Annotated in this window: 55 protein-coding genes (1 of these 55 running past the window's edge); 22 read left to right on the top strand and 33 right to left on the bottom strand. The window is 75.1% G+C overall.

The features are described 5' to 3' along the window. Positions 1-162, top strand: the final stretch of a protein-coding gene (locus tag AB0C21_RS40775) for a serine hydrolase domain-containing protein (RefSeq protein ID WP_500211632.1). Its footprint begins 978 nt before the window's first position; 162 of the gene's 1,140 nt are visible here — the last part of the coding sequence; its start codon lies off the left edge, out of view; its stop codon occupies positions 160-162. 83 nt (positions 163-245) lie between these two features. Next, complete coding sequence (locus AB0C21_RS40770; RefSeq protein ID WP_500211631.1) at positions 246-1,091, top strand: siderophore-interacting protein; 846 nt, start codon at positions 246-248, stop codon at positions 1,089-1,091. Positions 1,092-1,104: 13 nt separating this feature from the next. On the opposite strand, the gene AB0C21_RS40765 is transcribed toward AB0C21_RS40770, so the two are convergent. Both AB0C21_RS40765 and AB0C21_RS40760 read right to left on the bottom strand, forming a co-directional pair. Further along, positions 1,105-2,481 (bottom strand): ABC1 kinase family protein, encoded by a 1,377-nt coding sequence (locus AB0C21_RS40765; protein ID WP_500211630.1) that lies wholly within the window; start codon positions 2,479-2,481, stop codon positions 1,105-1,107. Between the two features lie 83 nt (positions 2,482-2,564). Further along, entirely contained in the window at positions 2,565-3,215 is a 651-nt protein-coding gene (locus AB0C21_RS40760; protein WP_500211629.1) for a TetR/AcrR family transcriptional regulator, read from the bottom strand. Between the two features lie 91 nt (positions 3,216-3,306). Between AB0C21_RS40760 and AB0C21_RS40755 the strand changes: the two genes are divergently transcribed. After that, the gene (locus AB0C21_RS40755) at positions 3,307-4,140 is read left to right on the top strand and encodes a cyanophycinase (RefSeq protein ID WP_149258611.1); all 834 of its coding nucleotides are present in this window, start codon (positions 3,307-3,309) and stop codon (positions 4,138-4,140) included. Between the two features lie 2 nt (positions 4,141-4,142). Beyond that, positions 4,143-6,782: a cyanophycin synthetase gene (cphA, locus tag AB0C21_RS40750; protein WP_500211627.1), complete on the top strand. Its 2,640-nt coding sequence runs from the start codon at positions 4,143-4,145 to the stop codon at positions 6,780-6,782. Here the strand turns inward: cphA and AB0C21_RS40745 are convergent. The 11 genes from AB0C21_RS40745 to AB0C21_RS40695 all read right to left on the bottom strand — a co-directional run bounded on the left by AB0C21_RS40745 (position 6,779) and on the right by AB0C21_RS40695 (position 16,287). Next, complete coding sequence (locus AB0C21_RS40745) at positions 6,779-7,591, bottom strand: phosphatase PAP2 family protein (protein WP_500211626.1); 813 nt, start codon at positions 7,589-7,591, stop codon at positions 6,779-6,781. The two genes, cphA and AB0C21_RS40745, sit on opposite strands and share 4 nt — an antisense overlap. A gap of 211 nt (positions 7,592-7,802) precedes the next feature. After that, positions 7,803-8,960, bottom strand: a complete 1,158-nt coding sequence (locus tag AB0C21_RS40740; RefSeq protein ID WP_500211625.1) for a 4-hydroxybenzoate 3-monooxygenase — start codon at positions 8,958-8,960, stop codon at positions 7,803-7,805. 51 nt (positions 8,961-9,011) lie between these two features. After that, a complete protein-coding gene (locus AB0C21_RS40735) occupies positions 9,012-9,839 on the bottom strand; it encodes an IclR family transcriptional regulator (protein ID WP_500211624.1) in 828 nt (275 codons plus the stop codon). Positions 9,840-9,867: 28 nt separating this feature from the next. Further along, positions 9,868-10,257, bottom strand: coding sequence for a 4-carboxymuconolactone decarboxylase (gene pcaC / locus AB0C21_RS40730; RefSeq protein WP_500211623.1), 390 nt, complete (start codon positions 10,255-10,257; stop codon positions 9,868-9,870). Further along, on the bottom strand, positions 10,254-11,027 hold the full coding sequence (gene pcaD, locus AB0C21_RS40725; protein WP_500211621.1) for a 3-oxoadipate enol-lactonase: 774 nt from the start codon (positions 11,025-11,027) through the stop codon (positions 10,254-10,256). The genes pcaC and pcaD overlap by 4 nt, the downstream gene beginning before the upstream one ends. Next, on the bottom strand, positions 11,024-12,247 hold the full coding sequence (gene pcaB, locus AB0C21_RS40720; RefSeq protein WP_500211619.1) for a 3-carboxy-cis,cis-muconate cycloisomerase: 1,224 nt from the start codon (positions 12,245-12,247) through the stop codon (positions 11,024-11,026). Before pcaB ends, pcaD begins: the two co-directional genes overlap by 4 nt. Next, the gene (pcaG, locus tag AB0C21_RS40715; protein ID WP_500211617.1) at positions 12,237-12,800 is read right to left on the bottom strand and encodes a protocatechuate 3,4-dioxygenase subunit alpha; all 564 of its coding nucleotides are present in this window, start codon (positions 12,798-12,800) and stop codon (positions 12,237-12,239) included. The genes pcaB and pcaG overlap by 11 nt, the downstream gene beginning before the upstream one ends. Next, a complete protein-coding gene (gene pcaH / locus AB0C21_RS40710; RefSeq protein ID WP_500211616.1) occupies positions 12,800-13,525 on the bottom strand; it encodes a protocatechuate 3,4-dioxygenase subunit beta in 726 nt (241 codons plus the stop codon). Before pcaH ends, pcaG begins: the two co-directional genes overlap by 1 nt. A 79-nt stretch (positions 13,526-13,604) precedes the next feature. Further along, entirely contained in the window at positions 13,605-14,591 is a 987-nt protein-coding gene (locus tag AB0C21_RS40705) for a sigma-70 family RNA polymerase sigma factor (protein ID WP_500211614.1), read from the bottom strand. Between the two features lie 99 nt (positions 14,592-14,690). Beyond that, positions 14,691-15,776: an alcohol dehydrogenase catalytic domain-containing protein gene (locus AB0C21_RS40700; protein WP_500211613.1), complete on the bottom strand. Its 1,086-nt coding sequence runs from the start codon at positions 15,774-15,776 to the stop codon at positions 14,691-14,693. Positions 15,777-15,789: 13 nt separating this feature from the next. Next, on the bottom strand, positions 15,790-16,287 hold the full coding sequence (locus AB0C21_RS40695) for an XdhC family protein (RefSeq protein ID WP_500211611.1): 498 nt from the start codon (positions 16,285-16,287) through the stop codon (positions 15,790-15,792). Positions 16,288-16,466: 179 nt separating this feature from the next. Here AB0C21_RS40695 and AB0C21_RS40690 point away from each other — a divergent pair, with 179 nt between their 5' ends. Genes AB0C21_RS40690 through AB0C21_RS40680 form a run of 3 tightly spaced genes read left to right on the top strand, consistent with a single transcriptional unit; the run spans position 16,467 to position 18,575 of the window. Then, the gene (locus tag AB0C21_RS40690) at positions 16,467-17,021 is read left to right on the top strand and encodes a universal stress protein (protein ID WP_160160876.1); all 555 of its coding nucleotides are present in this window, start codon (positions 16,467-16,469) and stop codon (positions 17,019-17,021) included. 58 nt (positions 17,022-17,079) lie between these two features. Further along, the gene (locus AB0C21_RS40685) at positions 17,080-17,721 is read left to right on the top strand and encodes an adenylate kinase family protein (protein ID WP_149258620.1); all 642 of its coding nucleotides are present in this window, start codon (positions 17,080-17,082) and stop codon (positions 17,719-17,721) included. Beyond that, positions 17,718-18,575, top strand: coding sequence for a 1-aminocyclopropane-1-carboxylate deaminase/D-cysteine desulfhydrase (locus tag AB0C21_RS40680; protein ID WP_500211610.1), 858 nt, complete (start codon positions 17,718-17,720; stop codon positions 18,573-18,575). The genes AB0C21_RS40685 and AB0C21_RS40680 overlap by 4 nt, the downstream gene beginning before the upstream one ends. Before the next feature lie 42 nt (positions 18,576-18,617). Here the strand turns inward: AB0C21_RS40680 and AB0C21_RS40675 are convergent, their stop codons facing one another. The 4 genes from AB0C21_RS40675 to AB0C21_RS40660 all read right to left on the bottom strand — a co-directional run bounded on the left by AB0C21_RS40675 (position 18,618) and on the right by AB0C21_RS40660 (position 21,877). Continuing rightward, positions 18,618-19,691 (bottom strand): acyl-CoA dehydrogenase family protein, encoded by a 1,074-nt coding sequence (locus AB0C21_RS40675; RefSeq protein WP_500211608.1) that lies wholly within the window; start codon positions 19,689-19,691, stop codon positions 18,618-18,620. Next, positions 19,688-20,881: an acyl-CoA dehydrogenase family protein gene (locus AB0C21_RS40670; protein ID WP_500211607.1), complete on the bottom strand. Its 1,194-nt coding sequence runs from the start codon at positions 20,879-20,881 to the stop codon at positions 19,688-19,690. The genes AB0C21_RS40675 and AB0C21_RS40670 overlap by 4 nt, the downstream gene beginning before the upstream one ends. Positions 20,882-21,065: 184 nt before the next feature. After that, positions 21,066-21,482, bottom strand: a complete 417-nt coding sequence (locus AB0C21_RS40665) for a nuclear transport factor 2 family protein (protein WP_500211606.1) — start codon at positions 21,480-21,482, stop codon at positions 21,066-21,068. Next, the gene (locus AB0C21_RS40660; RefSeq protein WP_500211605.1) at positions 21,479-21,877 is read right to left on the bottom strand and encodes a nuclear transport factor 2 family protein; all 399 of its coding nucleotides are present in this window, start codon (positions 21,875-21,877) and stop codon (positions 21,479-21,481) included. Before AB0C21_RS40660 ends, AB0C21_RS40665 begins: the two co-directional genes overlap by 4 nt. Before the next feature lie 81 nt (positions 21,878-21,958). Here AB0C21_RS40660 and AB0C21_RS40655 point away from each other — a divergent pair, with 81 nt between their 5' ends. Continuing rightward, entirely contained in the window at positions 21,959-22,552 is a 594-nt protein-coding gene (locus AB0C21_RS40655) for a TetR/AcrR family transcriptional regulator (protein ID WP_500211603.1), read from the top strand. Positions 22,553-22,570: 18 nt separating this feature from the next. On the opposite strand, the gene AB0C21_RS40650 is transcribed toward AB0C21_RS40655, so the two are convergent. Continuing rightward, on the bottom strand, positions 22,571-24,604 hold the full coding sequence (locus AB0C21_RS40650; RefSeq protein ID WP_500211601.1) for a HelD family protein: 2,034 nt from the start codon (positions 24,602-24,604) through the stop codon (positions 22,571-22,573). A gap of 153 nt (positions 24,605-24,757) precedes the next feature. On the opposite strand from AB0C21_RS40650, the gene AB0C21_RS40645 reads away from it, so the two are divergent. After that, entirely contained in the window at positions 24,758-25,576 is an 819-nt protein-coding gene (locus AB0C21_RS40645) for an SDR family NAD(P)-dependent oxidoreductase (protein WP_500211599.1), read from the top strand. Positions 25,577-25,669: 93 nt separating this feature from the next. Continuing rightward, positions 25,670-26,515 (top strand): ATP-binding cassette domain-containing protein, encoded by an 846-nt coding sequence (locus tag AB0C21_RS40640; protein WP_500211597.1) that lies wholly within the window; start codon positions 25,670-25,672, stop codon positions 26,513-26,515. On the opposite strand, the gene AB0C21_RS40635 is transcribed toward AB0C21_RS40640, so the two are convergent. Next, positions 26,448-29,663 (bottom strand): acetyl-CoA carboxylase family protein, encoded by a 3,216-nt coding sequence (locus AB0C21_RS40635; RefSeq protein WP_500211595.1) that lies wholly within the window; start codon positions 29,661-29,663, stop codon positions 26,448-26,450. The genes AB0C21_RS40640 and AB0C21_RS40635 overlap by 68 nt on opposite strands. 196 nt (positions 29,664-29,859) lie before the next feature. Between AB0C21_RS40635 and AB0C21_RS40630 the strand changes: the two genes are divergently transcribed. Then, positions 29,860-31,092 (top strand): ROK family protein, encoded by a 1,233-nt coding sequence (locus AB0C21_RS40630; RefSeq protein WP_500211594.1) that lies wholly within the window; start codon positions 29,860-29,862, stop codon positions 31,090-31,092. A 25-nt stretch (positions 31,093-31,117) separates the two neighbouring features. Further along, entirely contained in the window at positions 31,118-31,711 is a 594-nt protein-coding gene (locus tag AB0C21_RS40625) for a TetR/AcrR family transcriptional regulator (protein WP_500211592.1), read from the top strand. Between the two features lie 3 nt (positions 31,712-31,714). Here AB0C21_RS40625 and AB0C21_RS40620 read toward each other — a convergent pair whose 3' ends face one another. Beyond that, positions 31,715-33,148 (bottom strand): aldehyde dehydrogenase family protein, encoded by a 1,434-nt coding sequence (locus AB0C21_RS40620; RefSeq protein ID WP_500211590.1) that lies wholly within the window; start codon positions 33,146-33,148, stop codon positions 31,715-31,717. Between the two features lie 173 nt (positions 33,149-33,321). On the opposite strand from AB0C21_RS40620, the gene AB0C21_RS40615 reads away from it, so the two are divergent. Continuing rightward, positions 33,322-34,503 carry an acyl-CoA dehydrogenase family protein gene (locus tag AB0C21_RS40615; RefSeq protein WP_500211588.1) on the top strand — a complete coding sequence of 394 codons (1,182 nt, stop codon included), beginning with the start codon at positions 33,322-33,324 and terminating at the stop codon, positions 34,501-34,503. Between the two features lie 27 nt (positions 34,504-34,530). Here the strand turns inward: AB0C21_RS40615 and AB0C21_RS40610 are convergent, their stop codons facing one another. The 3 genes from AB0C21_RS40610 to AB0C21_RS40600 all read right to left on the bottom strand — a co-directional run bounded on the left by AB0C21_RS40610 (position 34,531) and on the right by AB0C21_RS40600 (position 37,172). Then, positions 34,531-35,322, bottom strand: a complete 792-nt coding sequence (locus AB0C21_RS40610; RefSeq protein WP_500211586.1) for an enoyl-CoA hydratase/isomerase family protein — start codon at positions 35,320-35,322, stop codon at positions 34,531-34,533. Further along, positions 35,319-36,284 carry an alpha/beta hydrolase gene (locus AB0C21_RS40605; RefSeq protein WP_500211585.1) on the bottom strand — a complete coding sequence of 322 codons (966 nt, stop codon included), beginning with the start codon at positions 36,282-36,284 and terminating at the stop codon, positions 35,319-35,321. Before AB0C21_RS40605 ends, AB0C21_RS40610 begins: the two co-directional genes overlap by 4 nt. 72 nt (positions 36,285-36,356) lie before the next feature. Continuing rightward, entirely contained in the window at positions 36,357-37,172 is an 816-nt protein-coding gene (locus tag AB0C21_RS40600) for a gamma-glutamyl-gamma-aminobutyrate hydrolase family protein (protein WP_500211583.1), read from the bottom strand. 563 nt (positions 37,173-37,735) lie between these two features. On the opposite strand from AB0C21_RS40600, the gene AB0C21_RS40595 reads away from it, so the two are divergent. Then, positions 37,736-38,839 carry a globin domain-containing protein gene (locus AB0C21_RS40595; protein WP_500211582.1) on the top strand — a complete coding sequence of 368 codons (1,104 nt, stop codon included), beginning with the start codon at positions 37,736-37,738 and terminating at the stop codon, positions 38,837-38,839. 6 nt (positions 38,840-38,845) lie between these two features. On the opposite strand, the gene AB0C21_RS40590 is transcribed toward AB0C21_RS40595, so the two are convergent. Next, positions 38,846-39,646 (bottom strand): helix-turn-helix domain-containing protein, encoded by an 801-nt coding sequence (locus AB0C21_RS40590; RefSeq protein ID WP_149258874.1) that lies wholly within the window; start codon positions 39,644-39,646, stop codon positions 38,846-38,848. Positions 39,647-39,763: 117 nt separating this feature from the next. Between AB0C21_RS40590 and AB0C21_RS40585 the strand changes: the two genes are divergently transcribed. Then, positions 39,764-40,168, top strand: coding sequence for a PaaI family thioesterase (locus tag AB0C21_RS40585; protein WP_500211580.1), 405 nt, complete (start codon positions 39,764-39,766; stop codon positions 40,166-40,168). A 34-nt stretch (positions 40,169-40,202) separates the two neighbouring features. Here the strand turns inward: AB0C21_RS40585 and AB0C21_RS40580 are convergent, their stop codons facing one another. The 3 genes from AB0C21_RS40580 to AB0C21_RS40570 all read right to left on the bottom strand — a co-directional run bounded on the left by AB0C21_RS40580 (position 40,203) and on the right by AB0C21_RS40570 (position 42,644). After that, complete coding sequence (locus tag AB0C21_RS40580) at positions 40,203-40,925, bottom strand: dienelactone hydrolase family protein (protein ID WP_500211578.1); 723 nt, start codon at positions 40,923-40,925, stop codon at positions 40,203-40,205. A 70-nt stretch (positions 40,926-40,995) separates the two neighbouring features. Further along, positions 40,996-41,793, bottom strand: a complete 798-nt coding sequence (gene thyX, locus AB0C21_RS40575) for an FAD-dependent thymidylate synthase (protein ID WP_353819531.1) — start codon at positions 41,791-41,793, stop codon at positions 40,996-40,998. 92 nt (positions 41,794-41,885) lie between these two features. Beyond that, positions 41,886-42,644: an SDR family NAD(P)-dependent oxidoreductase gene (locus tag AB0C21_RS40570; RefSeq protein ID WP_500211576.1), complete on the bottom strand. Its 759-nt coding sequence runs from the start codon at positions 42,642-42,644 to the stop codon at positions 41,886-41,888. 60 nt (positions 42,645-42,704) lie between these two features. Between AB0C21_RS40570 and AB0C21_RS40565 the strand changes: the two genes are divergently transcribed. From AB0C21_RS40565 to AB0C21_RS40550, 4 genes are all read left to right on the top strand, one after another. Beyond that, the gene (locus tag AB0C21_RS40565) at positions 42,705-43,166 is read left to right on the top strand and encodes a MarR family winged helix-turn-helix transcriptional regulator (RefSeq protein WP_353819529.1); all 462 of its coding nucleotides are present in this window, start codon (positions 42,705-42,707) and stop codon (positions 43,164-43,166) included. A gap of 94 nt (positions 43,167-43,260) precedes the next feature. Beyond that, positions 43,261-45,309, top strand: coding sequence for a molybdopterin-containing oxidoreductase family protein (locus AB0C21_RS40560; RefSeq protein ID WP_500211574.1), 2,049 nt, complete (start codon positions 43,261-43,263; stop codon positions 45,307-45,309). 64 nt (positions 45,310-45,373) lie between these two features. Beyond that, positions 45,374-45,892 (top strand): DinB family protein, encoded by a 519-nt coding sequence (locus tag AB0C21_RS40555; RefSeq protein WP_500211572.1) that lies wholly within the window; start codon positions 45,374-45,376, stop codon positions 45,890-45,892. A gap of 61 nt (positions 45,893-45,953) precedes the next feature. Next, positions 45,954-46,775, top strand: coding sequence for a GrpB family protein (locus tag AB0C21_RS40550; RefSeq protein WP_500211571.1), 822 nt, complete (start codon positions 45,954-45,956; stop codon positions 46,773-46,775). A 41-nt stretch (positions 46,776-46,816) separates the two neighbouring features. On the opposite strand, the gene AB0C21_RS40545 is transcribed toward AB0C21_RS40550, so the two are convergent. Then, a complete protein-coding gene (locus AB0C21_RS40545) occupies positions 46,817-47,218 on the bottom strand; it encodes an NUDIX hydrolase (protein WP_200841788.1) in 402 nt (133 codons plus the stop codon). 73 nt (positions 47,219-47,291) lie between these two features. On the opposite strand from AB0C21_RS40545, the gene AB0C21_RS40540 reads away from it, so the two are divergent. Continuing rightward, positions 47,292-48,545: a DUF1266 domain-containing protein gene (locus AB0C21_RS40540; RefSeq protein ID WP_500211569.1), complete on the top strand. Its 1,254-nt coding sequence runs from the start codon at positions 47,292-47,294 to the stop codon at positions 48,543-48,545. Between the two features lie 9 nt (positions 48,546-48,554). Here the strand turns inward: AB0C21_RS40540 and add are convergent, their stop codons facing one another. After that, positions 48,555-49,580, bottom strand: a complete 1,026-nt coding sequence (gene add / locus AB0C21_RS40535) for an adenosine deaminase (protein ID WP_500211567.1) — start codon at positions 49,578-49,580, stop codon at positions 48,555-48,557. A 98-nt stretch (positions 49,581-49,678) separates the two neighbouring features. On the opposite strand from add, the gene AB0C21_RS40530 reads away from it, so the two are divergent. Continuing rightward, a complete protein-coding gene (locus AB0C21_RS40530) occupies positions 49,679-50,653 on the top strand; it encodes a helix-turn-helix transcriptional regulator (protein WP_500211564.1) in 975 nt (324 codons plus the stop codon). Between the two features lie 30 nt (positions 50,654-50,683). Here AB0C21_RS40530 and AB0C21_RS40525 read toward each other — a convergent pair whose 3' ends face one another. The 4 genes from AB0C21_RS40525 to AB0C21_RS40510 form a co-directional block, all read right to left on the bottom strand. Beyond that, a complete protein-coding gene (locus tag AB0C21_RS40525) occupies positions 50,684-51,088 on the bottom strand; it encodes a ChaB family protein (protein ID WP_500211563.1) in 405 nt (134 codons plus the stop codon). 73 nt (positions 51,089-51,161) lie between these two features. Continuing rightward, positions 51,162-52,079, bottom strand: coding sequence for an SDR family oxidoreductase (locus AB0C21_RS40520; RefSeq protein WP_500211561.1), 918 nt, complete (start codon positions 52,077-52,079; stop codon positions 51,162-51,164). Between the two features lie 69 nt (positions 52,080-52,148). Further along, positions 52,149-52,295 carry a GPGG-motif small membrane protein gene (locus AB0C21_RS40515; RefSeq protein ID WP_165959128.1) on the bottom strand — a complete coding sequence of 49 codons (147 nt, stop codon included), beginning with the start codon at positions 52,293-52,295 and terminating at the stop codon, positions 52,149-52,151. 259 nt (positions 52,296-52,554) lie between these two features. Beyond that, positions 52,555-54,720, bottom strand: coding sequence for an anthranilate synthase component I (locus AB0C21_RS40510; RefSeq protein WP_500211560.1), 2,166 nt, complete (start codon positions 54,718-54,720; stop codon positions 52,555-52,557). A 363-nt stretch (positions 54,721-55,083) separates the two neighbouring features. Here AB0C21_RS40510 and AB0C21_RS40505 point away from each other — a divergent pair. Continuing rightward, the coding region (locus AB0C21_RS40505; protein WP_500211559.1) for a DUF3311 domain-containing protein at positions 55,084-55,328 on the top strand (245 nt) is incomplete at its 3' end.

Below are 55,328 nucleotides of genomic sequence, written 5' to 3'. Positions count from 1 at the left end.
CTCGGCGGCCAGCTCATCTGGGTCTCGCCCCGGTACGGCGTCGTCATCGTGAAGTCGACGCTGGGGACCGTCCTCGCCGGGGAGGAGACCGACGCCGCCTTCGAGGCGGTCGCCGCCGAGGTCGCGCGGACCCGCACGGCCCGCCCGGCCCTGGCGGGCTGACCGCCGTCCGGCCGGGGGAACATTCCGGACGCGCCAGAGGTTGGCGTTCCCTAAGGGTGATCCGGATCATCGAAGGGGACCGTATGGCGACGGAACCGGCACGCAGGGGACGCAGGCTCCACCGGGGGACGGTGCTGCGCACCGAGCGCCTCACACCGCACATGATCCGCGTGGTCCTCGGCGGCGACGGGCTCTCGGAGTTCGGCGCGGGCGAGTTCACCGACCACTACGTGAAGCTGCTGTTCCCCCGGCCGGGCGTCGCCTACCCCGAGCCCTTCGACATGGAGCGGGTCCGCGCCGAGATGCCGCGCGAGCAGTGGCCGAGCACCCGCACCTACACCGTCCGCGCGTGGGACGCCGGGGCGCGCGAGCTGACGATCGACTTCGTCCACCACGGCGACAAGGGCCTCGCCGGTCCGTGGGCGGCGAGCGCCCGGCCGGGCGAGGAGATCTGCTTCACCGGGCCGGGCGGCGCCTACGCGCCCCGCGCGGACGCCGGCTGGCACCTGCTCGCCGGCGACGAGAGCGCCCTGCCCGCGATCGCCGCCTCGCTGGAGCGCGTCCCGGAGGGCGCCCCCGTCCGCGCGTTCGTCGAGGTCGCCGGGCCCGAGGAGGAGCAGGACCTGCGCACGCCCGGCGACGCGGAGGTCGTCTGGCTGCACCGGGGCGGCGGCCGGGTCGGCGACCTGCTGGTCGAGGCCGTCCAGAAGCTCGACTTCCCGGACGGCGAGGTGCACGCCTTCGTCCACGGCGAGGCCAACCTCGTCAAGGCCCTCCGCCGCCACCTGCGCGTCGAGCGGGGCATCCCCCTCGACCGGCTGTCGATCTCCGGCTACTGGCGGCGCGGCCGCGACGAGGACGGCTGGCAGTCCGGCAAGCGCGACTGGAACCGGCAGGTGGAGCAGGAGGAGGCCGAGGCGCTCGGCTGACCGCCGCCCGGGCTCAGGCGGTGACCTGGGCCTGGTCGTCCAGATCGGGATCGGTGTCGGTGTCGGTGTCGGCGTCGGTGGCGAACCCGGGCAGCCAGCGTTCGGCCTCGGCGCGGAAGGCGCCCTCGGCCTCCAGCTGGCAGAGGACGCCGCCGCAGCCGGACAGGGCGCGGCTGACGGCGAGGTACTGCGGCGGGAGGCGGAGCGCGCGGGCGAGCGCGCCGGGCCGCAGGTCGGAGGCGAGGCCGAGCCCGCGGGCGGTCTGCTCGCGCAGCCACTCGCGCGAGTAGCGGAAGCGCTCCACGGCGAACGGGGCCGCGTGCGGGGCGACGAGGGCGGCGACCTCCTCGGGGTCGACCTCGGCGTCCCCGACGAGGAAGCCCTCCTCGAACAGCGCGTCCACGATGTCGTCGGGGTCCCCGAGGGTGCCGATGCGCGTGAGGCGCCCGATCGACCACTGGAGCTCGGCCGGGACGCGGGCGGCGCCGCCGAAGTCCATGACGCCGAGGCGGCCGTCGTCCAGCAGCCGGAAGTTGCCCGGGTGCGGGTCGATGTGGATCATCTCGCAGCGGACCGGGCCGGACAGCAGGAACCGGAACAGCAGCAGCCCGGCGCGGTCGCGGCTCTCCTGGTCGCCCTCGGCGATCACCTTGGCGAGCGGAGTGCCGCCCAGCCACTCGGTGACCAGCACGTGGCCCGACTGGGCGACGACGGCGGGGACGACGAAGTCGGGGGCGTCGGCGTAGGCCTCGTGGAAGGCGGTCTGGGCGCGGGCCTCGTCGACGTAGTCGAGCTCCTTCTCCAGGCGGCGCTTGAGGTCGGCGACGATCGGCTTGACCTCCACACCGGGGAACAGCGGCGTGACCAGGCGGCTGAGCCGGGAGATCTGGTTGAAGTCGCTCATCAGGGCCTGGGCGGCGCCGGGGTACTGGACCTTGACCGCGACGGTGCGGCCGTCGTGCCAGACGGCCTTGTGGACCTGGCCGATGGACGCCGCGGCGGCCGGGCGGTCGTCGAACTCGGCGAACATCTCCCGCCAGTCCGGCCCGAGGCCCTCGGCGAGGACGCGGTGCGTCGTGGCGGCGGGCATGGGCGGCGCCGCCTCCTGCAGGCGGGTCAGGCTGGCGCGGAACGGGCCGGCGACCTCCTCGGGCAGCCCGGCCTCGAAGATCGACAGCAGCTGCCCGACCTTCATGGCGCCGCCCTTCAGCTCGCCGAGCACGGCGAACAGCTGCTCGGCGGTGCGGCGCTGGACCTCCAGCGCCACGGCCTCGGCGGGGCGGCCGATGGTCCGCTTGCCGAACCCGAGGGCGGTGCGCCCGGCGAACCCGAGCGGGAGGGTCGCCAGCTTCGCGGTCCGCGTCACCGCGCGGCGGGGGATGTCGCTCACGGCCCCTCTTTCGACGATGCGTCCAATGACTTCAGCCTCTCATGGGGAGCAAGGCCGCGAAACGGCCACACCCCGACTACTCTTCAGCGTCCCGCCGCGCCCGGTGATTCCCCGCCGCCCGGGCAGGGGCGCAGCAGCAGCTCCACGACCTCCAGGGCCTGCTCGATCTCCGGCCGGTTCCCGCCCAGGTAGTGCGCGTACATGAAGGAGTCGGCGACCCTGACGATCGCCTGGGCGAGCGTGCGGGTCGGCAGCCGGGTGCGCAGCGCGCCGCGGTCGATCTCCGCCTGCAGCTCCGCGGTCAGCAGCTCGGTGGCGCGGTCCTCGATGGTGCCGGGCATGGTGGCCAGCCTGACGAACAGGCGGGGCTCGCGCTCGGTGAACGCCTTCAGCGGCCCGGCGTCCACCACCGCGCGCATGAACCGGTCGAGCAGGGTGAGGATCCGCTCGGCGCCGGCGCCGCCGACGCCGCGCGCGGCGACCCGGTAGGTGCGCTCGGTCATCTCCCCGAGCAGGGCGCCGAGGAGCTGCTCCCGGCTGCCGACCCACCGGTAGAGGGTGGCGCGCCCGACGCCCAGCTCGGCGGCGAGCGCCGACATGTCGATCGGCTCGCCCCGCAGGTAGTGGGCGGACGCGGCGGCCAGCGCGGCGGCGCGGCCGCCCTGGTGCGAGGGCGAGCGGGTCGCGCCGGACGCCTGGCGGAAGGCGTCGCCGGCGGGAACGGGGCCGCTCATCAGCCCAGCATGGCACAGCCGCCGCACTGCCCATCCCATGACTTGTCGCGTTCGCGCGACTACAGGCGGTTATCGGGGGTAGCTAGCAGGTGTGAACCACAAACACGGGGGCGCCGGACGCAAGGGCCGGCTGCTGATCATCGGTGGAGCGGAGAACCGGGTCTGCGGCTCTGGCCCGCTGGAGACGTTCGTCGAGCTGGCGGGCGACGAGGATGCGCGGATCGTCGTCATCACCACGGCGACGGAGGTGCCCGAGGAGGTCGCCGACGAGTACACCGCCGTGTTCGGGCGGCTCGGCGTCTCCTCGGTGCGCGAACTGCGGCTGCTCGGCCGCGCGGCGGCCGACGACGCGGCCACGCTGCGGGCGCTGGAGACCGCGACCGGGGTGCTGTTCAGCGGCGGCGACCAGTCTCGGATCCGCACCCTGGTCGGCTCGAAGACCAACGAGCTGCTCAAGCGCCGGCTCGGCCAGGAGGGCCTGGTGATCGCCGGCACGAGCGCCGGCGCCACCGCCATGGGCCCCTGGATGATCCTCGGCGGCCGCGGCCACGAGGTCGCCGCGTCCAGCGTGAAGGTCGGCCCGGGGCTCGGCCTGCTCGACAACGTGCTGATCGACATGCACTTCAACGAGCGGGGGCGGCTGCCGCGGCTGATGAGCGGGATAGCGCTGGACACCCGGCTGCTCGGCGTGGGGATCGACGAGGACACGGCGATCGTGGTGGGCGACGGGCGGTTCGAGGTCGTCGGGACGGGCGTGGTCACGGTCGTGGACGCGGGGCAGGCGACGGTCGCCTACGCCGCCTCCGACGACGAGCCGATGGCCATGCTCGACGTGTCGCTGCACCTGCTGCCGGCCGGATGCGCGTTCCAGATGAACGACCGGCTCCCGGCGATCGGCGACATGCGCGGCCCGGAGGAGGGGTAGCGGTGCGGCTCGACCATGTGCGCCGCCTCGGCGGCCCGAACGTCTACCTGTCCCGGCCGGTCGCGATCGCGCGGCTGGACCTGCAGGGCCTGACCGGCCACGAGACCACCGACCACCCCGGCTTCGCCGGGCGGCTCGTCGACGCGCTGCCCGGCCTGGCCGGCCACCACTGCTCGGCGGGCCGCCCTGGCGGGCTGCTGGAGGCGATGGCGCGCGGCACCTACTTCGGCCACGTCACCGAGCACGTCACGCTGGAGCTGTCCGGGCTGATCGGCCGCGAGGTGTTCTTCGGCCGCACCGTGCGCGCGGGCGGCCCCGCCGAGTACGACGTGATCCTGGAGTGCCCGCGCGACGAGCCGTCCGCGAGCCCGGTGGTGGAGCGCCTGATCACGCTGGCGGTGCGGATCGTCAACGGGGCGCTCGCCGGGCGCGTCCCCGACGCCTCCGCCGACCTGGCCGCCGTCGCCGCCGTCCACGAGCAGGAGCGGCTCGGGGTGAGCACGGCGGCGCTGGCGCGCGCGGCGCGCGAGCGGGGCGTGCCGGTGCGCCGGGTCGGGGGGCTCAACCTGCTGAAGCTGGGGTACGGGCGGTACCGCCGGACGGTGTGGGCGGCGATGACCGACGCCACCTCGGCGATCGGGATGGAGGTCGCGGGCGACAAGCGGCTCGCGCACCGCCTGCTCGCCGACGCCGGCCTGCCCGTGCCGGAGGGCCGGGTCGCGGCGTCCCCGGGCGAGGCGCTGGAGGCGCTGCGCGCCGTCGGCGGCCCGGTGGTCGTCAAGCCGCTGGCGGGGCACCAGGGCGAGGGCGTCCACATCGAGCTGACCACGCCGCCGGAGGTGGTGGCCGCGTTCGCCTCGGCGGCCGGGGACGGCGGCGAGGTCCTCGTCGAGAGCTACATCCCGGGCAAGGACTACCGGGTGCTGGTCGTCGGCGGCCGGGTCGCGGCGGCGGCCGAGCTGACCGCCGCGTGCGTGACCGGCGACGGGTCGGCCCCGGTGGCGGCGCTGGTGGAGCGGGTCAACGCCGACCCGGCGCGCGGCGAGGGCCACGACCGGCCGCTCACCCGGCTCGTCCTCGGCCCCACCGAGCTGGCGCTGCTGGCGCGGCAGGGGCACGGCCCGGAGTCGGTGCCCGCCGCCGGGGAGCGGGTCTGGCTGCGCCGCAACGCGAACCTGTCCACCGGCGGCACCAGCCGGGACGTCACCGCGGACGTCCACCCGGAGGTCGCCGCGATGTGCGTGCGGGCCGCCGGGGCCGTCGGCATGGACGTGTGCGGCATCGACCTGCGGCTGCCCGACATCGCCTCCCCGCCGCCCGCCGAGCACGGCGCCGCCGGGATCCTGGAGGTCAACGCCGCGCCGGGCCTGCGGATGCACCTGGCGCCGCACGAGGGCGCGGGACGGGACGTCGCGGCCGACATCATCGGCCTGCTGTACCCGGAGGGGACGCCGTCGCGGGTGCCGATCGTGTCGGTGACCGGCACCAACGGCAAGACCACGACCGTCCGGATGATCGCCCACATGCTGGAGCTGGACGGGCGGCGGACCGGCATGACCAGCACCGAGGGCGTCCACGTGGGCGGGCGCCTCGTCCACCGGTCCGACGCGTCCGGGCCGCGCTCGGCGGAGATGGTGCTCGGCGACCGGTCGGTGGAGGCGGCCGTGCTGGAGACCGCGCGGGGCGGCATCGTGCGGCGCGGCCTCGGCTACGACCGCGCCGACGTCGCGGTCGTCACCAACATCACCCGCGACCATCTCGGCGTGGACGACACCGAGTGCCTGGAGGACCTGGTCGACATCAAGTCGCTGGTCGCCGAGGAGATCCGGCGCGGCGGCCACGTGGTCCTCAACGCCGAGGACGAGGCGTCGGCGGGGCTCGCCGAGCGGCCGGGGGTCCGCGAGCGCGACCCGGTGCTGCGCCTGTTCGCGCTGTCCCCCGACGCCCCCGTCCTCGCGGAGCACCTGCGCGGCGGCGGGGTCGGCTACTGCGTGCGGGACGGGTGGCTGACCGAGGCGCGCGGCGACCGCCGGACCCCGATCCTGCCGGCCGCGGAGGTGGCGGGCTCGTTCGGCGGGCACGCCCGGCACGTGATCGCCAACGCGCTCGCCGCGTCGGCCGCCGCCCGCGCCCTCGGCGTCCCGGTGGAGGTCCTGGCGCGGGCGCTGCGCTCGTTCGACCCGCACACCCGCAACCCGGGCCGGGGCTGCGTGTACCAGGTCGGCGCCAACCCGGTCCTGGTCGACTACGCGCACAACCCGGCGGCGGTCGCGGCGGTGGGCGCGTTCGTCGAGCGGCGCTGGGGCGGGCCGGGGGTCGCGGCGGTGACGCTGCCGGGCGACCGCTCCGACGAGCTGGTGGGCGAGACCGCCCGGGCGCTGGCGGGCTCCTTCGACCGCGTCGTCGTCTACGAGGACGAGGACCTGCGGGGGCGCCGCTCGGGCGAGATGACCCGGCTGATCGTCAAGGGGCTGCGGGAGGCCCGCCCGGACGTGCGCCACCACCCGGCGGGCGACCTGAAGGGAGCGCTGACCTCGGCGCTGGACATGGCGGAGCCGGGCGAGCCCGTCCTGCTGCTGTACGAGAAGCTCCAGCCCGTGGTCGAACTGCTCGAGACGCTGGGCGCCGAGCCCGCCGGCTAGCCCGCGGGCCCGTCCATCGGACCGTCCGCCGGCGGCGGGCGCAGCAGCAGGGCGGTGACCGTCAGCAGCGCCAGCACCACGATGCCGTCCAGCCAGTAGTGGTTGGCGGTGCCGACGACGATGGCGACCGTCGCGACCGGGTGCAGGAGCCAGAGCCATCGCCACCGCGTCCGGGACGTGACGATGAGGCCGAGCGCGATGACGGCCGCCCAGCCGATGTGCAGGGACGGCATCGCCGCGTACTGGTTGGCGATCGTGTCGCTCTGCGGCGCCCCGTACACCGACGGCCCGTACCGGGCGGCGGTGTCGATGAGCCCGGTCGCGGGCAGCATGCGCGGCGGCGCCAGCGGCACGAGCAGGTGCAGGACGAGCGCCGCGGCGGTGAGCGCCACGAGGACCCGGCGCACCCACCGGTAGTGGGCGGGCCGCCGCAGGTAGACCCAGAGCAGGAACAGCACGGCCGCCGGGAAGTGCACGCCGGCGTAGTAGGCGTTGGCCGCGTGCACGAGGGTCTGGCTGTGCAGCAGGCCGTGCTGGACGGCGACCTCGTCGGGCAGGCCGAGGACGCGTTCGAGGCGCAGGACGCGGTGGGCGTTGTCGAACGCCTCGCTCACCCGCCCGTCCGCCAGCAGCCGCCCGAGCTTGTAGGCGGCGAACAGCACGATGATCAGCAGCAGCTCGCGGACGGGCCGCGGCCGGCCGCCGGGCCGTCCCCCGGCCGAGCCGGCGGGTCCGGGCCTGCGCAGTCGCGATAAGGCGCCGGCCGGCCGGGGCGGCTGGTCGAGGAGGCTCACTGCGCTGTCCTTCACGGGTCTTCCGCGCCGGCGGGGGCCGGGCGGGGGGGCGGGCTCGCGGACGCCGTCCGGCCGGGCGGCGTCGTCGAGCGGATGCCGAAGCCTCTCACCTTCCGCGTCCGCATGGGGAAGTCCCACCGTAGACCGAACTTGCCTGGTTGGCAAAAATTCAGAGGCTGCCAATTTAGGTGACGTGCCTCTCACCGGGCGCCCCGCCCCCGCGCGGCTAGTCGAGGGGAAGGCCGGTGTAGTTCTCCGCCAGCGAGGTCATGGCCGCCTCCGAGGAGACAACGTAGTCCAGGTGGGAGCGCTGGAGCCGGCGCTCGAAGGCGGTCGCGGCCGGGTCGGCGTGCAGCAGCGTGGTCATCCAGTACGAGAAGTGCTCGGCCCGCCACACCCGCCGCAGGCACGCGTCGGAGTAGCCGTCCAGCAGCGTGTGCGATCCCGAGGCGTACCGGTCGGCGAACGCCCGCGCCAGGACGGTCACGTCCGACACCGCGAGGTTGAGGCCCTTCGCCCCCGTCGGCGGGACGATGTGGCCCGCGTCCCCGGCGAGGAACAGCCGGTCGTGCCGCAGCGGCTCGGCCACGAAGCTGCGCATCGGCGTGATCGACTTGTCGGTGACCGGGCCCTCGCGCAGCCTCCAGCCGTCGTCCGTCGCGAACCGCGCCGCCAGCTCGTCCCAGATCCGGGCGTCGGGCCACGCGGCGATGTCCTCGTCCGGCGGCACCTGGAGGTAGAGGCGGCTGACGTGCGGCGAGCGCAGGCTGTGCAGCGCGAACCCGCGGTCGTGGTTGGCGTAGATCAGCTCGTCGGTGGAGGGCGGGACGTCGGCGAGGATCCCGAGCCAGGCGAAGGGGTAGTCGCGCTCGAACGTCCGCAGCCCCGGGACCGCCGGCCGGCTGACGCCGTGGAACCCGTCGCAGCCGGCGATGTAGTCGCAGTCGAGCGTGCTGGTCCGCCCGCCGCTGCGGAAGACCACGCTCGGCGCCGAGGCGTCCAGGGCGACGACCTCCGCCTCGAAACGCACGTCGCCGCCGTCGGCCAGCCGGCGGGCGACCAGGTCCTTGACGATCTCGGTCTGCGCGTAGACGGTCACGGTCCGGCCGGTGAGCCCGGTCAGCGGGATCCGGTGCCCCGCGCCGCCGAACCGCAGCTCCAGCCCGTGGTGGACGAGGCCCTCGCGGTCGAGCCGCTCCCCCACGCCGCTCTCGCGCAGCACGTCGGTCGTGCCCTGCTCCAGCATCCCGGCCCGCTGCCGATGCTCCACGTAGTCGCGGTCGCGCCTCTCCAGGACGACCGAGTCGATCCCCTGGAGGTGGAGCAGGTGCGACAGCAGCAGTCCCGCGGGGCCTCCGCCGATGATCGCGACCTGGGTACGCATCGATCCTCCTCGTGTGGGTCCGCCCGCATGTTCGCGGACGTCACCGCAGGTTCAAGCGCCGGAATTCCGCTCAACGGAAAAGCTTTCGGAGTGTCCGCTCCAGTGCGCCGCCACGTCCCGGGACAGGGCGCGGACCGCGGTCGTCAGCGGCGGCAGCAGCCGCCGCAGGTCGGCGCTGCGGGTGCTCGACACCAGCGACATCGCCGCGACCACCTCGCCCGCGCCGTCCCGCACGGGGGCGCCGACCGACGACGCGCCGAGCGTCATCTCGTCGCGGGTCACCGCGTAGCCGGAGCGGCGGACCTGCTCGACGCAGCGCCGCAGCTCGGCCGGGTCGGTGATGGAGCGCGCCGCGTACCGGGGCAGCTCGCCGGCCAGGACCTCCTCCCGCACCGCCGGCGGCGCGAACGCCAGCAGCACCTTCCCGACGCCGGTGGTGTGCAGCGGCAGCGTCGCGCCGACCTGGGTCACGACCGGCACCGACCGCGTCCCGCGCAGCCGCTCCACGATCAGCACCCGCGCGTCGCGGAGCACGCCGAGCTGGACGTTGTCGTGGGTGGCCTCGTACAGGTCCTCCATGTGCGGGAGGGCCAGCTCCCGCAGGCCGGTGACCGCCGGGGCCTGGCTGCCGATGCGCCACAGCCGGGTGCCGATGCGGTACGTGCCGTCGGGGACCCGCTCCAGGAACCCCCCGCCGGCCAGCTCCCCGACGAGCCGGTGGCCGGTCGCCAGCGGCAGGCCGGCGCGGCGGCAGATCTCGCTCAGGGTGAGCCGGACGCCGCCCTGCGCGAAGGCGTTGAGGATGGCCATCACCTTGCCCGCCACGCTGACCGGCCGCGCCCGTTCGGCTCCGCCCTCTTTCCCGGTGTCCTCTGCCACGTGGCCCCTCCGCCCAGGCTCACGCCCGTCACCGGTCTTCGCTGAGCACCCGCTGGGCTACGGCGAACGCCGAGTTCGCGGCGGGCACTCCACAATAGATCGCCGTCTGCAGGAGCACCTCCCCGATCTCGTCGGGGGTCAGGCCGTTGCGGAGCGCGGCGCGCACGTGCATGGCCAGCTCGTCCAGGTGGCCGCCCGCGACCATGGCGGTCAGCGTGATGCAGCTGCGGGTCCTGCGGTCGAGGCCGGGGCGGCTCCACACCTCGCCCCACGCGTAGCGGGTGATCAGGTCCTGGAAGTCGGCGGTGAAGTCGTCCTTGCGGGCCTCGGCGCGGTCGACGTGGGCGTCGCCGAGCACCTCGCGCCGCGCCCTCATGCCCCGCTCGTGCCGCTCCTCGTCGGACAGGCGCTCGCTCATCGGCGGGATCCCTTCCATGTGCGGTCCAGGTGCGCGGTGATCGCCTCGGTGACCTCGGCCGGGCGCTCGACGGTCGCCAGGTGCCCGGCGCCCTCGACCACGGTCAGGACGGCGCCGGGGATGCCGGCGGCGAGCCGGTCGGCGTGGCCGCGCGGCGGCGTCGGGCCGTCCTGCGCGCCGGCGAGCACCAGGGTCGGCGCGCGGATCTCTCCGAGGCGCGCGGTCGCGTCGAACGCGGCCAGGGCGTCGCAGCAGCCCGCGTAGCCCTCGGCATCGGTCGCGCGCAGCATCGCCGCGTAGGGCTCCGCGCCGGTGAAGGACGGCGTGAACCAGCGTCCCGGCGCCGTGTCGGCGACCGGGCCGACGCCCTCGCGGCGCACGAGCGCGGCGCGCTCGTGCCAGGCGGCCGGGTCGCCGAAGCGCGGGGAGGTGCAGCACAGGACCAGGCTCGCTACGCGGTCCGGTTCGCGCAGCGCGAGGGCCGTCCCGACCGCGCCGCCGAGCGAGACCCCGGCGTACGCGGCCCGGTCGACGCCGAGGCCGTCCAGCAGCGCGACGACCCCGTCGGCGAGGTCCTCGACGGTGAACGGGCCGCCGGGCGGGGGCGCGCCGCCATGGCCGGGGAGGTCGTAGCGCAGCACGCGCCAGGCGCGGGTCAGCGCGGGCATCTGCGGCAGCCACAGGTCGATGGTGGTGCCGAGGGCCGGGCCGAGGACGACGACGGGCGCGCCGTCCGGCCCGTCGAGGCGGTGCCGGGGTGCGGCGGTCATGTGCGGCTCCTGCGGTACGCGTCGAGGGCCCGGCCGACGAGGGCGGCCGCGGCGCCGGTCCCGGGGTCGTCGCCGAGGACGTCCAGGAGGTCGTCGAGGTCGGCGCGCATCCGCTCGGTGGACACCTCCAGGCCCTCCAGCAGCTCGGCGGCCGTCTCGGCGGCGCCGCCCGTCAGCCGCAGGCACTCGCGCAGCGGCTGCCACTCGGCGTGCCACTCCCCCGCGGGCCGCTCGTGCGGCGCGGCCTGCGCGGCGAGGACCACCTGGACCTGCGCCGGGACCTGCAGGGCGGCGGACCTGACCAGCGCCGACAGCGCCGGGTTGCGCTTGTGCGGCATCGACGACGAGCCGCCCCTTCCCGCGCCCGCCGCCTCGGCGGCCTCGCCGACCTCGCTCTGCGCCAGCAGCCAGACGTCGGTGGCGATCTTGCCGAGGGCGCCGGCGGCCACCGCCAGCGCCGCCGCGAGCCCGGCGACCGGCGTCCGGCGGGTGTGCCACGGCAGGACGGGGCAGGCCAGCCCCGTCTCCCGCGCGTAGGCGGCGACGAGGTCGAGCGCCCGGTCGCCGAAGGCGTCCAGGGTCCCCGCCGGGCCGCCGAGCTGGACGGGCAGCGGCACCGCGGCGAGGCCCTCCCGGGCCTCCAGGCAGCCCATCAGCCAGCCCGCCGCCTTGGCGCCGAACGTCGTCGGCAGCGCCTGCCGGCCGAGCGTGCGGGCGGGCATGGGGGTGTCGCGGTACCGCGCCGCGAGCCCGGCCAGCGCGTCCAGTGCCCGGTCGAGGTGGGCGAGGACGACGCGCCTGGCGCGGGCCGCGACGAGCATGGCGCCGGTGTCGGCGATGTCCTGGCTGGTGGCGCCCTTGTGCACGTGCTCGCCCGCGGGGCCGGCGAGCGCGCGCAGGTCGGCGACCAGCGGCACGACGGGGTTGCCGGAGCCGCGCGCCCGGCGGGCGATGCCGGGCAGGTCGAACCGGTCCGGGTCCGCGGCGGCGGCGGTGATCGCCTCCGCGGCGGGGCCGGGGACGAGGCCGAGCCGGGCCTGCGCGCGGGCGAGCGCCGCCTCCGCGTCGAGCATGGCCGTCAGGTAGGCGAGGTCGCTGGTGGCGGCCTCGGCCTCCGTCCCCGCCCGGACGGGCGACAGCAGCCCCGCGTCCGGCGCCGGGCGGCGCCCCTCCGGGGAGCCGTGCGCGCCGGGCGGCGGCACGTGCTCGTCAGAAGGCAAGGAAGACCGTCTCCCGCTCGCCCTGGAGGCGGACGTCGAACCGGTACTCCCGCTCGCCCTCGCGTTCGGCGACCAGCGTGGCGCGCCGCTCCTCCGGGACGGCGCCGAGCAGCGGGTCGCCGGCACGGGCGGCCTCGTCCTCGGGGAAGTACAGCCGGGTGAAGACCGGTTTGAGCAGGCCGCGGGCGAAGACCAGCACGGCGATGTAGGGCGCGCCGCCGCCCACCGCGCCGGGCTTGACGGTGCTGAACCAGTAGCCCCCGGCGGCGTCGGTGCCGCACCGGCCGAAGCCGGAGAAGCCGTGGCCCTCGCGCACGATGCCGCCGGGGCGCCGGGCGATCTCGCCGTTCTCGTCGGCCTGCCAGATCTCCAGCAGCGCGTCCGGCACCGGCTGCCCCGCGCCGTCCAGGACGCGCCCGCGCACCCGGATCGCGTCGGGACGCCACGGCGGGACCACCTGCGGGCCCGCCTCGTACGGCAGCGCGTACCCGAAGAAGGGGCCGACCGTCTGCGACGGCGTCATGGCCGAGGGCGGGAGGGAGGGCGTGCTCATCAGGCCTCCGTCGGGGTGTCGCCGAGGACGATGTCCCACTGGTAGCCGAGGGCCCACTCCGGTGTGGTGGTGTCCAGGTCGAACCGCGAGACCAGCTTCCGCCGGTCCCGCTCGTCGGGGATCGACTGGAAGATCGGGTCGTGGGCGAACAGCGGGTCGCCGGGGAAGTACATCTGGGTGACGAGCCGCTGGGTGAACGCCGTGCCGAACACCGAGAAGTGGATGTGGGCGGGCCGCCACGCGTTGTGGTGGTTGCCCCACGGGTAGGCGCCCGGCTTGATCGTGACGAACCGGTAGCGGCCGTCGTCGTCGGTGAGGCAGCGCCCGGCGCCGGTGAAGTTGGGGTCGAGCGGCGCCGGGTGGAGATCGCCGAGGTGGTTGTACCGCCCGGCCGCGTTGGCCTGCCACACCTCCACGAGGGCGCCGCGCACCGGGCGGCCCGCGCCGTCGAGGACGCGGCCGGCCACGACGATCCGCTCGCCGAGCGGCTCGCCCGCGTGCTGGACGGTGAGGTCGTGGTCCCGCCGCCCGAGTTCCTGGTGGCCGAAGACCGGGGAGGCCAGCTCGACGCTGTCCGGGCCGAGCTTCGGCATGACCAGGTCCTGCGAGGGGGCGCGGAGCACGGTGCTCTTGTACCCCGGGTACAGGTACGGCGGGTGCGTCATGCCCTCATCCCTTCTGCTCGGCCTTCCCCATTCCCACTCCGCGGGGGGACGTCGCAGCATCCCCGCGGTCTCCACCCTCGCAGCAGGCTCGGCGCGCACCATATCGCGGCTTCCGCCCAGTGGAAGGCGAGGGCAGGGCTCAGAGGGCCTCGGGCAGACCGAACAGCGGGAACAGGCTCGTGTCGAAGAACACCGAGACGTGCGCGACGCCGTCACCGGTAATGGACAGCACCTGCAGCTGGTAGGCGCTGTGCACGCCGTCGGCGTCGCGCTTGTAGAGGCCGAAGGCGGGCTGCCCGTTCGCGGCGGCGGGGACCATCCGGATGTCGCCGGGGCCGGGGCTGCACTGCGCCCTGATGAGCCGGACGGCGTTCTCGGCGCCGACGAACCACTCGGGGAAGGGCGGCATCTCCCAGACGACGTCCTTCTTGAACAGCTCGATCAGGCCGCCGATGTCGGCGTCCTCGAACGCCTTCGCATAGCGCTCCAGGAGGTCGCGCTGCCCGGGGTCGGTCGGCTCGACCAGCTCGTCGCGCAGGGGCGCGTTCTCCTCCAGCTGCGCCCGCGCCCGCTGGAGCGCGCTGTTGACCGCGGCGGTGGAGGTCTCGAGCAGCTCGGCGACCTCGGCGGCCCGCCACTTCAGGACGTCGCGCAGGATCAGCACGACCCGCTGCTTGGCGGGCAGGTGCTGCAGCGCCGCGACGAACGCCAGCCGGGTGCTCTCGCGCGCGGTGACGATCGTCGCCGGGTCGGCGGCGTCCCCGCCGAGCAGGGCGTCGGGGGCGGGCTCCAGCCACGGCACCTCGTCCGAGGCCACCACGGGCCGCTCGGGCTCCTCGCTCGGCGCCCCGAGCCCGGACGGCATGGGCCGGTGGCCGCGCTGGTCGATCGCGGTCAGGCACACGTTGGTGGCGATCCGGTACAGCCAGGTGCGCAGCGACGACCGGCCCTCGAAGCCGTCGTAGGAGCGCCACGCCCGCAGGTAGGTCTCCTGCACGAGGTCCTCGGCGTCGTGGATCGAGCCGAGCATCCGGTAGCAGTGCGCCAGCAGCTCCCGCCGGTAGGGGTCGGCGAGGGCCAGGAAGTCGCGGTCCGTCTCGATGGTGTTCGGCATGGTGGTCGTCACCTCTGCTGGGCGGCATCGCCGTGGCGGCGAGGGCGGCGGGCGCCACCGCCTCCGACCGTAGGCGGGCCCACCGACAGAACACGTGCGTCTCCTCGGATCCTACGCGCGAAGCCCGTGACCATGGCCGGAACCGTGGTCGGAAGACCGCCGCCGCCAGGGTTCGATCACCGTGATGCCCGCGCCGGACATCCCGGCGAGGGCGGCCGGAGCGTCGTCCAGCGCCAGGACGCGGCCCACCAGCAGGTCGGGGCGCAGCGTCCCGGCACGGACCAGCTCCATCATCGGGCCGTAGGCGTGGGCGGCCATCCCGTGGCTGCCGACGATCTCCAGCTCCCAGCCGATCACCCGCTCCATCGGCAGGTCGGCGCGGCCCGCGCCGGGCGGCAGCAGCCCGACCTGGACGTGCCGGCCGCGCCGGCGCAGCGACCCGACCGAGGCGCGCGCCGTGGCGGGGCTGCCGAGCACGTCCAGCGACACGTGGGCGCCGCCGTGGGCGGCCTCGCGCACGGCCTCGCCCACGTCGTCATGGGCGGAGGCGTCGACGACGGCGGCCGCGCCGCACCGGCGCGCCAGCTCCAGCGCCTGCGGCGACACGTCGACGGCCACGACCCGCGCCCCGGCCGCCGCGGCGACCATGACGGCCGACAGCCCGACGCCGCCGCAGCCGTGCACCGCGAGCCACTCGCCCGCGCGCACCCGGCCCTGCGCGAGGACGGCGCGGAACGCCGTGGCGAACCGGCAGCCGAGCGCGGCCGCGGTGGTGCAGGCCATCTCGTCGGGGAGCCGGACCAGGTTCACCTCGGCGGCGTCGATCGCGACGTACTGCGCGAACGACCCCCAGTGGGTGAAGCCGGGCTGGGTCTGGGCCTCGCAGACCTGCTGGTCGCCCGCCGCGCAGGACGCGCAGCGTCCGCAGGCGCACACGAACGGGACGGTCACGCGGTCGCCGGGCCGGAAGCCGGCGACGCCCGCGCCGGCCTCCTCGACCGTGCCCGCCAGCTCGTGCCCGGGGACGTGGGGGAAGGAGCGGATGTCGGGGTCGTGGCCCTGCCAGCCGTGCCAGTCGCTCCGGCAGACGCCCGTGGCCTCGACCCGGATCACCGCGCCACCGGGCGGCACCCGCGGGTCGGGCAGCTCGCGGATCTCCAGGGGGCCGCAGAAGGCGTCGTAGGCGACCGCCTGCACTAGGGCGCCCGCACTAGAACTCGAAGCCGCCGGGGCGGCCGTTCCGGTCGGCGATCAGTCCGGCCAGGGTCGCGACGGCGATCTCGGCGGGGGTCCTGGAGCCGATGTTCAGGCCGATCGGGCGGTGCACGCGGGCGATGTCGGCCGCCGGGACGCCGAGTTCGGTGAGGGCCGGGATGTGCGGGGCGGGATGCCGCGGGTTGCCCATGACGCCGACCCACCGGACGGGCTGGGTCAGCACGTCGCGCAGGACGGGCCCGAGCTCGGGCCGGTGGTGGTCGGTGACGACGACGTCGGCGGTGGCGTCCAGGGGCGGCAGGTCGGCGGTGCCGTCGCGGTCCTTGTCGGGGTCGACGAGGAACGTGCGGTAGCCGAGGTCGGCGGCGTAGCGCAGGAGGTGGTCGGCGACGGGCCCGGCGAACACCGCGACCAGGGTCCGCTCCCCCGTGTCGGGCTGGGCGTCGCCGTGCGCGACGGCGCAGGAGGAGTCGTGCTCGTGCGGTGCGGCCATACCCGAAGTCTGCCCCGCGCGGCGCCGGATGGTCCAGGGGCCACGCCCTCGCCCGCCGGCTCGCCGCGGTCCGCCGGAGATCCGCCGCGAACCGCCGCCGCGCAAACGTGGAACTCGCGCGTAGGAACGGGTATGCCTTCTGTCTAGACTGCTGTCACCCGGCGGCCACAGGAGGGACCGTGATCGCGAGACCGGAGGGCGGGCCCCGCGTCGTGGTGGGGGTGGACGACTCCGCGGGCGCGCGCTGCGCCCTCTCCTGGGCGATCGGCGAGGCGCGGCTGCGCCGGCTGCCGCTGCTGGTCGCGCACGCCGCGCCGCTGCCCCCGCACGTGTCGGCCGCGGGCCAGCTCGGCTGCGGCATCACCGAGGCGCTGCGCGCCTCCGGCGCCGAGCTCGTCGCCCGGCTCCTGGCGGAGGTGTGCGGCGGCCCGCCCGAGGGCGTGGACATGACCGCCCTGGCCCTCGTCGGGGAGCCCGGCGCGACCCTCGTGCGGCTGGCGGGCGACGACGACATCCTGGTCGTCGGGCGCGGGGACCGGGGCCCGTTCTCCCGGCTGCTGCGGCCGTCCGTCCGACTGCACTGCGCCCGCAGGGCCCGCGCGACCCTGGTGTGCGTCCGCCCGCCCGCGTTCGACACGCTGCTGGAGAGCCTGGCGGTGCGGGACGAGTCGCCCGAGAGCGTCCCCGACTCCCGCTTCCGGCGCCTCGGCCGCCGCCTGCGCCTCCCCCTCTGACCGCCCCCGCCGACCGCGCCTCCACCGCTGACCGGGACGGCGCGCATAGGCTCTCCCCATGCGCAAGTACGTGATCATCGGTGCTGCCGGCAGCGGCAAGGGGACGCAGTCGGGGCTGCTCGCGCGCGATCTGGACATCGTCCACATCAGCGTCGGCGACATCTTCCGCTGGCACGTCAAGAACCACACCAAGCTCGGCGCGCAGGTGCGGCGCATCATGGCGGCCGGCGAGCTGGTCGGCGACGACCTCGCGGAGAGCGTCGTGCGGGAGCGGCTGGCCCAGCACGACTGGAACTACGGGTTCGTCATCGACGGGTTCCCGCGCAGCCGGCGGCAGACGGAGTTCTTCCTGGAGAGCTACGACATCGACGGCGTGATCCACCTGGACCTGCCGGACGACGAGGTACGGCGCAGGGTGCTGGCCCGGCGGCTGTGCGCCGAGTGCGGGATGGACTACAACCTGATCGCGGACCGTCCGACGCAGGAGGGGCGCTGCGACGTGTGCGGGGGCAAGCTCGTGCCCCGGGAGGACGACACGGAGGAGGCGCTCACCGAGCGGCTGCGCGACTTCCACGAGAGGACCGACCCGATCCTGGAGCTGTTCGGCCGCAAGGAGTACGTGGTCACCGTCGACGCGCGGCCGGGCATCGAGGAGGTCCAGCGGACGCTCCGCGAGAGGCTCGGCCTGCCGATGCCATGACCCCTCCTCCCGAGCCGGCCCCCCCCGTGGTGGAGCTGGCGGACGAGCGGGCGGCGCGCCGGGGCCTGCGGCTCTTCCTGAAGCGCGACGATCTCGTCCACCCGGAGCTGCCGGGCAACAAGTGGCGCAAGCTCCGGCACAACATCGGGCCCGCGCGCGAGCACGGGACCCTCCTGACCTTCGGCGGCGCCTACTCCAACCACATCCGCGCCGTGGCGGCGGCGGGCGGGATCCACGGGTTCGCGACCATCGGCGTGATCCGCGGGGAGGAGCACCTGCCGCTGAACGCCTCGCTCGCGCACGCCGAGCGCATGGGCATGCGCCTCACCTACATGGACCGCACCACCTACCGGCGCAAGCACGAGCCCGATGTCGTCGAGGCCCTGCGCGAGCGGTGGGGCGACTTCTACCTCCTGCCCGAGGGCGGGAGCAACCCGCTCGCCCTCCGGGGCTGCGCCGAGCTGGGCGCGGAGGTCCCGGGGTTCGACGTGGTGTGCTGCCCGTGCGGGACGGGAGGCACGCTCGCCGGGCTCGCCGCCGGCCTGGCCCCGCGCCAGCGCGCCGTCGGGTTCGCGGTGCTCAAGGGCGGCTTCATGACCGCGGAGGTGGAGCGCCTCCAGCACGAGGCCTACGGCGGGCGGCGGGGGGACTGGAGCGTCGAGGACGGCTTCCACTTCGGCGGCTACGCGCGGACGACCCCGGAGCTGGACGCCTTCGCCGACGACTTCGCCCGCCGGCACGGGGTCGTCCTCGACCGGATCTACACGGCCAAGATGATGTTCGGCGTCCTCGCGCTGGCCGAGCGCGGCGCGTTCCCGGAGGGCGCCCGGATCCTGGCGGTCATCACCGGCTAGGCGGACGGCCCCGCGTCCGGGGCGGGGCCGTCCGTCCCGGCGTCAGGCCGGAGGCAGGTCCACCAGCTCGGCGAGGGCCGCGCGGTGCCGGTCGGGGGTGCCGAGCGCGATGGAGTCGGCCTTGGCGCGCTTCAGGTAGAGGTGCGCCGGGTGCTCCCAGGTGAAGCCGATGCCGCCGTGCATCTGCACGCACTCCTCGGCGGCCTTGACGGCGACCGCCGAGCAGTGCGCCTGCGCCACGGCGACCGCGACCGGCGCGTCCGCGTCGTCCGCGGCGACGCAGGACGCGGCGTGGCGGGCGACCGCGCGGGCCTGGGTGATCGAGGTCCACAGGTCCGCGAGCCGGTGCTTGAGGCCCTGGTAGGAGCCGACCGGGCGACCGAACTGGTAGCGCGTCCTCACGTAGGCGACGGTGTCGTCCAGGCAGCGCTCGGCGAGCCCGAGCTGCTCGGACGCCAGCATCGCGGCGCCGGTCCGCAGCGCGGCGGTGACGGCGCCGGTCCCCTCGGCGACGCGCCGCGCCGGGGCGCCGGAGAAGGCGAGGTCGGCGAGCCGGCGGGTCATGTCGAGCGAGGTGGCGGCGGTGCGGCGGGCGTCGGCGGCGTCCACCGCGTACAGGCCGTCGCCGGCCGGGACGAGGAGCACCTCGGCGGCCATGCCGTCGGCGACGCTGGCGACCTCGCCGGTCAGCGCGCCGCCGGCGACCCGGACCGTCGCGGGGACGTCGCCCGGCGCGGCGCTGAACGGCACCGCCAGGACCGCGACGGCCTCCCCGGCGGCCAGCCGCGCGAGCAGCTCCCGCTCCCCGGCGGCCTGCAGCGCCGCCGTGGCGATCACGGCGCTGGTCAGGAACGGGACGGGCGCGGCGGCCCGGCCGAGCTCCTCCATCACGACGGCGGTCTCGCGCCAGGTGGCGCCGGCGCCGCCGAGCTCCTCGGGGACCGGCAGGCCCGCGCAGCCGAGCCCGCCGGCGACGGCCCGCCACAGCGGCGCGTCGTAGGGCTCGTCCTTCTCGACGCCGGCGAGGACGGAGGTCCAGGGCGCCTTGTCGTCCAGCACCTGCCGGACGCTCGCGCGCAGGTCGTTCTCGATCTCCCCGTACAGCAGGTCGCTCATCTGGGCAGGTCCTTCCAGGCCACGTCCTTGTCGACGCGGATCTCGCCGGGCAGGCCGAGGACGCGCTCGGCGATGATGTTGCGCAGGATCTCCGAGGTGCCGCCCTCGATGGAGTTGCCCTTGGCGCGCAGGTAGCGGTAGCCGGGCGAGCGGCGGGTGAAGTCGACCTCGGTGGGGCGGCGCATCGTCCAGTCGTCGTAGCGCAGGCCCTCCTCGCCGAGCAGCTCCAGCTCCAGGCCGGACACCTCCTGGTTGAGCTTGGCGAAGGCCAGCTTCGCGCCCGACCCCTCGGGGCCGGGCTGCCCGGCGGTGAGCTGCTGGCGCAGCCGCTCCCCGGTGAGCCGGGCGGCCTCGGTCTCCACCCACGCGCGCAGCAGGGCGTCGTGCAGGCCGGGGGTGCGCAGTTCGGGGCGGTCCCGCCAGAGCGCGGCGACGACGCCGATCATGCCGCTCTCGCGCGGCATGGCCTGGCCGCCGATCGCGACGCGCTCGTTCATCAGCGTCGTGGTGGAGACCTGCCAGCCCTGCCCGACCTCGCCGAGCCGGTGCTCGTCGGGGATCCGGACGTCGGTGAGGAAGACCTCGTTGAACTCGGCCTCGCCGGTGATCTGCCGCAGCGGCCGGACCTCGACGCCCGGCGCGGTCATGTCGCAGACGAAGTAGGTCATGCCGCGGTGCTTGGGGACGTCCGGGTCGGTGCGGGTGACGAGGATCGCCCAGCGCGCCTCGTGCGCCATGGACGTCCACACCTTCTGGCCGTTGACCGTCCAGGCGTCGCCGTCGCGGACCGCGCGGGTGCCGAGCGCGGCGAGGTCGGAGCCGGCGCCGGGCTCGCTGAACAGCTGGCACCACAGCTCCTCGCCCGTCCACAGCGGACGCAGGAAGCGGCGCTTCTGCTCCTCGGTGCCGAAGGCGAGGATCGTCGGGGCGGCCATGCCGAGCCCGATGCCGTTGCGCTCGGGGTGGTTGGTGGGGGCGCCGGCCTCGGCGAAGGCGCGGTCGACGGCGGGCTGCAGGTGCCGCGGCGCGCCGAGCCCGCCGAGCCCCACGGGGTAGTGGACCCAGGCGAGCCCGGCGTCGAACCGGGCCCGCAGGAACTCCAGCGGCTCGGTCGCCGAGGGGTCGTGGCCGGCGAGGAACTCGCCGACCAGCCGGCTCAGTTCGCCGGCGTCGGGCGGTGCTGTGCTCACGGGGACTCCGCGCGGGGCGTGGGTGGCGGCGGCCACCCGGAACGGCACATACCAACCGGTCGGTATGGCGAGTCCACCCTAGGAACGGCCGGGACGGCCAGTCAACCGCCCGTTCCCGGCGGTTCCGGACGACTCTGCCCGGCACGGCCGGTCCGCACCGGGTCCCGCTCGGCCGTCCCCCGGCTCAGCCGTCCCGCATCGCCCGCGCGAAGCCCGGATGGTCGTGGTAGTCGCGGGTCTCGGCGATGAGCCCGTCGCGCACCCGCAGCACCTGGATGTTGGCCACGCGGAACGCGCGGCCCGGGGGGACCACGCGGCCGTCGTAGCCGAACTCCGCGACGATCACCTCGGGGTCGGCGGTCTCATGCACCACCACGTCGCGGGCGCGCAGTTCGAGGGGCCCGCGCGCGGCGGCGCGGAAGTGCCGGTCTATCTCTGCGCGCCCCTCCAGGCGCGGCGGCGCGGGCGGGAGGGCGAACGGCTGCTCGACGACCGCGTCCTCGGCGTAGAGGGCCGCGAGTTCGTCCCAGCGCCCGGCCGAGATGCCCGCGCTGAGCCGCGCGAACACCTCGCGGGGGGTCGGGGCGCCCGGAGGCGTCACGCCATCGCCTCCTCGAACGCGCGGTGGTGGGCGTAGTCGCGGGACTCCACGATGTGCCCGTCGCGCACCCGCAGGACGAAGATGTTCGGCACGACGAACTCCCGCCCGTTCTCGGTGTTGCGGCCCGCGTACTCGAACTCCGCGATGATCACCTCGGGGTCGGCGGTCTGGTGCACGACGACGTTGCGCGCCTGCATCTCCACCGGCAGCGTCTCCAGCCGGGCGAAGTGCCGGCGCAGCGCCTCGCGGCCCTCCAGGCGCGAGGCCGGGTGGGCGAACGGGTGCACGACCACCGCGTCCTTCGCGTAGAGCTGCGGCAGCCCCTCCGGCCGCCGCGCGATGATCCCGTCGATCAGCCGCTGGAAGACGGCCCGGGGGCTGGCGAACTCTGACATGCGATCTCCCCTACAATCGGAGTACGTGCTCCGGATGAGAAAATACGGAGCCGGTACTCCACTTGTCAACGGAAGGCCGCGATGACTGCACCCGCCTCCGGCAGACCGCTGCGCGCCGACGCCCTGCGCAATCGCGCCAAGGTCCTCGCCGCGGCCGAGGAGGTCTTCGCCGTCCAGGGGACCTCCGCCCCCACCGAGGAGGTGGCGCGCAAGGCGGGCGTCGGCATCGGCACGGTGTTCCGGCACTTCCCCACCAAGGAGTCGCTTCTGGAGGCCGTGCTCGTCGCGCTGCTGGAGCGGCTGGCGGCCGAGGCGCGGGAGCTGCGGTCCGCGGCCGACCCGGGTGCCGCGTTCTTCGGCTTCTTCTCCCGGGTGGTCTCGCAGGCGGCGACCAAGCAGGCCGTCACCGAGGCGCTGGCCGAGGCCGGCGTCGACGCCCGGGAGGCCACCGGGCGCGCCGGGCCGGGCCTGAAGGCCGCCATCGGGGTCCTCCTCGAACGGGCGCAGGACGCCGGCGCCGTCAGGGCCGACGTCGGCCCCGGCGAGGTCATGGCGCTGCTGGCCGGCATGTCCTATGCCGCCGGACGCGCCGGGGCCCGCGACGACGTCCTCCGCATCGCCTTCGACGGGCTGCGCCCGCGGGAGTGCCGGGACCGGGCGGCCGAGCGGGCGTAGGGGCCGCCCGGCCGTCGGCTACGGTTCCGCCAGCTCGGCGGGGAGGTCGGCCTCGTGGAGCACGGTCAGCGTGGTGACGGCGCGGGTCAGCACCACGTACAGGCGGGCGAGGCCGCGCGTCTCGGCGGCGGCGATGGCGGCGGGCTCGGCGACGACCACGTGGTCGTACTCCAGGCCCTTGGCCAGGGTCGCGGGCACCACCAGCAGCCGTCCGGTGCCCTCGGACTCGGGCCCGAGGACCTCGTGCTCCAGCCCGGCGGCCGCCAGCGCCGCCGCGTGCTCGTCCGCCCGCGCGTCCGGGACGATCAGGCCGACCGAGCCGGGGCGGGCGAGGGCGGCGCGCGCGGCCTCGGCCGCCCCGGCGACGACGTCGGGGACGCGCCGCACGGTGAGCGCCCCCGCGCCGGGGCGCAGCGAGCGCGGCCGCTCCAGGTCGGGCGCGATGTGCGGGAGCAGGCGGGCGGCGAAGTCGAGGACGGTCCCCGGAACGCGGAACCCGAGGGTGAGCTCGGTGACCTCCCCGTCCTGCCCGAGGTGGGTGAGGACCTCCTTCCACGAGCGCGCCGACCACGCGGTCGTGCCCTGCGCGAGGTCGCCGAGGACGGTCGCCGAGCCCGTCGCGCAGCGGCGGCCCAGCGCCCGCAGCTGCATGGCGGACAGGTCCTGCGCCTCGTCCACCACCAGGTGGCCGAGCGAGGCGGTGCGCTCGATGAGGTCGTTCAGCTCGTCCAGGAGGGCCCGGTCGGCGGCGGTCCACTTGGCGGAGCGGTGCGAGCGGGCGGCCTTGGCCCGCAGGAGGACGGCCTGCTCGTCCTCGTCCAGCACCCCCTTCGCGGCCCTGCGCAGCAGGTCGGCGTCCGACAGCAGCCGGTGCAGGACCTGCTCGGGGGTCACCTTCGGCCACACCGCGTCGAGGACCTGCTTGACCGGCCTGCTCCGCGCGACCTGGTCCTGGACGCGGTCGTCGGGGGCCTCGCCGCGCCGCTCCATCCGCACGAGGACCTGGTGCGCGAGGCGCTGCGCGAACGCGGCCCGGCCCGCGCCGTAGCGGGTCGTCCCGCGCAGCGCGGCGGCCGTCTCGCGGATCTCGTGGTCGGCGAGCCGGTAGCGCGCCGCGCCCCGGGTGACGACGAGCCCCTCCTCCGGTTTGCGGACGTGCAGCCACAGCGCCTTGCGAAGCACGTCGGCCATCCGGGCGTCGCCCTTGAGGGCGGCCGCGTCCGCGGGCTCGCCGGCCAGCGGCGGGCCGAGCAGGTCGTCGATGGTGGCCTGCTCGACCCGGACCTCGCCGAGCGCGGGCAGCACCGCCGCGATGTAGGCGAGGAACGCGCGGTTCGGCCCGACGATGAGGACGCCGGACCGCGACAGCCGCTCCCGGTGCGTGAACAGCAGGTAGGCGGCGCGGTGCAGCCCGACGGCCGTCTTGCCGGTGCCGGGCGCGCCCTGGACGCAGACGCTGCGGGGCAGGTCGGCGCGGACGATCACGTCCTGCTCGGGCTGGATGGTGGCGACGATGTCGCGCATCGGGCCGGTCCGGGGGCGCTCGATCTCCTCGGTCAGGATCCGGGACGGGCCCGTACCCGGCGGCGTGCCGCCGCCGTCGAGGGGCTCGTCCTCGAACGCGGTCAGCTCGCCGGCCCGGAAGCCGAAGCGCCGCCGCAGCCGCCAGCCCATCGGGTCCGCCGGTCCGGCCTGGTAGAAGGCCCGCGACACGGGGGCCCGCCAGTCCAGGACGAGGGGCCGCCCCTCGTCGCCGTCGTGGACGTGCCGCCGCCCCACGTACATCACGGCGGGAAGGTCGGGGCCGGCCTCGCCGCCGCGGTCCATCCGGCCGAAGAACAGCGGGGTCTCGGGGTGGTCGGCGAGCGCTCTGACCCGCTGGTCGAGGAGCGACTCGAGGAACTGCCTGGAGACCCAGTCGGCGGCGACGTCGGCGCTGAGGCCTTCGGCGTGCTCGCGCATCCGGCGCAGCGCGGCGCGGGACTCGGCGAGGTGGGCGCGTTCGGCTGCGAGGACCGCGGTTTCGGAAGGGTCGGCGGGCTCGGCGGGCATGCGGACAGACCTCCGGCTGCGAGGGTGGTGGGGGCGAAACCCACGACCTTACCGATCCGGAGCGGGCGGCGCCGGACATTTCGCGGAACACGCTTCCGGGGGCGGCGGCGCTGCGCCTTGCCGGTGGGCGCGGGGTGTGTGACGTTGGTACGCATGGCGACTCTCACCGGACGGTCCGCTTTGGTCACGGGAGCCTCGTCGGGCATCGGCGCCGTGGTGGCGGAGGCGCTCGCCGCCGCCGGGGCACGGGTCGGGCTGGTGGCGCGGCGCAAGGACAGGCTCTCGGAGGTGCTGTCCCGGTGCCGCGAGCACGCCCCGGAGTCGGCGATGTGGGCGGCCGACCTCGCCGACCTCGACGCGGTCGCCGACCTCGCCGCGGAGGCCGAGCGCGAGCTCGGCGGCGTCGACGTGCTGGTCAACAACGCGGGGATGCCGAAGCGGCGCCGCGTCCAGGACCTTTCGGCCGCCGACGCCGACGAGGTGATGCGGCTCAACTACCTGTCCCCCGTGCGGCTCACGCTGGCGCTGCTGCCCGGCATGCTCGCGCGCGGCGGCGGGCACCTGGTGGCGGTCGGCTCGGTCGCGGCGCGGCTCGGCCCGCCGCACGAGGCGGCCTACTCCGCGTCCAAGGCCGCGCTCACGGCGTTCTGGGAGAGCATGGCGGTCGACCTGGACGGCACGGGCGTGGGGGTCCACGTGATCCAGCCCGCGCTCGTCGCCGGGACGGAGCTGTTCACCCTCCCCGGCAACGAGCCGCCGCTCAGCGACGTGTCGGACGCCCTGCCGCCGCGGGAGGTGGCCGCGGCCGTGCTGGAGGTCCTGGAGAGCGGGCGGTTCGAGCGGTACGTGCCCGACTGGTTCGGCGAGATGGCCTCCGGCAAGGCCGCCGACGTCGAGGCGTTCGTCGCCGGGGTCAAGGAGTGGACCCGCGACCGCCTGGCGACGCGCCCGTCCGGACCCGCGGCGCCCTGACCCTCCGCGGTGCGTTGCCGCCGCCCGCGCTCCCTCAGTAGGGTGTGGCCTCCCAGTGATCCACATCACACGAGGCGCGAGGGGGCGGGTGCCATGGCCGCTGCGCGGGGCCTGCGGGTGCGCGACGTGACGGTCCGCTTCGGGCGGCTGACGGCGGTCGACGCGGCGGGGCTCACCGTCCCGCCCGGCGCGGTCACCGGCCTCGCCGGCCCGAGCGGCGCGGGCAAGACGACGCTCTGCGACGTGATCACGGGGCTGCGGCGCCCGGCGGCGGGGAGCGTGCTTCTCGACGGCGCCGACCTGACGCGCAGCGCGGCGCGGGAGCGGGCCCGGCGCGGCATCGCCCGCACCTTCCAGCGGACGGGCGCGGCGGGCGCGGCGACCGTGCGCGAGAGCGTCCAGGCCGCCGCGGCCAGGCACGCGATGACGCGGGAGCACCCGGGACGCACGGCGCGGGACCGGTGGCGGCGCCGCTGGGACGCGCGCCGCGGCGCGGGCGCCGTCTCCGCCGCCCTCCTCGCCCGCCTCGGCATCGACGACCATGCGGACACGCCCGTCCGCGACGCGCCGCCCGGCGTCGCCGGGCTGGTGGACCTGGCGCGGGCACTCGCCGCCGAACCGGCCGTGCTCGTCCTGGACGAGCCGTGGGCGGGCCTTCCGGTGCGGCACGCGCGGGCGCTGGAGGTCCTGCTCCGGGACCTGGCCGAGGAGGGGCTGGCGGTGCTGGTCGTCGAGGACGAGATCGAGGCCCTGCTCGGGGTGTGCGACGTCCTGCACGTGCTCGACGGCGGCAGGATGATCGCGGCCGGCCCCCCGGCGGAGGTGCGGGCCGATCCCCGGGTGCGCGACGCCTACCGCGCCGGCCCGGCCCTCACCACGTGTCGATCCACGGGCGGGGACGGTCGTCGGCCGGCGGTGCGGCGGCCAGCACTGCGGTGATCCACCGCCGCGTCTCGGCCGGGTCGATGACGTCGTCCAGTTCGAACACCGTGGCGGCGTGGAGCGCCTTGCCGTACTCGTAGGCGGCGGCGACCATCTGCTCGAACATCGCCTGCGGGTCCTCGGCGGCTTCCAGTTCCTTGCGGAACCCGAGCCGGACGGCGCCCTCCAGCCCCATGCCGCCGATCTCGCCGGTGGGCCAGGCGAGGGTCGCGAGCGGCGCCTTGAACCCTCCGCCCGCCATGGCCTGCGCGCCGAGCCCGTACCCCTTGCGGAGGACGACCGTGACGATCGGGACGCGCAGGTTGGCGCCGATGACGAACAGGCGGCTGAAGTGCCGGACGGTGGCGGTGCGCTCGGCGTCCGGGCCGACCATGAAGCCCGGGGTGTCGCACAGCGACACGACCGGCAGGCCGTGCGCGTCGCACAGCTGCAGGAACCGGGCGGCCTTGTCGGCGGCGTCGCGGTCGATGGCGCCGCCGAGGTGCGCCGGGTTGCTGGCGATCAGGCCCAGCGGGCGGCCCTCGATCCGCACCAGCGCGGTGATGATCCCGACGCCGAACGCCCGGCGCAGCTCCAGCACCGACCCGGTGTCGGCGAGGTGGGCGACGGCGCGGCGGACGTCGTAGGCGCGCATCCGGTTCTCCGGGACGACGTGCCGCAGGATCCGCTGGTCGTCGCAGGTCCAGTCGTCCACCGGGCCCCGGAAGTAGGACAGGTAGCGGCGGGCCGCCCGGACCGCCTCGGCCTCGTCGTCCACCACGATGTCGATGACGCCGTTCGGTTCCTGGTCGCCGACCGGGCCGATCTCCTCGGGCGTGAAGACGCCGAGGCCGCCGCCCTCGATCATGGCGGGGCCGCCCATGCCGATGTTGGCGTCGCGGGTGGCGACGATGACGTCGCAGCAGCCGAGCAGGGCCGCGTTGCCCGCGAAGCAGCGGCCGCTCGCGATGCCCACCGACGGGACGGCGCCGCTGAGCCGCCCCATCGCGTGGAACGTCGTCACGTCCAGGCCGGAGACGGCGGTGGTGTCGGTGTCGCCGGGGCGTCCCCCGCCGCCCTCGGCGAACAGCACCAGCGGCAGGCGGCGGCGGTGGGCGATGTCGAGCATCCGGTCGGTCTTGCGGTGGTTCTGGTGGCCCTGCGTCCCGGCGAGGACCGTGTAGTCGTAGGACATGACGACCGCCTGCGCGCCGTCGACGTCCCCGATGCCGCAGACCATGCCGTCGGCGGGGGTGCGCTCGATGAGGTCGTCCAGGGAGCGGCGCTGCCGCTGCGCGGCGATGGCGAGGGCGCCGTACTCGACGAACGTGCCGGGGTCGCACAGGTCGCCGATGTTCTCCCGCGCGGTGCGGCGGCCGCGCGCGTGCCGCTTGGCGACCGCCTCGGGGCGGGCGGCGTCGAGCCCGGTCTCGTGGCGGCGCAGCGTCTCGGCAAGGTCGGCGCGGATGAGGTCCAGGTCGGCCGCCTCGTCCTCGGCGGCGTGGTCGCCGCCCGCCTCGGCGGGCTCGGTGAACAGCAGCGGGGCGCCCTCGGCGACGGTCTCGCCGGGCGCGGCGGCCAGGGCCCGGACGATGCCCGCCTCCCCCGCGCGGACGACGTGCTCCATCTTCATGGCCTCGAGGACCAGCACCGGCGCGCCCGCCCGGACGAGGTCGCCTTCGGACACCTCCACGCTCACGACCGTCCCCTGCATCGGCGCGGGGACGGCGACGGTGCCGGGCGGCGCGTCCGGGGCGGCCTGCGCCTGGGGCGCTCCGGCGGCCGGGGCCGTCTCGACGTAGTACCGGCGGTGCTCGCTCTCCAGCAGCTCGGCCAGGTGGTCGGCGACGAAGGACGTGCGGGCCCCGCCGGCGGTGAACCCGGGGTGGCGCAGCACGCCCTGCAGCAGCGGGATGCTCGTGGCGACGCCCGCGATCTCGAACTCGCCGAGCGCGCCGTGGGCGCGGGCGGCGGCCGAGGGCAGGTCCTCGGCGCGGGCGATGACCTTGGCGAGCAGCGGGTCGTAGCGCGGGCTGGTGCGGTAGCCGGCGTACCCGTGGGTGTCGACGCGCACGCCGGGACCGGACGGCGGCGCGAACGCGGTGAGCGTTCCGGCGCTCGGGCGCGGCGTCCCGTCCGCGGCGATCGTCTCGGCGTTGACGCGCACCTGGACGGCGCAGCCGGCCGCCGGCGGCGGCGCGGCCAGGCCCACCCCGGCGAGGTCCTCCCCCATCGCCAGCCTGATCTGCGCCTTCACCAGGTCGACGCCGGTGATCTCCTCGGTGACGGTGTGCTCGACCTGGAGCCTCGGGTTGGCCTCCAGGAACCAGAACTCCTCGCCGTCGACGAGGAACTCGAAGGTGCCGAGCCCGGCGTAGCGGACCCGGGCCGCGAGGCGCAGCGCGGCGTCCAGCAGCGCGTCCCTGACGGCGCCGGGCAGCGCCGGCGCGGGGGCGATCTCGATCAGCTTCTGGTGGCGGCGCTGGACGCTGCAGTCGCGCTCCCACAGGTGGGTGACGGCGCCGGACCCGTCGCCCGCGACCTGGACCTCGATGTGGCGCGCGCTCGGCACGTACTTCTCGGCGTACAGCTCCCCGCTGCCGAAGGAGGCGAGCGCCTCCGACCGGCACCGCTCGTAGGCGTCCGCCACGGCCGCGGGATCGGTGACGACGCGCATGCCGCGCCCGCCGCCGCCCGCGAGCGCCTTGAGCACGACGGCGCCGTGCTCGCGGGCGAACGCCTCCGCGCCGGCGGGGCTCACGGCGCCGGGCGTGCCGGGGGCCACGGGGACGCCCGCCTCCCGTGCCAGGCCGCGCGACGCGGTCTTGTCGCCGAACAGCTCCAGCAGTTCCGGCGGCGGCCCGACGAAGGTGAGCCCGGCCGCGGCGCAGCCGGCGGCGAAGCCCGCGTTCTCGCTCAGGAAGCCGTAGCCGGGGTGGACGGCGGTGGCGCCGGCGTCCTTGGCGGCGGCGATGAGCGCGTCGGCGTCGAGGTATCCCGCGGCGCCCTCGCCGGGCAGGACGCGCGTCTCGTCGGCGCGCCTGGTGTGCGGTGAGGCCGCGTCGTCGCGGGTGCGCACGGCGACCGTCCGCAGCCCCAGCTCGGCCGCGGCCCGGACGACCCGCAGCGCGACCTCTCCCCGGTTGGCCACAAGGATCCCGCCCACCCGGCCTCCTCACCTCGCCTGAGCCGGTCGGCCCTCACTCTAGAGAGCGGGGCGCGGGGGGCCGCGCCCGGATGCCCCGGCGCGGGCGGACGACGGGATCGGGGCCTGTTCCCCACCGTGTTCCAAGCGGACATAATGGCGGGTCACGACCTGGGAGGCCGCGGGGAGGCGACCCGCCGCGGGACGAGGGGGGCCGATGCCGGAACGGCGCCGGAGGACCGTGCGCGACCTGCGCCGCGCCAACCGGTCGGTGCTGCTGCGGCGGCTGTACTTCGACGGGCCGCTCAGCCGCCAGGACCTCGCCCGCGAGACCGGGCTCAGCCCCGCCTCGGTCAGCAACGTGGTGGGCGAACTGATCGGCGCCGGGCTCGTCGTGGAGGCGGGCAGCGTCGAGTCCGACGGCGGCCGGCCGCGGGTGCTGCTGAAGGCCGCGGCCGGGTACGGCCACCTCGTCGGCGTCGACGTCGGCGAGACGCGCGTGGTGGTCGAGCTGTTCGACCTGGCGCTGACCCGGCTCGCCAAGGCCGACCTGCCGCTCGGGGACGGCGGGCACGACGAGCGCGCCGTCGTCCGGCACGTCCTGGACGGCCTGCCGGCGGTGATCGACGGCGCCTCGGTCGACCCGGCGTCCGTCATCGGGGTCGGCGTGGGCGTCCCCGGCGTGGTCGAGCACGGCCCGGAGGCGGTCGTGCACTGCCAGACCATCGGCTGGGACGGCGTGCCGCTGGAGCGGATGCTGCGCGAGGGCACCCGCCTGCCGCTGTTCGTCGACAACGGCGCGACGTCGCTCGGCCAGGCCGAGATGTGGCTCGGCGCCGGGCGCGGGCACCGCGACGCCGTCGTCGTCCTCATCGGCTCCGGGGTCGGCGCCGCCGTGATGATCGACGGCTCGCCGTACCGGGGCGCGGCGGGCAGTGCGGGCGAGTGGGGCCACACGACGTCCCGGGTCGGCGGCGCGCGGTGCCGGTGCGGCTCCCGCGGCTGCCTGGAGGCCTACGTCGGCGCGGCCGCCCTCCGGGAACGGTACCGGGCGGCGGGCGGCCCGGCCGGGACGGGCGAGGAGGCGGCCCTCGCCGCGCTGCTGGCCGACCCGTCCGCGGCGGCGGCCGCCCTGCGCGACGACGTCGCCGAGCACCTCGGCGCGGGCATCGCCGACCTGGTCAACCTGTTCGGCCCGGAGAAGATCATCATCGGCGGCTGGGCCGGGCTGCTGATCGGCGGCCGGATGCTGGACCGGATCACCGCGGCGGCCGCCGCCTACGCGCTGCGGCACCCGTTCGCGCGGACCTCCGTCGACCTGTGCCGCCTCGGGCCCGAGGCGGTCGCCGTCGGCGCGGCCACCCTCCCGCTCGCGCACCTGCTCGACGGCGGCGACCCGGCGGGCGCGCGATGGCCCGGCGGCGGCCCGCGGGGGATAATGGTCTTCTGACCAGCATCCTGGAGGGCGACGACACATGGGCACCGCCGGCCGTTCCGTGCGCGAATCCCTGCTGGACGCCGCGGCAGACCTCCTGGTGGAGCGCGGCTACCGCGCCGTCCGGATGCGCGACGTCGCCGCCGCCGCCGGGGTCAGCCGGCAGACCGTCTACAACGAGTTCGGCGACAAGTGGGGCCTCGCGCAGGCGGTCGTGATCCGCGACAACGAGCGCTACCTCGACGGCATCGACGCCGTGCTGTCCGAGCACGACGACCTGTACTCCGCGGTGGTCGCCGCGGTGGTGTTCTCGCTGGAGACCTCCGCCGACGACCAGCTGAAGAAGGCGGTGCTCACGGGCGCGGGCGGCGACGAGATGCTGCCGCTGCTCACCACGCAGGCGGAGCCGGTGCTGTTCGCCGCCAGCGCCCGCATCGCCGAGCACGCCCTGCGCCAGTGGCCGGATCTGGACCGGGAGGCGCTCACCGAGATCGCCGACGCGGCGGTGCGCCTGACGATGAGCCACATCATGCTGCCGTCCGGGCCACCGGAGGTGTTCGCCCACTTCGTCGCCCGCATGGTGACCCGCTACATGGCCGCCACCGCGCGGCCCCCGGTCCGGGACGGCGGCTGACGGTCAGGGGACGTCGCTCTGGATGTGGACGACCTTGACCGCGGTCATCTCGTCCAGGAGCTCGGGGCCGTAGCCGAACCCGTGGCCGCTGGCGCGGCGCGGGGTGGCGGCGCCGCCGGGAGCGCCGCCGAACACCGCGTTGATCTTCACGGTGCCGGCGTCCAGCGTGCGCCAGGCGGCCTGCGCGTGCGCCATGTCGCGGGTGAGGACGGTCGCGGCGAGGCCGTAGCGGGACCGGCGCGCGGCCTCCAGCGCCTGATCGAACCCGGCCACGGTGCGCACGGGCGCGACGGGGCCGAAGGTCTCCTCCGCCATGACCGCCATGTGGTCGGCGCAGCCGGCGAGCACGGTCGCCGGGTAGAAGGAGCCGGGTCCCCCGGGCAGGCGCGCGCCGGTCAGGGCCCGCGCCCCGTCGGCGAGGGCCTTCTCCACCTGCTGGTGGACCTGGGTGCGGTGGCGCTCGTCGACGAGCGGCCCGAGCTCGGTGGACGGGTCGGCGCCCGGCCCCATGCGCAGGTCCCGCGCGCGGGCGGTGAGCGCGTCCAGGAACGGCTCGGCGACGGCCTCGTGCACGTAGACGCGCTCGACCGAGGTGCAGATCTGGCCGGCGTTGGCGAAGCAGCCGAGCGCGGCCTGCTCGGCGGCCCATGCCGGGTCGACGCCGGCGTCCACGATCAGGGGGTCGGCCCCGCCGTTCTCCAGGACGGTCCTCGCGCCCGTCCGGGCGGCCAGTTCGGCGATGCGGCGGCCGGCGCGGGTGGAGCCGACGTGCGCGACGACGTCGGCGCCCGGGTGCCCGGCGAGGGCCTCGCCGACCGCGCCGCCGCCGGTGACCATGTTCAGGACCCCGTCGGGCAGGCATCCCGCGATCAGCTCGGCGAGCATCGCGCCGGTGTGGGGCGTCCGCTCGGACGGCTTGTGGACGACGGTGTTGCCCGTCGCCACGGCCGCGCCGACCAGGCCGCAGGCGATCGCGACCGGGTCGTTCCACGGCGTGATCGCGGCGACGACGCCCCACGGCTCGCGGACCATGAAGTCGGCGGCGTCCCGCCCGCCCTGGAGGCTGCGCCCACCGTGCAGCGGCCCCAGTTCGGCGTACTGGCGCAGGGTCCCGATGCCGGCCTCCACGCCGCCGAGGGCGTCACCGGTGGGCTTGCCCATCTCCGCGGTCACCAGGGCGGCCAGCTCGTCCACGCGCTCCTCGACCGCGCGCGCGGCCGCGTGCAGGGCCGCGCCCCGCTCGGCGGCCGGCGCGGCGGCCCAGCCGGGCGCGGCGCCGCGGGCCGCCGCCACGGCCGTGTCCACGTCCGCCGCCGACGAGGCGGCCACCACCCCGAGCGGTTCGCCGGTCGCCGGATCGGTCACCGTGAACGTCTCCTCCCCGGTCCCCTGGCTCCACCGTCCGCCGGCCAGCATCCACCTGTCGCGCGGCCGCATGGCCTCCCCCTCCCGTCGTCGGATCCCCCCGCCGGTCCCCCGGTGCCGAGGTCCCCGTGTCGCCTACCCCGAGAGGCGGCGTTCATGACCCACCCCTCGTCAGTGACCACTTACTTCGGTCGGCTACCGTGAGCCGGGCGAGAGTCGACGAGGGAGCTTGCGAGGGAGGCGCGATGGACTTCGACCTGCCGGAGGGCGCGGCCGCGGTGCGCGAGGGCGTGCTGGCGGTCGCCGGGAAGTACGACCAGGACTACTGGAGCCGGTGCGACGCGGACAAGCGCTGGCCGGAGGCAGTCTGGCGGGAGCTGGTCGACGGCGGCTGGCACAGCCTGGCGGTCCCCGAGGAGTACGGCGGCGGGGGCCAGGGCCTGCTGGAGCTGGCGGTGGCCCTGGAGGCCCTCGCCGAGGGCGGCGCGGGCGGTGCCGCGTCCTTCATGTACCTGCTGACACCCGCGTTCGGCGGGCTCACCATCGCCCGGCACGGCACCGCCGAGCAGAAGCGCGAACTCCTGCCGAAGATCGTCTCCGGCGAGATCGAGACGTGCTTCGCCGTCACCGAGCCGGACGCGGGCAGCAACGCGATCAACATCTCCACCCAGGCGCGCCGCGACGGTGACTCCTTCGTCGTCAGCGGCCAGAAGATCTGGATCTCCGGCGTCGAGCGCGCCGACTTCCTCGTCCTGGTCACCCGGACGATCCCGGCCGCGGAGGCCCGGCCCCGCACGGCCGGCTTCACCGTCCTGCTCGTGGACGTCAAGAAGGCCGTGGCCGACGGCACGCTGACCTACCGGCCGATCCCCAAGCTCGGCACCAACACCGTCGCGTCCAGCATGGTCTTCCTGGACGGCGTGCGCGTGCCCGCGGACCGGGTCCTCGGCGAGCCCGACCAGGGCTTCGCCGTCCTGTGGGACATCCTCAACCCCGAGCGGATCCTCGCCGCCGCGGGCGGCGTCGGGTCCGGCGGGCTGGTGCTGCGGATCGCCTGCGAGTACGCCGTCGAGCGCGCCCCGTTCGGCAGGCCGATCGGCGCGCACCAGGGCATCGCGTTCCCGCTGGCGCGGATCAAGGCGCAGCTGGAGCTGGCGCGGCTGATGACCTACAAGGCCGCCTGGCTCTGGGACCGGGGCCGGCCGTGCGGCTCGGAGGCCAACATCGCCAAGCTCACCGCGGCGGACGCGGCCTGGCAGGCCGCCGACCGCGCGTTCCAGACCCATGGCGGCATGGCGTACTCGCTGGAGTACCCCATCGCCCGGATGTTCCGGGACGCCCGCATCGGCAAGAACATCCCGGTCGCCGAGGAACTCGTCCTCGCCCACATCGCCCAGCACGAGCTGGGGCTCCCCAAGTCGTACTGACCGGGGCCGGGGGCGCCGGGCCGCACCTCAGCCGAAGCGGGGCGGGCGCTTCTCCCGGATCGCCGCGACGCCCTCGCGCACGTCCGGGCCGGTGAACCCGAAGAACTCCATCGCCAGGGACGCGTCGAACGTCGGCCCGGCGAGGCGCAGCCAGTTGTTCAGCGCGTGCTTGGTGAACGACAGCGCCTCGGCGGGCCCGGCGGCGAGCCGCCCGGCGATCTCCAGGGCGCGCTCGTGCACCCGCGCGTCGTCCACGCACAGCGAGACCAGGCCGATGCGCTCGGCCTCCTCGCCGGTCAGGACGTCGTTGAGCAGCAGGTAGTACTTGGCCTTCGCGAGCCCGCACAGCAGCGGCCACACGATGGCCGCGTGGTCGCCGGCCGCCACGCCCAGCCGCGTGTGCCCGTCGATGATCTTCGCGGTGCGGCCCGCGACGGAGACGTCGGCCAGCAGCGCGACCGCGAGCCCCGCGCCCACCGCCGGGCCCTGCACGGCGCTGACCACCGGCTTGGAGCAGTTCACCACGTTCATCACGATGTCGCGGGCCTCGCGCATGATCCGGCGGCGGGACGCGTGGTCGGTCATCATCTCCTCGATCATGGCGAGGTCGCCGCCGGCGGAGAACGCCGTCCCCTCCCCGCGCACGAGGACCACGCGCACCTCGTCGTCGGCGTCGGCGTCCCGCCAGATCTCCGCCAGCTCGCGGTGCCCGGTGGTGTCGACCGCGTTCAGCTTGCCCGGCGTGCTGAGCGTGACCCGCAGCACCCCGTCCGCCGCCCAGTCGATCCTCAGCCGCTCGTACGCGTCGTACCGCGTCATGCCGCACTCCCCTGCCGCGAGTGGTCGTCGAATGCCGCGCGCAATCGTCGCACAGCGAACTCCACGGCCTCGGCACCGGCGTCGAAGATCTCGGGCAGCAGGAAGAAGGAGTGCACGACGCCGTCGTAGCGGCGCAGCTCCACCGGCACGCCGGCGGCGGCGAGCCGGCGCGCGTACTCCTCGGCCTCGTCGCGCAGGATGTCGTACTCGGCGGTGATCACGGTGGCGGGCGCGGCGCCGGCCAGGTCCGCGGCGCGCAGCGGGGCGAGCCGGGGGTCGGACGGGTCGGCGCCGTCCCGGTAGAGGTCCATGAACCGGGCGAGCGACCCGGCGTCCAGCCCGTACCCCGTGCCGAACTTCTGCCAGCTCGGGGTGTCCATCGCCGTGTCGGTCACCGGGTAGACGAGCAGCTGGTGGGCGAGCCGCACCCCGGCGTCCCTGGCCAGCAGCGCGCACGCGGCGGCGAGGTTCCCCCCGGCGCTGTCGCCGGCGACCGCGACGGCTCCGTGCCGCACCCCGTACCGGCCGGGCCCGCGCGCCACCGAGGAGACGACGGCCCAGGCGTCGTCCACCGCCGCGGGGAACGGGTGCTCGGGGGCGAGCCGGTAGCCGACGCTCAGCACGGCGCACTCCGCCGCGGCCGCCAGGTCGCGGCAGAAGGCGTCCACGTTGTCGACGCCGCCGAGGACCCATCCCCCGCCGTGCAGGTACACGACGGCGGGCAGCGGCCCCCGCTCGGGCGGCTCCGGGCGGTACAGGCGCACCGGCACGGGCCCGCCCGGGCCGGGAACCTCGATGTCACGGACCTCCGGAAGCTCGCGCCGCTCGACCGGGAACGCCGCGCCGATCCGCTCCCGCATCTCCTCGATCGCGGGCTCGGCGTCCCCGTCCCCTCCCGGCGGCGCGGCCGTCCACGAGGCGAGCAGCTCCAGAAAGCTCACGGTCTGCGGGTGCAGGGGCATGCGGCGGCCTCCGGGGGTCGGCGGGAATCCTCCCCACGGCCTCCCCGGTGGCCCGCCGATCAATCCCCGGCCTCAGCGGCCGGCGGCACCGGCGTCGGCCGCCTGCCGCACCGGCGCCGGCGGCGCCGCGGGCGCCTGCCCCCGGCCCGCGGCCTCGGCGACGAGGGCCTCGAACAGCCGCCGGTCGTCGCCCTCCTCGGGGTGCCACTGGACGGCGAGCCCGAAGCGGTGCCCCTGGAGCTCCACGGCCTCGACGACCTGGTCCTCGGCCCACGCGACGGCGGTCAGGCCCTTGCCGAGCCGGCTCACCGCCTGGTGGTGGCAGGTGGGCACGTCGGCCGAGCCGCCGAGGATGCCGCCGATCCGGCTCGTCTCGCTGATCCGCACCCGGTGGGAGCCGACCAGCCCGGCCTGCGGGGCGTGCCCCCTGTGGCCCACCGCCTCCGGCAGGTGCTGGACGAGGGCGCCGCCGCGCACGACGTTGAGCACCTGCATGCCCCGGGAGACGGCCAGGAAGGGCAGGTCGGCGGCCACGACGGCGCGGGCGAGGGCCAGCTCGAACCGGTCGCGCTGCGGCTGCGGCGGCCCGGTCTCGTAGTGCCGGAAGGCGCCGTACAGCTCGGGGTCGACATCGGCGCCGCCCGCCAGCACGACGCCGTCCAGCCGGGAGACCAGGGTGCCCAGCCCGCGCAGGGTCGCGGCCGGCGGCAGCAGGACCGGGACGCCGCCGGCCCGCTCGACCGAGCGCGCGTACGGCACCGGCAGCAGCGCGGCCTCGCGCACCCAGCTCCCCCAGCGGGCCGGCTCCTGGTAGGCGGTGATGCCGATGAGCGGCGGCGCGCCCTCACCGGCCGCGGGGCGCGGGGCCCCGCACGCGGCTTGCGACATGTGTGTCTCCCCCTCTGCTGAGCACCGGCCGCGGGGCGGCGGCCGCTATGGGTGATCCGCCTGTCGGCCGCACGTCACCGTGCGTCACCCGCCCCCTCGCGCCGCCCGGCCCCGGGGCCCTCCTCCCGGCCAGCTTGCCGCACGGCACGCACGTCCGCCGTGGAAAGCGGCGAGATCGGCGCACCGCGCCGCCGCGGGCCGCGGCGCGGCCATTGGCGGCGCGCAGCAGGAAACACGAAGAATTCTGAAATCTTCTCCCGAGATACAAGTTCTTCCTCCCCATCCGACCGGTTCTTCCCGAACGTCGGAACACCGATCCGATACTGATCAGTATGCGTTGACTACGGCACTTACCAGCGGTCACGGAGAATTGAGATCTCGTTACGGACAGTAGCGATCGCGGGGCTCTTCGCGAGCGATCCATTGAACACCTGCGGAGATTGGTGAGAGAATCTCACCGAGTCGGGCAGCGAACGCGCACGGATCGACCGTCGCACCCGCCGTCCGGCCGCCGGAAACAGCCCGAAGGGAAGGCGTGCCGCCGAATGCCATCGGAAACCCGCGTGATCAAAGAATGCTTCGCACGCCTCGAGGCCGACCCGGCGGGCGCCATGAGCTTTTTCTACGGCCGCCTTTTCGCGGCCCGGCCCCGACTGCGCTCCCTGTTCCCGCCCGCGATGGGCGGCCAGCACGACCGGTTCTTCCACGCGCTCAGCCGGATCGCGTGGAGCCAGGACAACCCGGAGGAACTCGCCCGCCACCTCGAGGGCCTCGGGCGCGGGCACCGCAAGTACGGGGTGCTGCGCGAGCACTATCCGGACGTCGAGGAGGCCGTGGTCGCGACGCTGCGCACCTTCGCCGCCGACGTCTGGACGGCCGAGGCCGAGACCGCCTGGCGCGCCGCCTACCGCGCCGCGGCCGAGGCCATGGCCGGCGCGGCGGAGCGGGACGCCGCGGACGCCCCGCCGTGGTGGGTCGCCGAGGTCGTCCGGCACGACCGCCGCGCCTTCGACCTCGCCGTCCTCACGCTGCGCCCCGAGCGCCCCCTGCCGTTCGCGCCCGGGCAGCACGTGAGCGTGCAGTCGGCCCGCTGGCCCCGGGTCTGGCGGCCCTACTCGATCGCGAACGCGCCCCGCCGGGACGGGACGGTCTGCCTGCACGTCCGGGCCGTACCCGCCGGATGGGTGAGCGGCGCGCTGGTCCGGCACACCGGGCCGGGCGACAGCGTGCTGCTGGGCCCGCCGGAGGGCGCGATGACCCTCGACCCGGACTCGGACCGCCCGCTCCTGCTGATCGGCGGCGGCACCGGCCTCGCCCCGGTGAAGGCGCTGGCCGAGCAGGCCGTCGCCTCCGCACCGGACCGCGACGTCCTGCTGGTCGTCGCGGCCCGCACCGAGGACGGCCTCTACGACCTCCCCGGACTGCGGCTGCTGGAGTCCGCCCACGCCCGGCTCCGCGTCGTCCCGGTGGTCTCACGCGAACCCGCGCCCGGCGCGGTCGGCGGCCGCGTGCCGGACGTCCTGCCGCGGATCGTGGACGGCGCCGCCGGCCACGACGCCTACGTGGCCGGCCCCGCCCCGCTCGTCCGCGGGGCGGTCTCCGCCCTGCAGCGGCTGGGCGTGCCGCTGACGCGCGTCCACCACGACCTGCTCACGGCCGGCGACTGACGCCCGTCACAGGCCGGCGCGCTCCCGCAGGAACCCGGCCGTCTTGGCGTCCGCCGGGTAGAACGACTCGATCGCCAGCTCGGCCACGGTGATGTCGACCGGCGTCCCGAAGGTCGCGATGGTGCTGAAGAACGACAGCTCGCGGCCGTCCACCCGCATCCGCAGCGGGACGAAGACCTCGTGGTCCGCGGGCGGGGCCATCGCCTCCCCCACGTCGCCGGGGAAGCTCCGCAGCTCCCGGTACAGCTGGGCGAGCGACGCGTCCGCGGTCAGGGCCACATGGCGCCGGACGCGGTCGATCATGTGGGCGCGCCACTCCGCAAGGTTCAGGATGTTCTTGGCCATCCCGTCCGGGTGCATGCTGAGCCGCAGCACGTTCAGCGGCGGCTCCAGCAGCTCGGGCGGGGCGCCCTCCATGAAGAACGCCGCCGCGCCGTTCGCGTCGATCAGGTTCCAGAACCGGTCCACCACCACCGCCGGGTAGGGCTCGTGGCCCTCCAGCACCTGCCGGATCGCCGCGCGGACCGTGTCCATCTTCGGTTCCTCGATCGGCGTCTCGTCGAACACCGGCGCGTACCCGGCGGCCACCAGCAGCAGGTTCCGGTCGCGCAGCGGCACGTCCAGGTGCTCGGCGAGCCGCAGCACCATCTCCCGGCTCGGCGCCGAGCGCCCCGTCTCCACGAAGCTCAGGTGCCGCGTCGACACGTCCGCCTCCGACGCCAGCTCCAGCTGGCTCAGCCTGCGCCGCTGCCGCCACGCCCGGAGCTGGTCCCCGATCGGCCGCACGTCGCTCAACCCCGTCGTCATCGTCGTCACGGCACGACGCTACCGACACCCGGATCAGGCCCGCGATTACGTCCGGGGTAATGGACGCGGTGCCGCCGGATCGCCAGGGTGGGTTCCGACACCGCCGGAGGAGGCTTCATGACGACCGGGCTCACCCCCGACCAGCTGACCGACGCCATGCCGTTCGCCCGCGCGCTCGGCGTGGAGATCGACACCGCCGGACCCGAGGAGGTCACCGGCCATCTGGACTGGGCCGCCGACCGCTGCACCGCGGGCGGCGTCATGCACGGCGGCGCCCTCATGGCGCTGGCCGACACGCTCGGCGCGGCGTGCGCGTTCCTCAACCTCCCGCCCGGCGCCTCCACGACGACGCTGGAGTCCAAGACCAACTTCTTCCGCGGGGTCAGGGAGGGGCGCGTCCAGGGCGTCTCGCGCCCGCTGCACACCGGCCGGACCTCGATCGTCGTCCAAACCGACCTGCTCGACGCGACCGGGCGCCGCGTCGCCCAGGTGACCCAGACGCAGGCCGTACTGCGGCCCTGATCCCGGAGAGGGCAGGACGCCACGCCCGACGCCTTTACGTTGTAGATTTTTTAGCGAGGTGCTCGGCGAAGAAGGCGAGGATGCGCGCCCAGCCGTCCGGGGCGTTCTCGCGGCCCTTGCCGAACCCCATGACGATCTTCGCCACCGGGCCGAGCGGGGGCGGCGGGGTCAGCCCGGTGAGGAACCCGTGCCCGGTGCCCGGGTACTCCTTCACGTCGTGCGGTACGCCGGCGGCCGTGAGGGCGCGCTCCAGCCGGCCGGCGGCGCCCCGCAGCGTCGGGTCGGCGGCCCCGTAGCTGCCCACGATCGGGCACGCGCCCCGCAGCGACTCCTCCGGCCGGCGCGGCAGGATCCCGTAGTTGGCCGCGGCGGCCTTGAAGTCGTACTTGGCCGCCGCGACCAGCGCGAACCCGCCGCCCATGCAGAACCCGCACACTCCGACGTCGCCGGTGCAGTCGTCCCTGCCGGCGAGCCAGGCGCGGGTGGCCTCGATGTGGTCGTAGGTCGGCCCGCGCTGGGCGCGCATGTCGCGCATCGCCTTGGCGACGCAGCGCACCCAGGGGGCCCCGTTGTAGAGGTCGGGCAGGACGGCGAGGTAGCCGTTCGCGGCGAACCGGTCGGCCTGGGCGCGCATGTCGGCGTTCGCGCCCATCGCCTCGAACACGATCACGACGCCCGGCCAGGGCCCCTCGCCGTCGGGGACGGCGAGGTACCCCGGCAGTTCGCCGGCGCCCAGCGGAATGGAGATGTCAGACATAGCGTCCAATACTCCCCCAGGCGGGCCGGGCGCGCCTAGCCCCGAGGCGGCCGGTGCGGGATGTGCGGGATCAGACCTTGCGCCACTGCGGCACCCAGGTGCCGTCCTCGACGACGTAGTCGCCGAACAGGTCCGGCGCCTCCGTGCGCATCACCTCGCCGATCTTGCCGAAGAGCAGCCGGATCTCCTCCTCGGCGCCGGGCGCGGTGCGGTTCTCCAGCGTGTGGCGCAGGGTCCGGACGTTGGCCGTCCAGACCAGGCCGGTGCCGACGCCCTCGGGGGCGAAGCGGCGCATGAACGAGGTCTTGTGCTTCTTCTCCTTGAACGGCACGCCCTCGTCGTCCAGGCCGAAGTGCGCGGCCATCCAGCCCTGGAACTCCTCCATCTGCTCCAGCATGGCGGTGGCGCGCTTCATCAGCTCGGTGTCCTCGCGGGCCCACTCGGGGAACCAGAACGGGATGTCCTGCAGCCGGACGAACCGCAGCGACTCCTGCGAGATGGCCACGCCGGGACGGTGCCGCACGAGCTCGTGGGTCAGCACCCGGCTCACGTTGTGCAGGACGAAGCTGAAGCTGACGTGCTCCAGCACCGAGCCGTGCAGGCTGCGCAGGATGTTCTCCAGGTACTGGCCGGAGTCGGTGCGGATCTTGGTGACATTGGGGTTGAGGCCCGGCTCCCAGGAGCGGTAGCAGAGCCGGCCCGCGAACTCGGCCAGGTTCTGCGGGTCGTTCAGCTCGTCGTCGAGCTCGCCGCGGTCGAGCCGCTCCAGCCAGCTCTCCCCGCCCACGTCCCGCAGGTACCGGGCGACCTCGTCGTAGTCCAGTTCGGGCCGCGCAACGAGGTACACCTCGGGCTCGACGCTCTTCACTCTCGTTCCCCCTACGTGCTCGTTTCCGTCGTCCCTTAGGAAACCACCCCGGCTCCCCCGCCGCGACACGGGGACCTGGGGGCGCCGAGCGGTCAGCGGGTCAGGTTCCGGCCCCCCGCCACGGAGACGACCTCGCCGTTGACGTGCCCGTTCGCGGCCGAGCCGAGATAGGCCGCCGCCGAGGCGACGTCCTCGGGGGTGCAGATGCGGCGGGTCGGCGTCTTGGCGGCCTCGGAGTCGACGGCCTCCTGCCCGAGCCCGGCCGTGGTCAGCACCCGCTCGGTCAGGGTGAAGCCGGGGCGGACGACGTTGGTGAGGATTCCGTGCCGGGCCTCTCGGACGGCGAGCACCCTCGCGGCCGTCTCGAGCGCGCCCTTGGCCGCGGGGTAGGCCACACCCGCGGGCATCGGCTGGTCGACCACGTCGGAGGAGACCAGCACCAGCCGCCCCCACCCGGCACTCCTCATCCCGGGGAGCACGGCGTCGACCAGCGCCAGCGGCCCGACCGCGTTCGCGGTGAGGCCGTCCGCCAGGCTGTCCCACGTCTCCGGAGCCCACGTCGGCCAGGAGACGGCGTTGGCGATCAGGACCGCGATGCCGCCGAGCTCCCGCTCGACCTGGCCGACCGCCGACCGGATCGCCTCCTGATCGCGCTGGTCGATCCGGACCGCCGCCCCCTTCCCGCCCTCCTGGACGATCGAGTCGACGAGGGTGCGGGCGCCGTCCTCGCCGCGGTGCCAGCCGGCGGCCACCAGGGCGCCTTCCCGCGCGAACGCCCTCGCGACCGCACCGCCGATGGCACCGGACGCCCCCGTGACCAGGACGACGCGGCCCTCGAGTCCCAGATCCATTGCCCCTCCAATAATTAGCCGACTATCTATTAGCCGACTATACACAAGTAGGGTGGAGGCGTGGATGCCGGCGAGGTGATGCGCGTCAACAGGGCGCTGAACAAGATGAGCAAGCTCTACCGCGCCGCGAAGGCGCGCAAGCTCGCCGCGCTCGGACTGCACCCGGGGCAGGACGTGCTGCTGTGGATCCTGGCGCAGGAACCCGAGGGGATGACGGTCTCGGAGCTGGCGGCGAGCCTCGGCATCGAGCCGCCCACCGCGACCCGCAGCCTGGCCCGGCTGGAGGGCGGCGGATGGTTCCGGCGCGAGGCGGTCCCGGCCGATCGCCGCCAGGTCCGGATCGTGGTCACGGAGGCCGGGCACGAACTCGTGCCCGGCATCGAACGGGCATGGGCGGAGCTCGCCGAAGAGGCCATGGGAGAGGCGGGCGCGGACGAGCGCGAGGCCGCGCTCACCGCCCTTGAGCGCGCCAATGACCGGTTGCGAGGTCTCGTCGGAGAAGGCGTCCTCGCAGAGGAATGACCCCTGCCGCTCCGCCGGGCCTGGGACACGGCGGGGAGCAGCACGCCATGGTGTGGCGCAGACTTGAGAAATTCGTCCAGCTTGGGGAGGTCCGATGCCATCGGAGTCGACCGTGCTCGGAGCCTGTCCGCTGGACTGCCCCGACGGGTGCTCATGGGTCGTCACCGTGCGGGACGGGACCGCCGTCCGGCTGCGCGGCAACCCCGACCACCCGTACACGCGCGGCGCCCTGTGCGCGAAGGTGAACCGGTGGCTGGAGCGCGCCGCACAGCCGGACCGCATCCTGCATCCGCTGCGCCGGGTGGGCGCCAAGGGCGAGGGGCGCTTCGAGCGCATCGGCTGGGACGAGGCGCTCGACGAGATCGCCGCGCGGCTGGAGGACGTCGTCCGGGAGTACGGCGGGGAGGCGGTCTGGCCCTACTGGGGGACGGGGACGCTCGGCTACCTGCAGGGCCTCGAAGGGTATTCGGGCCGGCGGTTCTTCAACGCGCTCGGCGCCTCGGCCCACGACGCCAACATCTGCTCGGCGGCGGGCAACGCCGGGATGGCCGAGGCGGTCGGCTCGCCCGGAGGCATGGACCCCGAGGACCTCGCGCATGCCCGGCTCGTCCTGCTGTGGGGGACGAACCCCCTGACGAGCGGCCACCACGTGTGGAAGTTCGTCCAGGACGCGCGGAAGGCGGGCGCGCACCTGGTCGCGATCGATCCGGTGCGGACCCGGACCGCGCGCCAGGCCGACGAGCACCTGGCGCCCCTGCCCGGTACGGACGGCGCGCTCGCGCTCGGCCTGCTCAACGTCATCGTGGGCCTCGGCGCGCAGGACGCCGGCTTCCTGGCCCGCCGCACGCTCGGCTGGGACGAGTTCGCCGCCCGGATCGCCGAGTCCACCCCGGACCGGGCCGCGCGCGTCACCGGCGTCCCGGCGGACCGCATCGTCGCGCTCGGCGAGCGGATCGCCCGCACCCGCCCCACCGCCATCCGGGCGACGCAGGGCCTCCAGCGGCACTCCGGCGGCGGGGCCGCCCTGCGGCTGATCTCCGCCATCCCGGCCGTGACCGGCGACTGGGCGCGGCGCGGCGGCGGGGTCGCGTTCTCCACGTCCGGGCACGTGAAGCTGAACAAGGCCGCGCTGTGGCGGGACGACCTGCGCCCCGGCCCGGTGCGGACGCTGTCGATGAGCCGCCTGGGAGAGGGCCTGCTGGACGTCCAGGACCCGCCGGTCAAGGCCCTGTTCGTGATCGCGGCGAACCCCGTCGGCAGCACCCCGCACCAGAACAAGGTGCGCAAGGGCCTGGCCCGCGACGACCTGTTCACCGTGGTCCTGGAGCAGTTCCCGACCGACACCGCGGACTACGCCGACATCGTGCTGCCCGCGACGGCCCAGCACGAGCACGCCGACCTGCACGAGGGCTACGGGCACCTGTACCTGACGTGGAACGAGCCGGCGGTGGCGCCGCCCGGCGAGTGCCTGCCGACGACCGAGACCTTCCGCCGGCTGGCGCGCCGGATGGGCCTGGAGGAGCCGGCCCTCTACGACTCCGACGAGAGCCTCGCCGAGCAGCTGCTGGCGTCGGACCACCCGTGGATGGCCGGGATCACGCTGGACCGGCTCCGCAAGGAGGGGTTCGTGCGCATGTCGGTCCCGGACCCGTTCCTGCCGTACGCCGACGGCTTCCCCACCCCGTCGGGGCGGTTCGAGTTCCGCTCCCCCGCCGCCGGGCTCGCCGGATACGTCCCGCCCGCGGAGGTCGCCGACGCCGAGCGGGCCGAGAGGTACCCGCTCGCCCTGGTCTCGGCGGCGTCGCACGAGTTCCTCAACACCCAGTTCGCCAACAACCCGGAGCTGAGGCGCCGCGCGGGCGGCCTCACCGTCCGCCTCCACGAGGAGGACGCGAGAGCGCGGGGCCTGAGCGACGGCCAGCGCGTCACGGTCGCCAACGACCGGGGCGCCTTCGAGGCCGTCCTGAAGGTCACCGACGAGGTCCGCCCCGGCGTGGCGGCGACCGCCAAGGGGCACTGGGCCAAGCTCTCCGGCGGCGCCAACCCCAACGCCGTCGTCGACGAGCGCGACACCGACCTCGGCGGCGGCCCCGTCTTTCACGACACCCGCGTAGAGATCACCGCGATCCCGCCCGGGTCGTGAGCCGCGGCCGCGGAGGCGATATTCCGTGGACCGGCGGCGCGCCCGTGGGAAAGGATCGGCCCCCATGACTTGGACTGCACCCGCCGTGGAGCGCGGCGACTTCCCCACCAGCGGCGGCGAGCGCGCGTCCCTGGAGGAGTACCTGGACTTCCACCGCGCCACCCTGCTGCTCAAGTGCGGCGGGCTGACCGGTGAGCAGCTCGCGTCGAGGCCGCTGCCGACCACGGGCCTGACGCTGCTCGGGCTCGTGCGGCACCTCGCGGAGAACGAGCGCTGGTGGTTCCGCCGCAGGTTCGGCAAGCAGGACACCCTAGGTGACCTGTACTGCTCGGAGGAGCACCCCGACGGCGACTTCGACCTCGGCACCGCCGCCGGCGCGCAGGAGGACTTCGCCGTCTACGCGCGGGAGGTCGAGCTGGCCCGGCAGACCACGAAGGACCGCTCCCTGGACGAGGAGTTCCCGGGCAGGGACGGCACGCTGACGCTCCGCTGGGCCTACCTCCACATGATCGAGGAGTACGCCCGCCACAACGGCCACGCCGACCTCCTCCGCGAGGCCATCGACGGCTCCACCGGCGAATGAGAAGCCCGCGACGACGCCGCCCGCAAAAGGCACGCCGTCGAAACGCCCGGAAGGAGGCGACGTGCTCAAAGTAGCCGTCACCGGCCCCGACGACACCGCCGTGCGGCACGTATTCGAGCGGCTGGAAGAACTCGCGGCCGACGAGTCCGCCGCCGTCCGGGTGACCCGGCCCTCCGCCACCGAGGCGGCCTCCTGCCATCTGGTGATCGGCGTGGACGGCGCCGGCGACCCGAACGTGGACGCCCGGGTCCCGGGAACCGGTGGACGGGAGGAGATCGAGGACCTGTGGCGCCGGCGGATCGCGCCGTTCGCGCTCAATCTCGCGCGGCGCAGGCGCGCCCCCCGGCTCCAGAAGGCGGTGGTGGTCGACCCCGATCCGTCCTGGCCTGCTCAGGCGGACCGGCTCATGGGACGTCTCGCCGCGGTGCTGGGAGACCGGGCCCGGCGGATCGACCACATCGGGTCGACCTCTGTGGTCGGGCTGGCGGCCAAGGACGTCATCGACCTTCAGGTCGTGACCGATGACCTGGAGGCCGCGGTCGCCTGTGCCGCGGCGAGTCACGACGCGGGCTTCGTCCATGTCGTCGGCCCGTTCTATGGCATCGACCGGTACGGGGCCCACCACGACGAGCAGGTGGCGGTGGACGCCGATCCGTGCCGGCCGGCCAACGTCCACTTCCATCCCGCCGCGTCGCCGCTGTGGCGGGAGATGCTGCTGCTCCGGGACTGGCTCCGCGCCGACGAGGGCCACCGCGAGGAGTACGCGTCGCTGAAACGCGCGCTGGCCGCGCGGACGGATCACGACGTCGACGACTACGGCCGCGACAAGATGCCGTGGATCGGTGGGGCCCTCAAGCGGGCCGAGGGCTGGGCGGGCCGTTGACTGCGGCCGGGTCCGCTTGGGCGGCCTGGGGCCCCTGGGGGTCAGTGGAGGCGGCCGGTCTCGTGGAGGTGGTCGAAGATGATCTGGTCGACGGGGGACACCCGGGCGCGGTCGGCGTGGGTCAGCCAGACGACCTCGGCGATCTCGCTGGACGGCGTCGGGCTGCCCTGGTGGTCGGCGGTGTAGCAGGTCATCCGGACGGTGACGCCTTCGGCGTGGCCGTGCGCCTGGGCCTGGAAGGTGCCCAGGTGCGCGGCGGTGGCGGGGACGATCGCGACGGCGAGCTCCTCGTCGATCTCCCTGACCAGGGTGTCGAGGTCGCTCTCGCCGGGTTCGCGCTTGCCTCCGGGCAGGTAGTAGACGTCCTTGCCCCGCGATCGGGTGCTGAGGATCCTGCCGTCCTCGAGGTGGATCCAGGCGATCTTGTCGATGAGGGTGCTCACCGGTCCATCCTGTCGTGCCGCGAACGCGGGCGTCATGATCTTCGCGGCCGGTACGGTGCGGCCGGGAGGGATCATGACGTTTCAGGGCGATGCCGGCGCGCTCGAACGTGCCAGGAAGTACGAGCGGCAGGGGCGGGCCGAGGAGGCCGCGGCCGCCTACGCCGGCGCCGCCGAGGCCATGGAGGCGCGCGGCGACCGGGCGTCCGCCGCGGCGGCGCGGGCCCGGTACGCGCGGGCGCTCGCGGCCGCGGGACGGACCGGCGAGGCCCAGCGCGTCCTCGACGTCCTCGACCGGGCGGCCGCATCGCTGCCCGCCGGGGTCCGGGCGGGCCTGGACGCGCAGGCGGCGCACGTCCTGGCCGCCGCGGGGCGGACCGGCGAGGCGGCGCGGCGGGCCTGGGCGGCGATGTCGGCGTTCGGGGCGTCGCAGGACCCCAAGCGCGCCGGCGCGGCCGGCGTCCACGCCGCGCGGCTGATCCTGAAGGACGCGGGGCCGCGCGGGGCGCTGCGTCCGCTGCGCGAGCTGCTGGCGCAGATGCCGCCCGGCGGCGAGGCGTACGGGCAGGTCGCGAAGCTGCTCGCGGACGCCGAGCGGCGCCCCGACCGCGACCACGACATCCTCGTCACCGACCCGGACGGCGCCGCGTGGGGACGGCTCGCCGCGGCCCTCGCCGTGGGCGCGCACCTGGCCGTCGGGAACGGCGTCGCCTGGAACACGCTCGCCGGCGACGACGAAAGCTCCCGCGATGACCGGGTGCTGCTGGAGCGCGACTGGGGCATCACCGACACCGAGGGCTGGCGCGAGCAGATGGACGCGCTGCTCGACGCCCGCAACAGCGACCCGGCGATCCAGATGGTGCTCGACCGGCGCGGCAGGGGCACCGACCGGAGGGCGTGGGAGGACGCGATCGTCGCCTGGTGCCGGGAGCGCGACATCGCCGAGCCGACCGTCCGGGAGGTCGTGGAGCTGTCCGGGACGGTCCTGCGCTACGAGGCGCGGTTCCGGGCGGACGGCCTCCTCCCGCCGGACGGCCGGGTCGAGAGCGTCTACGGCTACGACTTCGGGCGCGCGGTGAACATGGCCCGCTGGGGCCTGAACGCCGGGTACTGCGACGCCGAGGAGGCCGAGAAGTGCGTCCTCACGGCGGGGCACCGCGCCCACCAGGTGTACGCGTCGTGGCAGGAGTTCTCCGCCGGGTACGTCCTCGGCCGGATGCTGCGGTTCGACGAGGGCGAGTTCGGCGAGTGGTACGAGCGCTCCCTCCTCGGCCACCGCGTCCTCGCCGAGGACCCCGGCAGCCCGTGGCGGCGCATGGCCTGGGGCTGACCGCCGGGCTCAGCCCAGCGCGTCGATGTCGGCGATGATCGCCTTGCGTCCCTCGCCGTCCAGCGACGAGGCCTCCACGGCGTTGCGGGCCAGGGACGCCAGTTCGGAGCGGCCGAGCCCGAACGCCTCGGCGGCGACGCGGTACTCGCCGGTGAGGGTGGTGTTGAACATCGGCGGGTCGTCGCTGTTCAGGGTGACGAACAGCCCCTCCTCCAGCATCCGCGGCAGCGGGTGCGCGGCGAGGTCGGCGACCTGGCCGGTGCAGACGTTGGAGGTCGGGCACACCTCCAGCGGCAGCTGCGTCTCGCGCAGGTGGGCGACGAGGCGGGGGTCGTCCAGGCAGCTGGTGCCGTGGCCGATGCGCTCGGCGCCGAGGCCCTCCAGGGCCTCCCAGATCGTCTCCGGGCCGGTCATCTCCCCCGCGTGCGGGAGGCTGCGCAGCCCGGCGGCGCGGGCGGCGGCGAACGCGTCGCGGAACGCGTCCCGGTGCGGCGGGCGGCACTGCTCGATGCCGCCGATCCCGAACCCGACCAGCGCCTCCGGCGGATGCCGCAGGGCGTGGTCGAGGGTGCCGCGGGCGCCGTCGGCGCCGAACTCGCCCGGGATGTCGAAGATGTAGGCGACGCGGATGCCGAGCCGGTCGCGGGCCTCGCGGGCGGCGAGGTCGAGCGCCTCGGTCACCGCGGGCATCGGCATGCCGGCCCGCTGGTGGGTGTAGGGCGTGACGGTCAGCTCGACGTACCGGACGTTCTGCGCGGCGAGGTCGCGGGCGACGCCGGACACGAGCGTGCCGACGTCCTCGGGCGTCCGGACCAGGCTGGACACCGACTCGTACACCTCGGCGAAGTGCGGGAAGTCGCGGAACTCGTAGAAGGCGCGCAGCTCGCGCTCGTCGACGGGGACGGGCCCGTCCGGGTGGCGGCGGGCGAGCTCCAGGACGGTCGGGACGGAGGCGGAGCCCACGAGGTGGACGTGGAGCTCGACCTTCGGGAGGGCGTCGATGAACGCCGCGATGCTGGTGTTGTCGGTAGGCACGCCGCGAAGCTAACAGCGATCCGACCTGCCGGAACAGGCGAACCGGCCGAACCTCCCACGAAATTGTCAGAAACCCCTCCGTTCGGCAGGATGGTCCCGTGCGCGCCGCCCGACTGATCTCCGCCGTGCTCCTGCTGCAGTCGCGGGAGGCGATGACGGCCGGCGAGCTGGCCCGCGAGCTCGAGGTGTCCGAGCGCACCGTGTACCGGGACATGGAGGCGCTGTCGGCGGCCGGGGTGCCGGTCTACGCCGACCAGGGCCGCGGCGGCGGGTACCGGCTGCTCGGCGGGTACCGGACGCGGCTCACCGGCCTCACCCGCGAGGAGGCCGAGGCGCTGTTCCTGTCCGGGCTGCCCGGCCCGGCCGGGGACATGGGGCGGGCCGACGCGCTCGCGGCGGCCGAGCTGAAGGTCCTGGCCGCGCTGCCGAGGGCGCTGCGGGACGCGCCCGCCCGCGCGAACCAGCGGTTCCACCTCGACGCACCGGGCTGGTTCGGCGAGAGCGGGCCGCCGCCGCTGCTGCGCGACCTCGCCCGCGCCGTGTGGGACGACGAGACCGTGGAGCTGCGCTACCGCCGCAAGGGCTCCGAGGTCGTCCGGACGGCCGAGCCGCACGGGCTCGTCCTCAAGAACGGCACCTGGTACCTGGTCGCGCGGGTCGGCGGCGCGCACCGCACCTACCGGGTGGACCGCGTCGCCGCCGTCCGCCCCACCGGGGAGTTCTTCCAGCGCGACGAGGACTTCGACCTCGCGGAGCACTGGCGCGGGCAGGCCGCCGCCTTCGTGCGGTCGATGCTGCGCGAGGAGGCCACGGTGCGCCTGTCCCCCGCCGGCCTGCGGATCCTGCGGTACGCCGTCCAGCCGCACGCGGCCCAGGAGGCCGCCGCGGCCGCCGGCGAGCCCGACGAGCGGGGATGGGTGGTGACGACGCTGCCGGTGGAGTCGACGGTCGTCGCGGCGTCCGAGCTGATGCGGCTCGGGGCCGAGGTCGAGGTGCTCGCGCCGCCGGAGCTGCGGCGGCGGATGGCCGACAACGCCGCCCGGCTCGCGGAGCTGTACCTGCCGGCGGACTAGCCGCCGGGGGCGCGGCCCCGCCGGCGGCGGCTAGTCCTGCTTGCGGGCGATCGCCTCCGCCAGCTCCTCCTTGGTCATCTTCGAGCGGCCCTGGACGTCGAGGTCGGCGGCGCGCTCGTACAGCTCCCGCTTGCTGCTGCCCTCATAGTCCACGCCGCCGAAGCTCCTGCCCTTGCCGCGGCGCGCGTCGGGGTTCTTCGCCCGCGGGTCCGACGGGCCCTTGTGCCCCTTCGGCACCCACCGGTCGCCGCGCTTCTCGAACTTGTGCTTGAGCGCCGAGTACGCGGTGCGGTGCGCCCGCTCGCCCTCGCCGTAGGTCTCGACGGCGGAGTCGTGGGCCTTGGCGAAGGTCTCCTGGGCCTCCTTCGGAGAGCGCTGGAGCGTGCCGGGAAGCTCACCCTTGCGCGGCTCGCCGCTCTTGTTCGTCATCGGCATGGCTCCTCCTTTCGCCTCTCTCCACGCCGATAACCGGTCAGCGCGCACTCAAACCGGCGGCCGGGCCCCGCCGCTACCGGTAGCCGGTCACGTCGGCGGGACGGCCCGCGGCCTCCACCTCGACGATGTAGCGCCAGGCGTCGGGGCGGCTGCCGTCCACGTCGGTGAACCCGTAGACCTGGGCGAGGCCGCCGCTGGACAGCGACGCCCCGTTCCAGCGGGCGCGGTCGGGATCGGCGGCGAGGGCCGCGACGGCGCGTCCCACGAACGCCGGCGTCTCGGAGATCGCGAAGTGCGGCATCGTCTTCGTGGCGTCGAGCCAGTTCTCCTCGGTGACGCCGTAGTTGTCGAGCATCGCCTCGGAGCGGAGCCATCCCGGCGTCAGCGAGACGGCCGTCCCGCCGTAGGGGGCGATCTCCACCGACTGGGCGAGCGCCATCCGGATGACGGCGCTCTTGGCCAGGTCGTAGAAGAGGCCGCATTCCTTGCGGTAGGCCGCGTTGTACTCGGCGGTGCCGTCGGTGATCTCCACGACCAGCCCGCCGGGCTCGCGGATCAGCAGCGGCAGCGCGTGGTGGCTGGTGATGGCGTGGGTGTCGACGGCCAGCCTGAGCATGTGCAGGCCGTCCTCCAGGGACTGCTCCCACAGCCGCTTGCCGAACTGGAAGAGGCGGTCGCCGCCCCAGATGTCGTTCACGAGGACGTCCAGCCGGCCGCGCTCCTCGTCGATGCGGCGGACGAGGGCGGCGACCCGCGCCGGGTCGAGGTGGTCGACCTGGACGGCGATGCCCTCGCCGCCCGCGGCGGTGACCAGCTCGGCGGTCTCCTCGATCGTCTCGGGACGGTCCATCTCCGACCGTTGGGTCCGGGTGGACCGTCCCGTCACGTACACGGTCGCGCCCGCGGCGCCGAGCTGGACGGCGATGCCCCGTCCCGCCCCGCGCGTGGCGCCCGCGACCAGTGCGGTCTTTCCCTTCAGTGCACGGCTCATGGGGACGATGCTGGCACCGAAACCTGACAGGTCACGTCAGGGTTTCGCCCCGGTCGGCCGCGTTTTCGGTCAGGTGAAGATGCTCACCCCGCCGGGCCCGACGAGCAGCCCGACGACGATGAGGACGATCCCCCACAGCAGGTCGCGCCGCGCGAGGATCACGTAGATACCGGCGATCACCAGGATGACCGCGATGAGCCACAGGATTGTCATCATGGCCCCCGACGTCCCCCCAGAGAACGCCAAGAAACCACCATCTCGTTATGGATGACCGAATTACCCGTTTTGGTGTCGGGGGGAGGACGGGCCTCCCCCCGACGCCGGGATAACGGCGATCACCCGCGGCGCGGAAGGCGGCGCGGTGTGGCCAGGAACAAGTCTTCCGGCGCAAGGGGCGCCGCGACAGGAACCTCAGGACCAAATCGGGGCGGCGGTCCCTAGTGCTTCGGAACTAGAGGACCCCCTCCCGGGGTCCTCAGCCTCGGGGACGGCACAGGCGCAGGACGTTGGCGACGATGCGGTGCCCGGCGCCCCCGGCCGCGGTGAGGATCGACTCCGGATGGAACTGGACGGCCCAGCGCCGCCGCTCGGGGTCCTCGATCGCCATGACGACGTCCCCGGTCAGCGCCGTGACCTGGAACCCCTTCACCCCGTCGGGCGTGGCGTGCAGCGAGTGGTAGCGGGCGGCGGTGAAGTCGTCCGGCAGCCCCTCGAACAGCTCGCCCCCCGTGACCTTCACCTGGCCCGGCTTGCCGTGGGACGGCTCCGGCAGCAGCGCCAGCTCGCCGCCCGCGTGCTCGACCATCGCCTGCAGCCCGAGGCAGACGCCGAAGACCGGCAGGCCCCGGGCGTCCAGCTCGTCCAGCAGCGCGCGGGTGCCGAAGTCCTGCGGGCGCCCGGGCCCCGGCGACAGCACCACCAGGTCGGGCGCGTACTCGTCCAGCATCCGCACCGGGAAGCCGTGCCGGAGGGTCACCACGGAGGCGCCGTGCTGCCGGAAGTAGTCGGCGAGGGTGTTGACGAACGAGTCCTCGTGGTCGACGAGCAGGACCGTGAGGCCCTCGCCCGGCTGCGCGGGGAGCGGGGCCTCCTGCGGCGCGGCGGTCCCGGCGCCCTTCCGTGCGGCGGCGAGCGCGCTCAGCAGCGCGCTGGCCTTGAGGTGCGTCTCGCGCTCCTCCTCGTCCGGGTCGGAGTCGTAGAGCAGCGTGGCCCCGGCCCGGACGGTGGCGACGCCGTCGCGGATCTGCGCGGTCCGCAGGGTGAGGCCGGTGTTCATCGAGCCGTCGAAGCCGACGAAGCCGACCGCGCCGCCGTACCAGCGGCGGGGCGAGTCCTCGTGGTCCTCGATGAACTGCATCGCCCACGCCTTGGGCGCCCCGGTGACCGTCACCGCCCACATGTGGGTGAGGAAGGCGTCGAGCGCGTCGAAGCCCGGCCGCAGCCGCCCCTCGATGTGGTCGACGGTGTGGATCAGGCGGGAGTAGATCTCGATCTGCCGGCGGCCGAGGACGCGCACGCTGCCGGGCACGCAGATCCGCGACTTGTCGTTGCGGTCCACGTCGGTGCACATGGTCAGCTCGGACTCGTCCTTCGCCGAGGACAGGATCGTGCGGATCTGCTCGGCGTCCTCCAGGGGGTCGCCGCCGCGCCTGATGGTCCCCGCGATCGGGCACGTCTCGACGCGGTCGCCGCTGACCCGGACGAACATCTCGGGCGACGCGCCGACCAGGAACTCGCCCTCGCCGAGGTTGAACAGGAACTCGTACGGCGCCGGATTGGACTCGCGCAGCCGCTCGAAGAAGGCGGCGGGCGCGTCGCAGCGCCCGTACATCGCGTGGCCCGGCGTGACCTCGAACAGGTCGCCCCTGACGAACTTCTCCTTGGCGTCGCGCACCATCTGCGCGTACACGCCGGGGACGGGCTGCGGCGGGAGGTCCCCGCGCCGGCGCACCGGCGTCGCCCCGGTGTCGCGCGGCAGCCCCGCGGTGCCCGCCCCGTCCACCTCGAACTCGTAGGAGATGCGGTGGGAGGTCTCGCGCTTGCGGTCGACGACGATCATCTCGTCGGGCAGGTGCAGGACGAGGTCGCGCTGGTCGTCAGGCCGCTCCAGCCGGGTCCGCAGCGGCTCGAACTGCAGCGACAGGTCGTACCCGAACGCCCCGTAGAGGCCGAGGTGGGGGTCGTCGCAGCGGAACAGGTCGACGACGGCGCGCAGCGCGGTGAAGACGGTCGGCCGGCGGCTGCGCTCCTCCTCGGCGAAGAACTCCTCCGACTCGGGGACGAAGACCTCGAACAGCCCGGGCTCGTCGGCCCGCACCTCGCCGGCGGCGCGCAGCGCGCCCGCCAGGGCCGGCAGCAGGACCCGGCCGCGCCCGTTCAGCGTCCGGACGGCGACCGTCCGGCCGCGTGCGACGATCTCCAGGCAGGGGTCGGCGTAGGCCATGTGCCAGCGGCTGTAGCGGCCCGGGTACTCCATGCCGGAACTGAGCACGCCGCCGCGCCGCTCCCCCACGGCGGCGACGAGGGCGTTCAGCACATCGGACTTGCGCTCGGAGTCGACCGGGGTCGCCGTACGGCTCACCCGTACTCCCCCGGCCGTGACGAACTCGCTGGTCAGCGGCTGTCGTGAGACGGTCTCCACCGCGGTGGCCCCTCATGTCGGGCCCCCACCGGGCGGCGAAAACGCGAAACGACCGCCGGGTGAGGGCGGTCGCCTGGTCTGGAACATGCGCGAACCGGCACCGCCTCAGCGGCGCCACCACCACCGGGAGGCTGGGGTTCGCATGCGGCGAGGTTACCACGGACGCATGCGCGAGGGTCTGCTCGCACGCGGAGACCGGCTCCTACCTGGCCCTTTGCGAGCTGGAACGATCCATCGAACTCGTGCCGAAGCCGATATCAGGCTGTGACCAGCGGATGTGTAGGCTCGCCCGGCCGCACCCCCGGCACGGTGCCGCCTCGCGATCCGGGCGGGCCGTGCGCGGGCAAGACGAGGAGGACCCCCATGACTCCCGACGACTCCCGGGAACCGACTCCGACCCAGCCCCCGCCCCCGGACTCCGGCCGCTCGGACCGAAGTCCGTGGAACTGGCTGCTGATCATTCCGGTGGCGGTCCCGCTGCTGACCCTGCTCTACAACAGCGACAAGCCCCGGCTCGCGGGCTTTCCGGCGTTCTACTGGATCCAGCTGGCCTTCATCCCGCTGGGCGTGGCCTGCACGGTCCTGGTGTACCAGATGACCAAGAAGCG

The organism is Spirillospora sp. NPDC049024 (genome assembly GCF_040649235.1).
GTDB lineage: Bacteria > Actinomycetota > Actinomycetes > Streptosporangiales > Streptosporangiaceae > Spirillospora.
The sequence above is the reverse complement of the archived record's forward strand: the minus strand, read 5'-3'. Positions and strand labels throughout refer to the sequence as shown.

Bases quoted from the DNA above. Each gene is read 5' to 3' on its own strand.
- pcaH (WP_500211616.1), bottom strand. From the start codon at position 13,525: ATGCTGCGACGTCCCCCCGCGGAGTGGGAATGGGGAAGGCCGAGCAGA.
- AB0C21_RS40685 (WP_149258620.1), top strand. From the start codon at position 17,080: ATGCGCAAGTACGTGATCATCGGTGCTGCCGGCAGCGGCAAGGGGACG.
- AB0C21_RS40560 (WP_500211574.1), top strand. From the start codon at position 43,261: ATGCCATCGGAGTCGACCGTGCTCGGAGCCTGTCCGCTGGACTGCCCC.
- AB0C21_RS40680 (WP_500211610.1), top strand. From the start codon at position 17,718: ATGACCCCTCCTCCCGAGCCGGCCCCCCCCGTGGTGGAGCTGGCGGAC.
- AB0C21_RS40540 (WP_500211569.1), top strand. From the start codon at position 47,292: ATGACGTTTCAGGGCGATGCCGGCGCGCTCGAACGTGCCAGGAAGTAC.
- AB0C21_RS40695 (WP_500211611.1), bottom strand. From the start codon at position 16,287: ATGGCCGCACCGCACGAGCACGACTCCTCCTGCGCCGTCGCGCACGGC.
- AB0C21_RS40525 (WP_500211563.1), bottom strand. From the start codon at position 51,088: ATGCCGATGACGAACAAGAGCGGCGAGCCGCGCAAGGGTGAGCTTCCC.
- AB0C21_RS40570 (WP_500211576.1), bottom strand. From the start codon at position 42,644: ATGGATCTGGGACTCGAGGGCCGCGTCGTCCTGGTCACGGGGGCGTCC.
- AB0C21_RS40580 (WP_500211578.1), bottom strand. From the start codon at position 40,925: ATGTCTGACATCTCCATTCCGCTGGGCGCCGGCGAACTGCCGGGGTAC.
- AB0C21_RS40605 (WP_500211585.1), bottom strand. From the start codon at position 36,284: ATGCCCCTGCACCCGCAGACCGTGAGCTTTCTGGAGCTGCTCGCCTCG.
- AB0C21_RS40645 (WP_500211599.1), top strand. From the start codon at position 24,758: ATGGCGACTCTCACCGGACGGTCCGCTTTGGTCACGGGAGCCTCGTCG.
- AB0C21_RS40675 (WP_500211608.1), bottom strand. From the start codon at position 19,691: ATGAGCGACCTGCTGTACGGGGAGATCGAGAACGACCTGCGCGCGAGC.
- AB0C21_RS40640 (WP_500211597.1), top strand. From the start codon at position 25,670: ATGGCCGCTGCGCGGGGCCTGCGGGTGCGCGACGTGACGGTCCGCTTC.
- AB0C21_RS40590 (WP_149258874.1), bottom strand. From the start codon at position 39,646: ATGACGACGGGGTTGAGCGACGTGCGGCCGATCGGGGACCAGCTCCGG.
- pcaC (WP_500211623.1), bottom strand. From the start codon at position 10,257: ATGAGCGAGCGCCTGTCCGACGAGGAGCGGCACGAGCGGGGCATGAGG.
- AB0C21_RS40520 (WP_500211561.1), bottom strand. From the start codon at position 52,079: ATGAGCCGTGCACTGAAGGGAAAGACCGCACTGGTCGCGGGCGCCACG.
- AB0C21_RS40625 (WP_500211592.1), top strand. From the start codon at position 31,118: ATGGGCACCGCCGGCCGTTCCGTGCGCGAATCCCTGCTGGACGCCGCG.
- AB0C21_RS40585 (WP_500211580.1), top strand. From the start codon at position 39,764: ATGACGACCGGGCTCACCCCCGACCAGCTGACCGACGCCATGCCGTTC.
- AB0C21_RS40660 (WP_500211605.1), bottom strand. From the start codon at position 21,877: ATGTCAGAGTTCGCCAGCCCCCGGGCCGTCTTCCAGCGGCTGATCGAC.
- AB0C21_RS40600 (WP_500211583.1), bottom strand. From the start codon at position 37,172: ATGTCGCAAGCCGCGTGCGGGGCCCCGCGCCCCGCGGCCGGTGAGGGC.
- AB0C21_RS40620 (WP_500211590.1), bottom strand. From the start codon at position 33,148: ATGCGGCCGCGCGACAGGTGGATGCTGGCCGGCGGACGGTGGAGCCAG.
- AB0C21_RS40655 (WP_500211603.1), top strand. From the start codon at position 21,959: ATGACTGCACCCGCCTCCGGCAGACCGCTGCGCGCCGACGCCCTGCGC.
- AB0C21_RS40615 (WP_500211588.1), top strand. From the start codon at position 33,322: ATGGACTTCGACCTGCCGGAGGGCGCGGCCGCGGTGCGCGAGGGCGTG.
- AB0C21_RS40770 (WP_500211631.1), top strand. From the start codon at position 246: ATGGCGACGGAACCGGCACGCAGGGGACGCAGGCTCCACCGGGGGACG.
- AB0C21_RS40515 (WP_165959128.1), bottom strand. From the start codon at position 52,295: ATGATGACAATCCTGTGGCTCATCGCGGTCATCCTGGTGATCGCCGGT.
- pcaD (WP_500211621.1), bottom strand. From the start codon at position 11,027: ATGACCGCCGCACCCCGGCACCGCCTCGACGGGCCGGACGGCGCGCCC.
- AB0C21_RS40610 (WP_500211586.1), bottom strand. From the start codon at position 35,322: ATGACGCGGTACGACGCGTACGAGCGGCTGAGGATCGACTGGGCGGCG.
- AB0C21_RS40630 (WP_500211594.1), top strand. From the start codon at position 29,860: ATGCCGGAACGGCGCCGGAGGACCGTGCGCGACCTGCGCCGCGCCAAC.
- pcaG (WP_500211617.1), bottom strand. From the start codon at position 12,800: ATGAGCACGCCCTCCCTCCCGCCCTCGGCCATGACGCCGTCGCAGACG.
- AB0C21_RS40650 (WP_500211601.1), bottom strand. From the start codon at position 24,604: ATGCCCGCCGAGCCCGCCGACCCTTCCGAAACCGCGGTCCTCGCAGCC.
- AB0C21_RS40740 (WP_500211625.1), bottom strand. From the start codon at position 8,960: ATGCGTACCCAGGTCGCGATCATCGGCGGAGGCCCCGCGGGACTGCTG.
- AB0C21_RS40760 (WP_500211629.1), bottom strand. From the start codon at position 3,215: ATGAGCGGCCCCGTTCCCGCCGGCGACGCCTTCCGCCAGGCGTCCGGC.
- AB0C21_RS40555 (WP_500211572.1), top strand. From the start codon at position 45,374: ATGACTTGGACTGCACCCGCCGTGGAGCGCGGCGACTTCCCCACCAGC.